The organism is Kribbella orskensis, assembly GCF_004342085.1.
GTDB lineage: Bacteria > Actinomycetota > Actinomycetes > Propionibacteriales > Kribbellaceae > Kribbella > Kribbella orskensis.
Genome location: NZ_SLWM01000037.1, coordinates 1 through 46,125, shown reverse-complemented (window position 1 = coordinate 46,125; position 46,125 = coordinate 1). Strand labels below are relative to the sequence as shown.

The 46,125-nt window shown below is 67.6% G+C and carries 43 protein-coding genes and 1 pseudogene; 29 read left to right on the top strand and 15 right to left on the bottom strand.

Annotated features, from left to right (window positions below; translation table 11 throughout):
* Positions 1-365: 365 nt before the first annotated feature.
* A complete protein-coding gene (locus EV644_RS44970) occupies positions 366-524 on the bottom strand; it encodes a hypothetical protein (protein WP_158293089.1) in 159 nt (52 codons plus the stop codon).
* A gap of 1,126 nt (positions 525-1,650) precedes the next feature.
* Here EV644_RS44970 and EV644_RS41800 point away from each other — a divergent pair.
* The 4 genes from EV644_RS41800 (at position 1,651) to EV644_RS41785 (ending at position 4,643) form a co-directional block, all read left to right on the top strand.
* Positions 1,651-1,911 (top strand): hypothetical protein, encoded by a 261-nt coding sequence (locus tag EV644_RS41800; RefSeq protein WP_132196824.1) that lies wholly within the window; start codon positions 1,651-1,653, stop codon positions 1,909-1,911.
* A 241-nt stretch (positions 1,912-2,152) separates the two neighbouring features.
* A complete protein-coding gene (locus EV644_RS41795; protein WP_305000099.1) occupies positions 2,153-2,971 on the top strand; it encodes an ABC transporter ATP-binding protein in 819 nt (272 codons plus the stop codon).
* A complete protein-coding gene (locus tag EV644_RS41790) occupies positions 2,968-3,729 on the top strand; it encodes an ABC transporter permease (protein WP_132196826.1) in 762 nt (253 codons plus the stop codon). The genes EV644_RS41795 and EV644_RS41790 overlap by 4 nt, the downstream gene beginning before the upstream one ends.
* Positions 3,730-3,806: 77 nt before the next feature.
* On the top strand, positions 3,807-4,643 hold the full coding sequence (locus EV644_RS41785) for a DUF4097 family beta strand repeat-containing protein (RefSeq protein ID WP_132196828.1): 837 nt from the start codon (positions 3,807-3,809) through the stop codon (positions 4,641-4,643).
* A 3-nt stretch (positions 4,644-4,646) separates the two neighbouring features.
* Here the strand turns inward: EV644_RS41785 and EV644_RS41780 are convergent, their stop codons facing one another.
* On the bottom strand, positions 4,647-7,781 hold the full coding sequence (locus EV644_RS41780; RefSeq protein ID WP_132196830.1) for an ATP-binding protein: 3,135 nt from the start codon (positions 7,779-7,781) through the stop codon (positions 4,647-4,649).
* Between the two features lie 94 nt (positions 7,782-7,875).
* On the opposite strand from EV644_RS41780, the gene EV644_RS41775 reads away from it, so the two are divergent.
* The gene (locus EV644_RS41775) at positions 7,876-8,343 is read left to right on the top strand and encodes an NUDIX hydrolase (RefSeq protein WP_132196832.1); all 468 of its coding nucleotides are present in this window, start codon (positions 7,876-7,878) and stop codon (positions 8,341-8,343) included.
* 56 nt (positions 8,344-8,399) lie between these two features.
* On the opposite strand, the gene EV644_RS41770 is transcribed toward EV644_RS41775, so the two are convergent.
* From EV644_RS41770 to EV644_RS41745, 5 genes are all read right to left on the bottom strand, one after another.
* Entirely contained in the window at positions 8,400-9,308 is a 909-nt protein-coding gene (locus EV644_RS41770; RefSeq protein ID WP_132196834.1) for an NAD-dependent epimerase/dehydratase family protein, read from the bottom strand.
* Positions 9,305-9,910, bottom strand: coding sequence for a dihydrofolate reductase family protein (locus EV644_RS41765; protein WP_132196836.1), 606 nt, complete (start codon positions 9,908-9,910; stop codon positions 9,305-9,307). Before EV644_RS41765 ends, EV644_RS41770 begins: the two co-directional genes overlap by 4 nt.
* Positions 9,911-9,929: 19 nt before the next feature.
* Positions 9,930-10,250 carry a BBE domain-containing protein gene (locus tag EV644_RS41760; RefSeq protein WP_132196838.1) on the bottom strand — a complete coding sequence of 107 codons (321 nt, stop codon included), beginning with the start codon at positions 10,248-10,250 and terminating at the stop codon, positions 9,930-9,932.
* 218 nt (positions 10,251-10,468) lie between these two features.
* Positions 10,469-10,939 carry an iron chaperone gene (locus EV644_RS41750; RefSeq protein WP_132196840.1) on the bottom strand — a complete coding sequence of 157 codons (471 nt, stop codon included), beginning with the start codon at positions 10,937-10,939 and terminating at the stop codon, positions 10,469-10,471.
* A 100-nt stretch (positions 10,940-11,039) separates the two neighbouring features.
* Entirely contained in the window at positions 11,040-11,921 is an 882-nt protein-coding gene (locus EV644_RS41745) for a sigma-70 family RNA polymerase sigma factor (protein WP_132196842.1), read from the bottom strand.
* An 81-nt stretch (positions 11,922-12,002) separates the two neighbouring features.
* On the opposite strand from EV644_RS41745, the gene EV644_RS41740 reads away from it, so the two are divergent.
* From EV644_RS41740 to EV644_RS41705, 6 genes are all read left to right on the top strand, one after another.
* Entirely contained in the window at positions 12,003-12,383 is a 381-nt protein-coding gene (locus tag EV644_RS41740) for a DoxX family protein (protein WP_132196844.1), read from the top strand.
* A gap of 289 nt (positions 12,384-12,672) precedes the next feature.
* Complete coding sequence (locus EV644_RS41735; protein WP_132196846.1) at positions 12,673-13,161, top strand: DUF1269 domain-containing protein; 489 nt, start codon at positions 12,673-12,675, stop codon at positions 13,159-13,161.
* 1,792 nt (positions 13,162-14,953) lie between these two features.
* Positions 14,954-15,574, top strand: a complete 621-nt coding sequence (locus EV644_RS41720) for a dihydrofolate reductase family protein (RefSeq protein WP_132196850.1) — start codon at positions 14,954-14,956, stop codon at positions 15,572-15,574.
* Positions 15,575-15,936: 362 nt separating this feature from the next.
* On the top strand, positions 15,937-18,408 hold the full coding sequence (locus EV644_RS41715; RefSeq protein WP_241999404.1) for a winged helix-turn-helix domain-containing protein: 2,472 nt from the start codon (positions 15,937-15,939) through the stop codon (positions 18,406-18,408).
* 160 nt (positions 18,409-18,568) lie between these two features.
* The gene (locus tag EV644_RS41710; RefSeq protein ID WP_132196854.1) at positions 18,569-18,838 is read left to right on the top strand and encodes a DUF8691 family protein; all 270 of its coding nucleotides are present in this window, start codon (positions 18,569-18,571) and stop codon (positions 18,836-18,838) included.
* Between the two features lie 23 nt (positions 18,839-18,861).
* Positions 18,862-19,590, top strand: a complete 729-nt coding sequence (locus tag EV644_RS41705; RefSeq protein WP_241999405.1) for a DUF4386 domain-containing protein — start codon at positions 18,862-18,864, stop codon at positions 19,588-19,590.
* Here EV644_RS41705 and EV644_RS41700 read toward each other — a convergent pair.
* Together EV644_RS41700 and EV644_RS41695 are read right to left on the bottom strand one after the other, a co-directional pair.
* Positions 19,574-20,746: an MFS transporter gene (locus EV644_RS41700; protein WP_199240334.1), complete on the bottom strand. Its 1,173-nt coding sequence runs from the start codon at positions 20,744-20,746 to the stop codon at positions 19,574-19,576. The two genes, EV644_RS41705 and EV644_RS41700, sit on opposite strands and share 17 nt — an antisense overlap.
* A 175-nt stretch (positions 20,747-20,921) precedes the next feature.
* On the bottom strand, positions 20,922-22,325 hold the full coding sequence (locus EV644_RS41695) for an FAD-dependent oxidoreductase (protein ID WP_132196860.1): 1,404 nt from the start codon (positions 22,323-22,325) through the stop codon (positions 20,922-20,924).
* Between the two features lie 73 nt (positions 22,326-22,398).
* Between EV644_RS41695 and EV644_RS41690 the strand changes: the two genes are divergently transcribed.
* The 3 genes from EV644_RS41690 (at position 22,399) to EV644_RS41680 (ending at position 25,604) form a co-directional block, all read left to right on the top strand.
* Positions 22,399-23,298 carry an AraC family transcriptional regulator gene (locus EV644_RS41690; protein ID WP_132196862.1) on the top strand — a complete coding sequence of 300 codons (900 nt, stop codon included), beginning with the start codon at positions 22,399-22,401 and terminating at the stop codon, positions 23,296-23,298.
* Between the two features lie 124 nt (positions 23,299-23,422).
* Positions 23,423-24,859, top strand: coding sequence for a GuaB1 family IMP dehydrogenase-related protein (locus EV644_RS41685; protein WP_132196864.1), 1,437 nt, complete (start codon positions 23,423-23,425; stop codon positions 24,857-24,859).
* A 22-nt stretch (positions 24,860-24,881) separates the two neighbouring features.
* Positions 24,882-25,604 carry a transporter substrate-binding domain-containing protein gene (locus EV644_RS41680; RefSeq protein WP_132196866.1) on the top strand — a complete coding sequence of 241 codons (723 nt, stop codon included), beginning with the start codon at positions 24,882-24,884 and terminating at the stop codon, positions 25,602-25,604.
* Positions 25,605-25,938: 334 nt separating this feature from the next.
* Here the strand turns inward: EV644_RS41680 and EV644_RS41675 are convergent, their stop codons facing one another.
* A complete protein-coding gene (locus EV644_RS41675; RefSeq protein WP_132196868.1) occupies positions 25,939-26,958 on the bottom strand; it encodes an NADPH:quinone reductase in 1,020 nt (339 codons plus the stop codon).
* 74 nt (positions 26,959-27,032) lie between these two features.
* Entirely contained in the window at positions 27,033-27,266 is a 234-nt protein-coding gene (locus EV644_RS41670) for a DUF6458 family protein (protein ID WP_132196870.1), read from the bottom strand.
* A 366-nt stretch (positions 27,267-27,632) separates the two neighbouring features.
* Here EV644_RS41670 and EV644_RS41665 point away from each other — a divergent pair, with 366 nt between their 5' ends.
* Entirely contained in the window at positions 27,633-28,616 is a 984-nt protein-coding gene (locus tag EV644_RS41665; protein ID WP_132196872.1) for a TerC/Alx family metal homeostasis membrane protein, read from the top strand.
* Here the strand turns inward: EV644_RS41665 and EV644_RS41660 are convergent.
* Positions 28,603-29,892 (bottom strand): MFS transporter, encoded by a 1,290-nt coding sequence (locus EV644_RS41660; RefSeq protein WP_132196874.1) that lies wholly within the window; start codon positions 29,890-29,892, stop codon positions 28,603-28,605. The two genes, EV644_RS41665 and EV644_RS41660, sit on opposite strands and share 14 nt — an antisense overlap.
* A gap of 389 nt (positions 29,893-30,281) precedes the next feature.
* On the opposite strand from EV644_RS41660, the gene EV644_RS47400 reads away from it, so the two are divergent.
* From EV644_RS47400 to EV644_RS41645, 4 genes are all read left to right on the top strand, one after another.
* Complete coding sequence (locus EV644_RS47400) at positions 30,282-30,671, top strand: SDR family NAD(P)-dependent oxidoreductase (RefSeq protein ID WP_199240333.1); 390 nt, start codon at positions 30,282-30,284, stop codon at positions 30,669-30,671.
* A 5-nt stretch (positions 30,672-30,676) separates the two neighbouring features.
* A complete protein-coding gene (locus EV644_RS47395) occupies positions 30,677-31,015 on the top strand; it encodes an SDR family oxidoreductase (protein WP_255511471.1) in 339 nt (112 codons plus the stop codon).
* Between the two features lie 106 nt (positions 31,016-31,121).
* Positions 31,122-31,304, top strand: coding sequence for a hypothetical protein (locus EV644_RS41650; RefSeq protein ID WP_132196876.1), 183 nt, complete (start codon positions 31,122-31,124; stop codon positions 31,302-31,304).
* A gap of 9 nt (positions 31,305-31,313) precedes the next feature.
* Positions 31,314-31,892, top strand: a complete 579-nt coding sequence (locus EV644_RS41645; RefSeq protein ID WP_132196878.1) for a GNAT family N-acetyltransferase — start codon at positions 31,314-31,316, stop codon at positions 31,890-31,892.
* On the opposite strand, the gene EV644_RS41640 is transcribed toward EV644_RS41645, so the two are convergent.
* A complete protein-coding gene (locus EV644_RS41640; protein ID WP_132196880.1) occupies positions 31,889-32,893 on the bottom strand; it encodes a LacI family DNA-binding transcriptional regulator in 1,005 nt (334 codons plus the stop codon). The genes EV644_RS41645 and EV644_RS41640 overlap by 4 nt on opposite strands.
* 98 nt (positions 32,894-32,991) lie before the next feature.
* Here EV644_RS41640 and EV644_RS41635 point away from each other — a divergent pair, with 98 nt between their 5' ends.
* The 7 genes and pseudogenes from EV644_RS41635 to EV644_RS41605 all read left to right on the top strand — a co-directional run bounded on the left by EV644_RS41635 (position 32,992) and on the right by EV644_RS41605 (position 41,228).
* Positions 32,992-33,732: a ThuA domain-containing protein gene (locus tag EV644_RS41635; RefSeq protein WP_132196882.1), complete on the top strand. Its 741-nt coding sequence runs from the start codon at positions 32,992-32,994 to the stop codon at positions 33,730-33,732.
* Positions 33,725-34,768: a Gfo/Idh/MocA family protein gene (locus tag EV644_RS41630; RefSeq protein WP_241999406.1), complete on the top strand. Its 1,044-nt coding sequence runs from the start codon at positions 33,725-33,727 to the stop codon at positions 34,766-34,768. Before EV644_RS41635 ends, EV644_RS41630 begins: the two co-directional genes overlap by 8 nt.
* 390 nt (positions 34,769-35,158) lie before the next feature.
* On the top strand, positions 35,159-36,157 hold the full coding sequence (locus EV644_RS41625) for an ABC transporter permease (protein ID WP_199240331.1): 999 nt from the start codon (positions 35,159-35,161) through the stop codon (positions 36,155-36,157).
* 34 nt (positions 36,158-36,191) lie between these two features.
* Complete coding sequence (locus EV644_RS41620) at positions 36,192-37,139, top strand: carbohydrate ABC transporter permease (RefSeq protein ID WP_132196884.1); 948 nt, start codon at positions 36,192-36,194, stop codon at positions 37,137-37,139.
* A gap of 31 nt (positions 37,140-37,170) precedes the next feature.
* A complete protein-coding gene (locus tag EV644_RS41615; RefSeq protein WP_132196886.1) occupies positions 37,171-38,835 on the top strand; it encodes a type 2 periplasmic-binding domain-containing protein in 1,665 nt (554 codons plus the stop codon).
* A gap of 99 nt (positions 38,836-38,934) precedes the next feature.
* Positions 38,935-40,913: pseudogene (locus EV644_RS41610) on the top strand (glycoside hydrolase family 95 protein); the annotation flags it as partial.
* 33 nt (positions 40,914-40,946) lie between these two features.
* Positions 40,947-41,228: a glycoside hydrolase family 95-like protein gene (locus EV644_RS41605; protein WP_439649195.1), complete on the top strand. Its 282-nt coding sequence runs from the start codon at positions 40,947-40,949 to the stop codon at positions 41,226-41,228.
* Here EV644_RS41605 and EV644_RS41600 read toward each other — a convergent pair.
* A complete protein-coding gene (locus EV644_RS41600) occupies positions 41,225-41,650 on the bottom strand; it encodes a MerR family transcriptional regulator (protein ID WP_132196892.1) in 426 nt (141 codons plus the stop codon). The genes EV644_RS41605 and EV644_RS41600 overlap by 4 nt on opposite strands.
* A 109-nt stretch (positions 41,651-41,759) precedes the next feature.
* On the opposite strand from EV644_RS41600, the gene EV644_RS41595 reads away from it, so the two are divergent.
* A complete protein-coding gene (locus tag EV644_RS41595; RefSeq protein WP_132196894.1) occupies positions 41,760-42,779 on the top strand; it encodes an ABC transporter substrate-binding protein in 1,020 nt (339 codons plus the stop codon).
* Positions 42,780-43,068: 289 nt separating this feature from the next.
* Positions 43,069-43,248, top strand: a complete 180-nt coding sequence (locus EV644_RS41590) for a YegP family protein (protein WP_132196896.1) — start codon at positions 43,069-43,071, stop codon at positions 43,246-43,248.
* Positions 43,249-43,367: 119 nt separating this feature from the next.
* Here EV644_RS41590 and EV644_RS41585 read toward each other — a convergent pair whose 3' ends face one another.
* A complete protein-coding gene (locus tag EV644_RS41585; protein ID WP_132196898.1) occupies positions 43,368-43,871 on the bottom strand; it encodes a PaaI family thioesterase in 504 nt (167 codons plus the stop codon).
* A 183-nt stretch (positions 43,872-44,054) separates the two neighbouring features.
* Here EV644_RS41585 and EV644_RS41580 point away from each other — a divergent pair, with 183 nt between their 5' ends.
* Complete coding sequence (locus EV644_RS41580) at positions 44,055-45,053, top strand: endonuclease/exonuclease/phosphatase family protein (protein ID WP_132196900.1); 999 nt, start codon at positions 44,055-44,057, stop codon at positions 45,051-45,053.
* Positions 45,054-46,125 lie beyond the last annotated feature (1,072 nt).

Below are 46,125 nucleotides of genomic sequence, written 5' to 3'. Positions count from 1 at the left end.
GATCAACCCACCCATCCACGAAACCCAACAAAACAAGACAGTTCAACGGACCGCCGCGTAACTCCCGCTGGCCTCAACCACCTTGACAAATTCCGCGGGGCTAACCGGCGATCAGACGCCACGACGGCGGCTCGTTCCTTCGACGCGCGCAGTTCCGGGAGTACGCGCTGGTGCGCGAACAGACGGTGGCCGACCTCAGCAACGAAGACCGAGCCGACGTACTTCCTCGCCATCGGGCGTGCATGCGGAGGGGTTCGAACCCTGCGCCTACGTACGGTTGGAGTCTTAGGCTGGGAGGGTGAGGGGGACGCTGCGCGGGTTGAGCCTGCTGGCGGGTGGTCTGGTGCTGCTGGCAGTTGGGATTGTCACGCTCTGGCCCGTCTTTCTGAGCACTGACCGGTCGCCTCTACCGTCACCTTCACCGGCACCATCATCAACGCACTCAGGATCACCGGCGCCATCATCAACGCACTCAGGATCACCGGCGCCATCATCAACCCACTCAGGATCACCAGTACCACCAACAGTGTCAGCACAGGCCCCGCCCGCACCCTCCGCTAGCTCTGGTGTCTCCGATGTCATCTCGGCGGTGGCCGGCCTGGTGTCGTCGCTGGCGGGATTGATCGCGGCTATCGCTGGACTGACCGTTGCCAGACGATCGATGGCTCAGACCTCGAAAGAAAAGTCGGGCACGACGACTGAGCCCTGACCGAAATCGGCGCTCCTGAGCTCCGTCGAAGCCCAGAGTCGGTGACCAAATCGGTGACGACGACGGACCGGGACGGGGCCGACAGTACGGTACGCATGAAACAGCTCAAGGCTGTTCCCTGGGTACGGATGGAGCTCGACGGGATACTCGAGACAGCGTCAGGCCTACTCATAACCCGGAGGTCGCAGCTCGGCCGGCCAGGCCCGTTCGCACTAGCGCTGCTCGCGAACGTTGCTGCGCCGCTCAGTCGTGAGGAACCGCAAGGGTGCCCGGCGGCTAGCCAGTTGGAAGATCCTTCGACGCACGCTCACCGCCTCGCCCTGAGGGTGAACCGGTGCCCACCGACTGACCCCAACTTGACGTCGGCTGACCCCTCGTAATCGCAAGCTAATCGCACGCGGAGCGAGCGTTGACCGTCTCATTACGAGTGCCGTGACGACTGTCCACAGCGTCGAACGTGGTGCGGCCAGGAGCGCAAGCCCATCACCCATCGCCCATCGGTGTCCACGCTCGTCCAGCGGCTTGTTAGCAACCCTGTTAGCAAGAGTCGGGGGTATCAGGTGAACCCCGACGGCTCGGTGCATCGTCGGTGGTTGAGACCTAACCTCGAAGTAGTTCAACGAGGAGGTGGTCTCCGTGTTTGCACGAGCTCCCCATCTGCGCCTATCGGGACACGGTGAGCGGCTTCGGCTCCGACAACGTGGTCACTGGAGGCAAGATCCGCTGGAGTCGGTGCGCGAATGCTGTCGGGCATCGATCGCTATCGACAAGGCACTTGGTGAGGCGGTGCGTGGGGCTCTCGCGTCGGGTGCCTCCTGGCGAGATGTTGGCCAGGCAGTCGGGGCTGTCGAAGATGCCGAGACCGCGCAGGACGTTGTGGATGCCTTCGCGGAGATGAAGCGCGAGGTGTGGCGCCGCTTCATGGGTAGCACGCCCTGAGCATGGTCGACCTGTTCCTCGACGGCGAACCGGTCGGTGAGGGCAAGGTCGACGCGACAGAGCCGATGGCGTTCTCCGCCGACGAGACCACCGACATCGGGGTCGACGGCGCCATACCGGTCAGCGACGACTACAACACCACGAACAGTGCCTTCACCGGCAAAGTGCTCTGGGTCCAGATCGACCTCGGCGACGCCGCCGACGACAACGACCACCTCATCACCGCCGAGCAGCGGTACCGCGTGGCAATGACGCGGCAGTGACCGGCCAAGGTCACCGTCGATCTGGCCGGCACCTCGGTCTCGCTGCCGCTGGTGGCCGGGGCGTCCAGCGGGAAATAACTCGATAGCTCCTTTCGCGTACGGTCGCGGCCAGCCTGATCGCGACCGTACGCATGTCGTCCCACGTGCGATATGGCCCAGCGCAACGAGGTGGAGGGCCGTGTCAGTGGGCGTGTCAGGGGCGTGGCTGGGGTGTGTCAGGCCGGGCGCCGATGGTTGTCACATGACAAGTTCAGCGAACACACAATCAGGAATGCGGGACCGCGAACCTGCGATCCGGGTGCAGGGCATAGAGAAGTCCTACAAGGAGTTGCACGTCCTGCGCGGCGTGGACTTCGAGGTGGCGCCAGGCAGCATCTTCGCCCTTCTCGGTTCGAACGGCGCGGGAAAGACCACCATGGTGAGAATCCTGTCCACGCTGCTGAGATCAGACGCCGGCACAGCAACCGTCAATGGATTCGACGTCACGACGGACGCGCTCCGAGTTCGGGAGTCCATCAGTCTGACCGGACAGTTCGCCGCGGTCGACGAGATCCTCTCCGGCCGGGAGAACCTGGTGCTGGTTGCCAAGCTGCGGCACCTCAAGGACCCGGGCAAGATCGCGGATGGCCTGCTCGCACGCTTCAACCTCACCGAGGCAGGTTCGCGAAAGGTGTCGACGTATTCAGGAGGCATGCGCCGTCGCCTGGACATCTCGATGAGCCTGATCGGGGAGCCGAAGGTGATCTTCCTCGACGAGCCGACCACGGGGCTCGACCCCGAAGCACGCATCGAGGTGTGGCAGGTCATCCAGGAGCTCGCCAACCAGGGGACCACCGTTCTGCTCACCACGCAGTACCTCGACGAGGCTGAGCAACTCGCAGAGCGGATCGCCATCCTCCACGAGGGCCGGATCATCGCGAACGGCACCCTCGCCGAGCTGAAGCAACTCCTCCCCCCAGCGAAGGTCGAGTACGTCGAGAAGCAGCCGACCCTGGAGGAAATCTTTCTCGCACTGGTGGGCAACGACAACAAGGCCGAGTCAAGTAAGGACCAGTCATGAGCACATACTTCTTCGGAGACACGGCCGTCCTGACCGGCCGCTCCATGCGTCACATCTTCCGCAGCGTCGACACGATCATCACGACCGCGATCACGCCGATCGCCATGATGCTGCTGTTCGTCTACGTCCTCGGCGGGGCAATCGAGACAGGTACCGACAACTACGTCAACTACCTGCTGCCTGGAATCATGCTGATCGCGATCGCGTCGGGCATCGCGTACACCGCCGTTCGGTTGTTCACCGATATGAAGAGCGGCATCTTCGAGCGATTCCACTCCATGCCGATCGCACGATCGTCCGTGCTGTGGGCACATGTGCTGACCTCGCTGGTTGCCAACGGGCTCTCGGTCGTGATCATTGTGCTGGTAGGCCTCGTGATGGGATTCCGCACCTCGGCAGGTCTCCTGGCATGGCTGGCTGTTGCCGGAATCCTGGCACTGTTCACCCTGGCACTCACCTGGATCGCAGTCCTCGCCGGCCTGTCAGCGAAGTCTGTGGACGGTGCCGCCGGCTTCTCCTACCCGCTGATCTTCCTGCCGTTCATCAGTTCGGCCTTCGTCCCCACGGACACCATGCCGGGTCCCGTGCGCGCCTTCGCCGAGAACCAGCCGGTCACGTCGATCGTCAACACCATCCAGAATCTGTTCGCACAGCAGCCGGTCGGCAACGACATCTGGGCCGCGCTTGCCTGGTGCCTCGGCATCCTCGTTCTCGGCTACGTCCTCGCCATCCGGGTCTACCGGCGCCAGATCAGCTGATAAGCACGCTTGACCGACTGGGCCGAGGTCGACCCGCCCACCAACACATCACGTACGAGACACAAGGAGAGTTCGTCATGCCTACATTCGCTACGCAAGGGCCCATCGTCGCGGCCGTCGAGGTCGGCGGAGCCCGGGTGCGGGTCACCGCGAGCGACCGGACCGACACCGTCGTCCTGGTCGAACCCATCGACGAGGCGAATCGATCGGATGTCAAGGTGGCCGACAAGACCAAGGTCGAATTCGCCGACGGCCAACTGTCGGTCAAAACGACCGTCTCCGGGAACAAGAACGGGTCGGTCGCCATCACGATCGACCTGCCCACCGGCTCAAGCCTGGCCGCTTACCTGGCGCACTCGGCCGTGCACGCCGACGGCTCATTCGGCGAGTGCGAGCTGCACCTGGCCTCGGGTCAGGTCCAGCTGGACCGCATCGAAGCGCTGCGGGCGAACATCGCGTCCGGTGAGGTCGCGATCGGTCACATCGCCGGCCCCGCCACGATCGACGGTGGCGCGTTCGCGCTGCGGATCGGCGAGGTCGAGGGCACGGCCAAGCTCTCGAACTCTGGCGGGCAGGCCTGGATCGGCCATGCCTGGGAAGACGTTGATCTCGGGAGCGCCAGCTGTGACTTCGACATCGACCGCGCCGACGGCAACGTCACCGCCGCGACCTCCAGCGGTGCCGTTCGGATCGGCCGGATGACCAACGGTCAGGCGAAGCTGAGGAACGGCTCGGGGAACATCGAGGTCGGCATCAGCGAGGGCGTCGCCGCCTCCATCGATGTCAACAGCGAGCGCGGGGCGGTGCACAACTTCGTTTCCTCGCAGGGCGAGCCGGGCCCGTCCGAGGCCAAGGTCTCGGTCCACGCCCGCACCCGGCACGGCGACATCACCCTTCAACGCGCGGCAAGCTGACCCTCACGACGCGAGCGTGACCTCGATCAGTTCGGACAAGTTCGTCTGCGTACCCTCCCGCGTCACCTCGGCGAACCGTGCTTCGCCGAGGTGACGTCGTGCGTCCTGCTCGATCCTGGCCGCATCCGATTGCGAGAGATCCGCCAGTCCGCGGACGCCGACGCTGGCCGCGAGCAACCGCGCCGCCTGTTCGTACTGGCCGAGGCGAACCGCCAGGTCCGCGAAACCGACGAGGATCGGGCCGAGCAGGAAGGCGTGCCCCAGCTCGGACGCCGCCTGCCAGGCAGCCACGCGGTGGGTACGGGCCTCCCGGAGGTCGTCGGTGAGGTAGCCGTGCAGGTTGTGGATCTGTGCGCGAATGTTCGCCTGCTCCGCGGCATCGCCCAAGAGGGCGGTCGCGAGGCCGAGCTGACGGCGGGCCTCCTCGGCGTCGCCGCCCAGGCGGGCAAGCCCCGCCTTGGCGAGTGCCAGGGCGACCAGAGCGTACGGCCAGGTGACACCTTCGGCGCTCCGCTCGGCCTCGGCGATGGCAGCAGCGCTGGCATCGCGATCGCCGTCGAGCCAGTACAGCATGGCCTGCTGGGTCCGGGACTCGATGACATCCTCGACGGCGCCGAGCTCGGTGAGGACCGCGATCGCCTCCTCGTAGTACTCGCAGGCACCGGCGAATTCACCCCGGATGGCAAGTTGGCCCGCCAGCTCGGACAGGGCCAGCGACATCCCGAACCGTTCGCCGAGTGTCCGGAACTCGGCGAGCGCCTGCTCCAACTGGGGCTCCACCTCCCGGCCGCCCTGGCCGAGCATGGTGCGCATCTTGGCGACCTGCCACCGAGCCATGGCGCGCACCCAGGGATCGACGCTGTCCAGCAACGACTCGAACGCGGTCACTGCTTCCTCCGGTGCCTGTACCAGGCGTTCCAGCGGGATCACGAAGGCCAGCAGCGGGTTGTCGCTCCGGCTGAGCTGGCTGAAGCGGTACGCCTTGTGGATCCATTCCGCGCCCAGGTGTTCGTCGCCCTGCCCGGAGGTCACGTAGAGCACCACCAGCCCGTACGTCATGGCGCGGAGGTCATCGGTCACCTCGCCCGGGAGGTTGGCGGCCGCGATCAGCAGCTCGAGGCCTTCGGTCCGGCGTCCGCCCAGCCACCAGTACCAACCGGCGCCGGCCGCGAGCCGCATCGCCGCTGGTGCGTCTCCGGCCGCGATCGCCTCCCGCAACGCGGCGCTGATGTTGTCGTGCTCGGCCTCGAGCTTGGCGAGCCATTCCACTTGATCGGCCCGGCGCAGATGTGGCTCCGCGGTCTCGGCGAGCTCGGTGAAGTAGGCGAGATGTGCCTGCCGGGTCTGGTCGGATTCGCCTGCTTCGGCGAGCCGATCCGCGGCGTACTCCTTGATCGTGGTGAGCATCCGGTACCGCGGCGCGCCGTCCCCCTCGGTGACCAGCAGCGACTTCTCGGCCAGCGAGGTGAGCAACTCCAGTACCTGATCCTGCTCGACCAGATCGCCGACGCAGACCTGCTCGGCCGCCTCCAAGCTCGCCCCGCCCGAGAACACCGACAGCCGGCGCAGCACCGCTCGCTCGGGGTCGGTGAGCAACTCCCAGCTCCAGTCGACCACCGCGCGCAGCGTCTTGTGTCGCGGCAGGGCGGTACGGCTCCCGCTGGTCAGCAGGCGGAATCGGTGGTCGAGCCGGTTGGCGAGCTGCTCGATGGTCATGGTGCGCAACCGGGCGGCAGCGAGTTCGATCGCCAGCGGCATCCCGTCCAGCGCCCGGCAGATCCGCACCATCGTCGACAAGGTGTCTTCGTCGGTCCCGAGATCCTTGCGTACCGCGCCGGCCCGGTCCCGCAGCAGCCGGACGGCCGGTGAGGCGGCGATCTCGGCAAGCCCGGCGCCGGTCGGCACGGCCAGCGGCTCGACCTGCCACAGCGCCTCCCCGGTGATGCCGAGCGGTTCCCTGCTGGTCGCCAGGATCCGCAGCCGTCGGCATTCCCCGAGGACCCGATCGGCGAACCTCGCGGCCGCCTCGATCACGTGCTCACAGTTGTCCAGGATCAGCAGCGCCTCCCGGTCGCGGATCGCGGCGATGAGCCCCTCCGTCGGGTCTGTGCTGGGTGCCGCGCCGAGCAGGGTCTCCCGGAGCCCGAGTCCGGTGAGCGCAGCCTGGGCCACATCACTGTCGACGCCGCTGGCGGCGAGCTCCACCAACCAGACGCCGTCCGGCAGGTCGCCCACCAGCGTGCGTGCGGTTTCCGTGGCCAGCCGGGTCTTCCCCGAGCCGCCCGGTCCGATCAGGGTGGTCAGCCGATGCTTCGCGACGAGCTCGCGGACTACGGCCAGATCAGCGTCCCTCCCGACGAAGCTCGAGAGCTCGGCACGTACGTTGGTCTTCCGGTTCTCCTCTCGCGGTCCCAACTCACCCCGCAGCAGTGCGACGTGCAGGGCCGACAACTCCGGCGAGGGATCGACGCCCAGCGCGTCGGCCAGGGCTTCCCTCGTACGCTCGAACACGAGCAGTGCCTCGGTCTTCTGACCGGCCGCGGCGAGGGCACGCATCAGCGCGGCAGCAAGCCGTTCCCGCACCGGATGCGCGGCCACCAGGTCGGTCAGTTCCGGGACCAGCTCCGCGCCGCCGTTGAGGCCGACCTCTGCATCGAACCGATCCTCCATCGCTGTCAGACGGAGCCGCTCGAGCCGAGTCACCACAGCGTCGAACGCCGCGCTGTCCTCCAGACCGACATCCTGCAGGGCCGCACCACGCCACAACGCGAGGGCGTCGCGCAGCAGCTCCACCCGCTGTGAATCCCTCTCGTTGCGGGCCTGATCGACGAGGCGCTCGAACCGGAGGGCATCGACAGCGTCAGGTTCCACAGTCAATCGGTAGCCGCCGGTCAGTCCCTCGATCACACCGCCCGGCAGTGCCTTCCGCAGTCGCGAGGCCAAGCGCTGCAGGGCATTCGCCGCGTCGGCGGGCGGCTGCTCGCCCCAGATCCAGTCGACGAGCGTCGCCTTCGAGACGACGCGGCCTGGTTCGAGGGCGAGGGCGATCAACAGCCCACGTAACCGAGCGCCCGGCACGTCGGCGAAGACGCCGTCGTCCGTACGAACCTCGAACGATCCAAGCATCCCGATCTGCACGCGGCTGATTCTGCCATCAGGGTTGCCGAGCTTCGCCGCCGGAGCGCTTCAGCGGGGATGCGTGGATCCTGGACGGTGGAATTAGGGTGCGGGGATGAGTTTCCGGCTGGCGGCGTACGCCGTGTGCATCGTGGACGGGCGGGTGCTGCTCGCCCGTTACGTATCACCGAAGAGCGAGACTAACTGGACTCTTCCGGGCGGCAAGGTCGAGCAGTCGGAGGATCCGTTCGATGCGGTGATCCGGGAGGTCGCCGAGGAGACCGGCTGCGACGGGGTGGTCGAACGCCTGCTGGGCGTGGACTCGAGGGTGATCCCCGCGGCCGAGGCGCGTGGGCGGATCGAGCACCAGAATGTCGGCATCTTCTACCAGGTCCGCATTACCGGCGGCCAGCTCCGGCCTGAGCCGAACGGCGAAACCGCCGAGTCGGTCTGGACTCCGATCCCCGACGTCGCCGGCCTGCGCCGCTCGTCGCTGGTCGACGTCGGCCTCGCCCTGGCGCAGACCGCTCCGGCAACCGGCCACGTCGCTCCCGTCCCGATCGGCGGCCTGATCCAGCACTGAGGCAGGGTCAGCCGATACGGATCGTCTGTACGTTGGGGTCGAGCAGGGGTGCTCCTTCAGCGGGGGTTGTCGGCGCGCCAGGCGACGTAGTCGGCGACGTCGAAGTCCGGCGTGAAGCCGGTGTCGTGGGTGAGCCGCGTGATGTCGAGGTACGGGTTGTCGCCGGGGCCGTCCTGCCGTCCGGGCAGGAGGTCGAGCTGCAGGCCGGGCGTGATCTTCTGCAGGGCTTCCGCGAATTCGCGGTTGGTGAACGGCCGGCCGCTGGAGAGGTTGTAGGTGTCCTGCCGCAGAGTCCGCGTGGTCATCAGGAGGGCGATCGCGCGCCCGGCATCAGGTGCGTAGCAGCAGTCACCGCCGTCGTCGGCGTACAGCGGCTGCGGCTTCTCACCGCGGAGCACGGCGCTGATGTACGGCGGAATGTAGAAGAACGGTGATTCCGGGTCGACGAGCGGGCCCCAGATGGTCCCGATCCGAAGGACGACCGGCTGGACACCGCTGCCCTGGAGGCTGTGCGTCGTGAGTGGCTCGACCGCCTTCTTGAAGGCGATGATCAGGTGCGGCAGCTCCGCAGTAGGCAGCGCGAGCTCCTCGTGCCAGGGGATCTCGGTTCGGCCGATGTACGCGCCGAGGCTGCTCGCCACGGCGAACCTGCGGACGCCCCAAGTGCGGGCGGCGTCCAGCGCGTTGAACAGGCCGGCCGTGTCCGTGCGGAAGAAGCGGACTGGATCCTCGTCGGGGATGGAGCCGGCGAGGTGGACGATGTCCCTGATGTCGTGGCGATCCCCGAGGGCGAGAAAGGCATCCCGGTCGGTCACGTCGAGGGATTCCACTGCGACCTTGCCGGCTAGGAACGACGGGACCTCGGCCCGGCGATGAGAGGTGACGACGACCCCGCGTCCGAGGTCGACGAGCGCGCGGGCGGTGTGGGCGCCGATCATGCCCAGCCCTCCGGTGATGAGGATCATCGGACCACCTCATAGTGGAGATGGGTCACGCCGGGTGCCGGGATGGCCTCCAGCAGACGGAGGTTCACGTGCTTCGGGAGCTCCTGGAAGAAGCCGTGACCGCCGCCCAGCAGGACGGGCACCTGGTGGAGGATCACCTCGTCGACTAGGTCCGCCGCCAGCGCGGAGGTCAGCGCCCCGCCACCCATGAGGGCGACGTCTTTGTCCCCGGCGGCCTCCCGTGCCGCCGCGATCGCGTCCTCGATGCCGGTGGTGACAAGCGTCTGCGTCTCGCTGATCTCAGGCGCGGGCCGGTGGCTGAGGACGAAGAGTCGCGCCGTCGGGTGCGGGGCACCACCTCCCCAATGGCCGGAATGCTCGTACGTGGTGCGTCCCGCGACGGTCGCCCCCACCCGTGCCGCGATGGTGTCGAAGAACCGGGCGCTCGGCTCGCTCAGCTTGAATCCGTCGAACGCCTTGCTCTGCGTGTCCCCGTCCATGTACCAGTCGAAGAGCATGCCCGCGTCACCGAGACCGCGTCCGAACTCCTCGCCGCCGTCGGGAGTGCGACCACTGATATAACCGTCGACCGAGACGGCGTGGGCCGTGAAGACCTTGCTCATAGCTCTCCTCCGGTGTTGATCAGATGGCTTGTGGGAAGTCGAAGAATCGGTGCGGGTCGTAGGCGTTCTTGACCGCTGCCAGCCGGGAGTAGTTGCCCACGTGATAGATCGCGGCCCAGTCGTCGAGCGCGGGGTCGGGGAAGTTGGGGTAGCCACGTCCTGACCCTTCGACGGGGGCGGTCGCCCAGGAATCGTCGACCCAGGAATCGTCGACCCAGGGATCGCTCGCCTGGCTGATGTGCTCGAGCAGGAAGCGTTCGCTGCGATGGGCGAACGCGGTGGCGTCCTCGGCGACCTTCGCCCACCAGCGGATCCACGCGGACCGTACTTCGAAACACACCCACGATGGTGGTGTGCGCCGGAATAACCTCGATCTCCGGACCGGTCAGTTGGGGATGGCCACCGATCGGGAAATGGATCTCGACCCCGCCCGTGGGCAGGTGCCGTTGCACGTACGCCGCCGCGCCGGTGCGCTGGATCCAGACCGTCCGCACCACCCCCGCCAAACCCCGGCAACGGTGGACGCTCAACGTACGACTCCGTCACGGCCCAGAGGGCTCAGCTCACGGCTTTCCGTACGAGGGCGATGATCTGCTTCTCCACGGCGGGGGTCAGCTTCGTCAGGGCAAAGGCGGTCGGCCAGAGGTCGCCGTCGTCGAGGTTCGCCGAGTCGTTGAAGCCGAACGTGTTGTACCGCGCCTTGAACTTCCCCGCGTTCTGGAAGAAGCAGACGACCTTGCCATCCTTGGCGTACGCAGGCATCCCGTACCAGAGCTTCGGCGAGAGCTCGGGCGCACTGGCCGTGATGATGGCATGGAGTCGCTCGGCGATCGCACGGTCCGATTCCGGCAGCTCGGCGATCTTCTCCAGTAGAGCGGTCTCGTTGTCGGGCTTGGCTCCGCGTGAGGCCGCCTTGAGCTCTTTCGCGCGCTCCTTCATCGCGCCCCGCTCCTCTTCGGTGAATCCGTCGTACGACTTGTCCTGCGTGGCCGAGGTCTTCTTCGCGGTGCGCTTCTGCGGGGGGTTCATGGGAAGTCCTGTCTGCGTGATCCGATGTGAACGATCCTCAGGCTATGCAGCCGCGCGCAGTACCGGCTTCTTCAAAACTGACCGATTTCCCCGCCGGACGCTAGACCGGACGTTCAGGGAGGTCCACGGAAGCGAGGCGTTCCGGGTCGGTCACTGACAGGATCTCGACGATCCGGCCGTCGACCACGGTGCACGCCATCACGATCCGCGGCTTGCCGTTCGCGTCCGACACCAGGATTCCCGGCTCACCGTTGACGAGGACGTTGCGCCCCGTGAGCTTCGTGTGGACCCCGCGCCGGGCCTTGGCGGCCACCTCGGTGGCCCCCAGCCTGACGACCACACCCCGCGCGGTGTGGGTACGCCACGTCACGTCCGGATCGAGCACCCGCAGCAGCCCTTCGAAGTCTCCACTCCGCGCTGCCGCGAGAAACGCATCGACCACCGCACGCTGCTGCTGCGGTTCATCGGTTGAACGATGTGTGCCCTGTACCTTCCGGCGGGCTCGGCTGGCCAGCATCTTGCTAGCGTCGGGGGACCTGCCGATGATCTGACCGATCTCCTCGAACGGCACCGCGAACATGTCGTGCAGCACGAACGCCAGCCGCTCGGAGGGGCCGAGGGTATCGAGCACGACCAGCAGCGCCAGCCCGACCGATTCGGCGAGCAGCGCGTCGTCCTCGGGCGCTCCGTCGGCCTCCTCGGTCACCACCAACTCGGGCAGCCGATCGTCGTACGACGCCTCGGGCTTGGCCTTGCGCGAGCGCAGTACGTCGATGCAGACCCGGCCCACCACGGTGGTCAGCCAGCCGGCGAGGTTGTCGATGGCAGCCGGGTCCTGGCGCGCAAGCCGCAGCCACGCCTCTTGTACTGCGTCCTCGGCGTCCGCGCGCGATCCGAGCATCCGGTAGGCCACCGCCACCAGGCGTCCGCGCTGCTCCTCGAAGGCTTCCGCTACGGCTTCCTCCGGACCAGTGCCGGTCATGTCGTTACCTCCCACAAGCGAGTTCCGTCATGGGGGATGACGGGCCCGGAAGGGCCGAAGTAACCGATCAGGAGGAAATTCATGAACCTCGCCCTGTGGATCATCGCCGGCTTGCTGGCAGCAGTCTTCCTCGTCGCGGGTGCCAACAAGCTGTTCATCCCTCGGGAGAAACTGGCCAAGGCGCCTGGCGGGGGATGGGTCAACGATTTCAGCGCCCGCTTCATCAAGGCCCTCGGAGCAGTCGAGATCCTCGGCGCCGTCGGCCTGATCCTACCGGCCGCACTCGACGTCGCGCCGATCCTGGTACCGCTCGCGGCCGTCGGCCTGGCAACGATCATGACCGGCGCGGCAATCGTGACCACCCGCCGCCAAGAACCCAAGCACGCCCTACTGAACCTGACCTACCTAGCCCTGATCGCCCTCGTAGCCATCGCCCGGTTCGGCCCCCAGTCGTTCAGCTGATCTCAGCTCGTTGACGGCCCGCTCGTGTTGGTCCGCCGGTGGATGACGGTCAGCCGTGCTGCGTATGCCAGGCACGCGATGGTCCGTCGTATCGCGCCACCGGCAGTGGCTCATCCTGTGCGGGTGATGTGTCCCCTTTACCCCGTCGCTTAGCGTCGCGGTGTTCGGGTCGGCCGGGGCGGTACGCCACTCAAGCGCGGGCTCGTCGGCGGTTGGCGGTGTGGACGATGGCAATCCGCAGTGCTCGCCATGGCCTGAAGGCCGGCGGGTCGAGGCAAAGGAGTGCGAGATGACTGCCTTTACGGTGTGGAAGTTCGACGGTCCGGATGGAGCCGACAAGGCCGCTTCGGTCCTCAAGGGCTGCGAGCGGGACGGGTTGGTGAAGATCCTCGACCACGCGGTCGTTTCCTGGCCGGAGGGCGATTCCCACCCGACTACCAAGCAGGGACACGAAGAGAGTTGGCGCGGGACCGGCTGGGGTGCTCTCTGGGGCGTGCTCCTCGGGGCCCTCTTCTTCGTGCCCGTGATCGGCGGTGTGGCCGGCGCTGCGATCGGGGCGATCAGCAAGGTGACCCAGGACTCTGGCATCACGAAGGATCAACTGCAGAAGATCCGCACCGAGGTGACACCAGGAACCTCGGCTCTCTTCGCGGTCACCGAGCAGGGCGATCTCGACCGGGTCGGCGAACGCTTCCACGGCATGCACAGCAAGCTCATAGACACAAACCTCACCGACGCCGAGCGCCAGGTCCTACTGGAAACCTTCGGCGGCCGCTGACATCACCCACGCAGCTCCTCCGTAGCTGCTCCCACTAACCCTCGTTGCGCCCTCCTGCGTCGCGGCTCGTCGATGGTTGGCGTCGTCAGTTGTGCTGAGGCAGCAAGCTGCAAGGAATGACGTCATGCGCACGAATGGCCCGGCCGAACGGTCGGGCCACTCGATTGCTTGCTGGAGGCTCAGACCGCGTGTCAGACCCGTACGGTCGTTGCCGTGGTCAGAATCGACCCGCCGCTTCTTCATGCTGAGCACGAAGCTGAGCGGAGCTCCGATGGCTACGCCGTGGGACACGGCGGACTGGGACGGCGATCCCGACTGGGACTTCAACCCAGCCGCCGATGACACCCCCGATCAGCTCTACGCGATCTGGGACAGCACCATCGAACGCTCCCGCGAGAAGCTCGACGCGACCCTTGCCGACGGCGGGCTCGACCAGCTCGTGTACCTCGCCTGGAGCGACGGGAGCCACCTCAGCTTGCGCCGGCTGGTGTGTGACCTGATCGAGGAGTACGGCCGGGCTTACACGGCAGACTATGCCCAACCGCCCGCTACTCCCGCCCGACGCCTGCCGCCCCCCGGGCGTGTCCAAACCAGCGATCACCTGGTACGCCGCTGCGCCGAGCGGGTCGTTCCCCCACATGAGTGCGGGTGGTTCGTCGGGCGTGGGTGCGGGCGGCTCCCCGGCGTGGGCGGGTGGTTCCCCGGGGTATGGGTGGGGGGTGGTTCGCGGTCTCCGCTGCGTGATGGTGCTAGTCGTGCTGGGGTGCGTCAAGAGCGCTTCGCGTCCCTTCGGGATCGAAACAAGTTTCGACTCTTGACCCACCCCATCCCGACCAGGGAAGGACGCAGCTACGCGGATCCCGCGGAGGGGTGTGAGCCGGGTCGGGGTGGTGTTTTCGGGGTGGGGTGTACCGGGCGACGGAGGTGTGAGCCGGTCCGGGGTGGTGTTTCGGGGTGGGGTGTACCGACCGACAGGTAGTGCTGGGGTGGTCGCGGAGGTTCCAGGCGTGGGCGGCCCGTCGGGGTGGCGTGTGCGGCGACTACTTCCTGTCCTTCGGTACACAAGGGGCTTCCGGGGCTGGGTTTCGCCATGGTGGGTGGTGGCCGTGCCGATTCGGGGGGTGGCGCCGACGGGTTGTTCGACCACTGGCAGGTTGTCAGCCGGCTGGCCGGTTGTTCGGCCGCTTGTGGCTCGTTTCGGGGTCCACTGGCGGGATGTTCGCCGGCTGGCGGCCAGTAGGGCGCCAGTGGCCGAACAACCCGCCAGCGACAGCCTGCCGGCGCCCCAGGACCCGCACTTTGGGCACCAGACGTGCTCCCCCGGGCCTTGTCGCCACACCCCCCAGCGGCTCCGGGATAGCTGCGTTCCTTCCCTGGTCGGGGTGGGGTGGGTCAAGAGTCGGAACTTGTTCCGATCCCGAAGGGACGCGAAGCGCTCTTGACGCACACCGGCCCGCTAGCACAATCACGCAGCCCGGGGACGCAACCACCCGCGCTGATGCCGGTGGCAACCACTTCCGCCCGTGCCCGGCACACGGGACACGCCGACCTGCTCCGCGAGGCCGTCGACGGTCGGGTCGGCGAGGATCCCCCGGCCGGCCGGCGCCCGGAATCAGCCGGCTGGCGCCCGGAATCAGCCGGCCGGCGCTCAGAATCCGAATAAGCGGCAAGGTCCGAATAAGCGGCAAGGTCCAGCTGACCAGCAAGATCCAGCTGACCGGCAAGGGATGTCAAGGTCGGACAGAGTGCTTCGACCGGAGGGTGAGGACAACCTAGATCAGGAGGAAGTGTCATGGCCAAGGTTCGGGTTCACAACCTCACGGTCACGCTCGACGGCTTCGCGGCGGGGGTCGATCAGCGGTTGGAGGCGCCGTTCGGGGACGGGGTCGAGGGGTTGCATGACTGGATGTTCGCGGCGATGGAGGACGGGGCTACCGGGGTCGACGCCGAGCGCGTTCGCCTGTGGGACGTGAACACCGGCGCGACGATCATGGGGCGGAACATGTTCGGGCCGGTCCGGGGCGACTGGCCGGACGAGTCGTGGAAGGGCTGGTGGGGCGACAACCCGCCGTACCATCACGACGTTTTCGTGCGCACCCATCACCTGCGCCCATCGTTCGCGATGGAGGGAGGCACGACCTTCCACTTCAGCGCCGAACCTGCCGACGTGGTCCTGGAGCGGGCACTGACGGCCGCTGGTGGTCAGGACGTGATCATCGCCGGTGGGGCGGCCACCATCCAGCAGTACCTGCAGGCCGATCTGATCGACGAACTGTCCCTGGTGATCGTCCCCCTTCTGGCAGGCCGCGGCGAGCGTCTCTTCGACAACCTGGGCGACATCTCCGAGAACTACCGAGTGGACGAGCTGGTCAGTTCGGAGAAAGCCACCCACGCCCGGCTGGTCCGCCGCTGAGGCGGCCCCACAGGTCGCTGACCCCAGCCGTACTGCGCCCGCGGCGGCCGAGCCGGTCACTCCAAGCGCCAGCCTGATCACCGAGGCAAACCAGCAGAGGCCAGCAGAGGCCAGCAGGGGCACCAGCAAAGGCAGCGGCAGCCGCACCGGTCGACGCGTACGGTGGAACCGCGCGCAGGGGCGGGGGTGATGATGTGCTGGTCGAGACCAAGTTGCGTATCCCGCGGCGACGGGGAGTCGTGGGCCGGGAGCGACTGGGGGAGCGGCTTCGGCGTGGAGACAAACTTACAGTTGTCTCGGGCCCGGCCGGGTTCGGGAAGACCACCTTGGTGGCCGAGTGGGCCGCTGAGAGCGGATGCTCGGTGGCCTGGGTCTCGCTGGATCGGCGGGACAACGATCCCGCGCTGTTCTGGGCGTATCTCCTTGCTGCGTTGAGGATTGCGGAGCCCGGAGTCGGCGACGGGGCACTCTCGCTGCTGGAGTCGGGCAAGCCGCCGATCGAGGCGGTCCTGGCCACCCTGATCAACGACCTCGATGCCCTACCGAACGAGATCGTGGTGGTGCTCGACGACTATCACGTGATCGAGGCGCGCGACGTGCAGGAGGGGATGGCCTTCCTGGTCGACAACCTGCCGCCTCAGGTGCGTCTGGTGATCGCTGCGAGGGCTGACCCGGGCTTGCCGTTGGCACGGTTGCGGGCGCGCGGCGAGCTGGTCGAGATCCGCGCTGCCGATCTTCGGTTCAGGCCGGACGAGGCGGCGGCGTACCTCAACGGCGTGATGGGACTGGGCCTGACAGCCAGGGATGTCGAGGCGTTGGAGGGACGCACCGAAGGGTGGATCGCGGCGTTGCAACTGGCGGCGCTTTCGATGCAAGGGCGCGATGACGCCGGGGCCTTCATCGCGGGCTTCGCGGGGGACGACCGGTACGTCGTCGACTACCTGGTGGAGGAGGTCCTCCAACGACAGCCTGAGGACGTACGGCGCTTCCTGCTCCAGACCTCCATCCTCGAGAGGCTCACGGGGCCGCTGTGTGATGCCGTCACCGGCGAACCCGGCGGCAAGGTCATGCTGGTGGCGCTGGAGCGGGGCAACCTGTTCCTCGTACCGCTTGACGATCGACGCCAGTGGTACCGGTATCACCAGCTTTTCGCGGACGTACTGCGCGCGCACCTGCTCGACGAGCAGCCCGACGAGGTTCCAGAGCTCCACCGACGCGCGAGCACGTGGTACGAGGGAAACGGCGAACACGCCGTCGCCATCGACCACGCGCTGGCAGCCAAGGACTTCGAGCATGCGGCGGAACTGGTGGAGCGGGCGACCCCGGCGATGCTCAAGGATCGACGCGAGGGGGCGTTGCTCAGCTGGCTCGAGGCGCTACCCGACGAGGTGATCAAGGTTCGGCCTGTGCTCACCGTCAGGTATGCCGGGACGTTGCTGTCCACCAACAAGACCGAGGGAGTCGAGTCACTCCTGCGGGCCGCCGAGCGATGGCTGGAGTCTGCGAACAAGACGACGGAAGCCACCTCGGCAGAGGAGGTACGGCGTCTGCCCGGGTGGATCGCCGTCTACCGTGCCGGTCTGGCTCTGATGTTGGGCAATCCAGCCGCGACGGTGACTCACGCACAGCGGGCGCTCGAGCTTCTCGACCCCGACGATCTTCTCGGGCAGGGAGCCGCCTCAGCGCTGATCGGGCTCGCGTCCTGGGGAAGCGGCGATCTCGAGACTGCTCACGAGGCCTACACCGCAACCACCGCCAGCCTGCACAAGGCGGGATACATCGCTGACGTCCTCGGTTGCTCGATCACCCTGGCGGACATCCGGATCGTGCAAGGACGACTCGGCGACGCCATGCGCACGTACGAGCGAGCCCTGCGGCTTGCGTCCGAGCAAGACGGGGCGCCGCCGCGGGGAACGCCAGACATGTACGTCGGAATCAGCGCGCTCCACCGGGAGCACGGCGACCTCGAGGCGGCCACGCAGTACCTGGTCAGGAGCCAGGAGCTCGGCGAGCACCTGGGCCTGCCGCAGAACCGGTACCGCTGGCGGGTCGCGATGGCTCGGATCCGTGAGGCCGAAGGCGATCTGGATGCAGCGGTCGACCTGTACGACGAGGCCGAGCGGCTCTACGTGGGCGACTTCTCGCCCGACGTGCGGCCGGTTCCGGCGATGAGAGCACGGGTGTGGATCGCCCAGGATCGACTGAGTGACGTCTCCAGTTGGGTGAGCGAGCGCGGCCTCTCGTCAGAGGATGAGCTCAGCTATCTGCAGGAGTTCGAGCACGTGACGCTGGCCAGGGCGCTCCTGGCGCAGGACGAGAGCGATGAGGCGAGAAGACTCCTGGAGCGACTCCTCCAGTCAGCCGACGAAGGCGGAAGGAGCACCATCGAGATCCTGGTGCTGCAGGCGCTCGCGCAGCAACTGCGAGGCGACGTTCCCGCCGCGCTGGTGACACTCGAGCGGGCCCTGGCATTGGCCGAGCCGGAGGGCTACTGCCGGATCTTCGTCGACGAGGGCGCACCCATGGCAACCCTGCTGAAAGCGGCCCACCAGACGGAGTACGTCGTCCGACTGCTCACCGCTTTCGACAAGACAGGGCGGCACAGAACCACCGCAAGGCAGGGATTGATCGAGCCACTGAGCGACCGCGAGCTGGATGTACTCCGACTGCTCGGCACCGACCTCGACGGTCCGGACATCGCCCGCGAGCTCATCGTCTCCCTGAACACCGTGCGGACCCACACCCAGCACATCTACGCCAAGCTCGGCGTGAACAACCGCCGCGCCGCGGTCCGCCGCGCCGAGGAGCTCGACCTCCTCACCCACCACCGCTGACGGGAACGCCGTCCCGCGGCGACCACCCGGTACGCCGTACCCGGGCGACCCGGTACGCCGTACCGGGGTGCCGGCTGGATCATCACCTCGTTCATCACAAGTGATGACGTCACCTCACCACATCTCCTTCTAGCTTTCGAGCAACGGCGGAAGGAGCACGATGAACGAGACGCAGGCGGCGACTGGCGAACCTCCCGAGACCGGTTGCTGCGAGATCCGCCTCAAGGGGCACCTCGATGCCCGCTGGGCCGCGTGGTTCGACGGGCTGGCCCTCACCAACGAGAGCGACGGCACCACCCTCATCCGCGGCCGGGTGGTCGACCAGGCCGCGCTGCACGGCCTGCTCCAGAAGGTGCGCGACGTGGGGCTGCCCCTGCTGTCCTTCCGGCAGCTCGATCAGCCCGCCGCGCACCCCACCGAACGTCAATGACTCACAGCACCAAGGAGACCGACATGACCAGCACGCTCCCACCCACGACAGCTCCATCGACCAAGAAGCAGGGCCTCTACCGGAAGACGGCACTCGTCGCAGGCGGCCTCTACCTGCTGACCTTCGCAAGCTCGATCCCGGCGGTTCCGCTGCTCGAACCCGTGCTCAACAACGCGAACTACATCATCAGCTCCGGCGCTGACAACCGCGTGCTGTTCGCCTGCCTCCTCGACTTCATCAACGCCCTCGCCGCCATCGGTACTGCGGTCGCGCTGTTCCCGGTGGTCAAGCGACAGAACGAGTCACTGGCTCTCGGGTTCGTCACCACTCGACTCTTCGAGGCCGCCGTGATCGTCATCGGCATCGTGAGCCTGCTGTCCATCGTGACCCTGCGACAGCCCGGAGCCTCCGGAGCGGAGGCTGATTCGCTGGTGGTCGCCGGCCAGTCGCTCGTTGCCGTCCGTGACTGGACGATGCTGCTCGGCCCCGGCTTCATGGCTGCCGTGAACGCTCTGTTGATCGGCACCTTGATGTACAAGTCCGGCCTCGTCCCGCGGATCATCCCGACGGTGGGACTCATCGGAGCCCCGCTGCTGCTGGCCTCCTCGATCGCGACGCTGTTCGGCGTCTTCGGTCAGTTCTCGCCGGTCGCCATGATCCTGGTCGCCCCGATCTTCTTCTGGGAGCTGTCCCTCGGCACCTGGCTGGTGGTGAAGGGGTTCAAGCCCGCGCCGATCATCGAACACGCCTGACAGGCAGGATGGCGAAGGCCCCCACGATCGCGCAGATCCCGGCTACGGCGTACAGGATGCCGTAGCCGGCGCCGTTGATCGCCAGGATGAGCGGCGCGATCGCCGGTCCGACGGAGAAGGGCAGCGCCCCGGCGATGTTGAAGACGCCGAGATCCTTGGCCGTGTTGTCCTGATCCGGCAGTACGTCGGCCACGAGCGCGAGGTCGACCGCCATATACAGGCCGAAGCCGAGACCGCTGATCGCCATGCCGACGAGGAATCCGTTGAAGTCGCCGGCCACGGCCACCGCGAACAGCCCCAGACCGAACACAATCGACGCGACCATGACGAAGATCTTCCGTCGGCCCGATCGGTCGGAGAGCCTGCCGCCGATCAGGGAGGCCGCGACGATGAAGGTGGACTGGGTGAGCGTGCCGAGGAAGATCTGCCCGGGGACGTCCTCCTCGGCGCTGCCGAGCTTCTCCAGCAGGTAGTACGCCTGATAGGTGACCAGGAAGGCGTAGGCCAGCACGAAGAGGAAGCGTCCGGCGAAGGCCCACGCGAAGTCCGGGCTGGTCCGCGGGTTGACGTAGAAGGTGCCGACGAACTCGCGCAGGGACCAGGCCGGCCTGTCCGCCCTGGACAGCAGGCGATCCTTCAGCACGATCGCGAAGAGCAGGATGAAGAACCCGCCGATCGCGCACGGGACCAGGAACATGGCCACCTGGTTGCCGGTGAACAGCCTGACCAGGAAGGTCCCGCTCACCGACGCGATCGGTACGCAGATGCCCAGAACCCCGGACACCATGCCGCGTTGGATCGTCGGCACCTGGTCCGGTAACACCGCCACCTGGGCGGCGAGGAGAGCATTGAAGAAGAGCTGGGCGATGCACCACCCGATCAGGACGACCGCGATGGTGGGCGCGAGAGCGACGACAAGTACCCCGAGTGAACCGCCGATCAGGCCGATGACCATCCATGGCCGCCGCATCCCAAGGGACGACGAGGTGCGGTCGCTCACCTTGCCGAAGAACGGGTTTCCGACCATCGCCACCAGGGAGCCGACCCCGGCCACGAGCGCCAGACTGTTGGGCGCGCGCTCGATCCCAACGAGCGAGTTGACCTTCAGGGCCAAGGTGACCAGCAGCGGCGCGATCAACACGAGACAGGTACTCATGTACGCCAAGGCGTACAAAGAAATGAACCCCCACCCCACCCGCCGAACCACGGGCCTCAGCATAGGGCGATGGAAGCTGTCAGGTGCTGGGTAAGGCGATCAGCCCTGTTCAACTCTCGTCGTCGGGACTGACGAGAGCCTGTACGAAGTGCGAGCCGCCGCCGGATCGCCGTGGTCAGACGTCCAGCGGGTCGTCCGTGTGGATAACGGCACCGATGACGTCGTTGAAGGCCTCGGTCGAGCTCGGGTGCGTGTAGATGGAGTCGCGCAGCTCGGAGGCGGTGATGCCGTGACGCATCGCGAGGGCGACGGTGTTGATCAGTTCCTGGGCATCGACGCTGAGCAGGGCCGCGCCGAGGATCTGGTCGGTGTCCGCGTCGATGACGAACTTCATCAGGCCGCGGGTCTCCTCGACGATGTACGCGCGCGGCATCGCCACGATGTCGGCGACGTTCTGCCGCGCGAGCGTGATCCGGTGCCCGGCCGCGCGGGCCTGCTTCTCGGTCAGGCCGATCGTGGCCAGTGGAGGAGTCATGAAGAGCGTGGCCGGTACTGCGACCCGGTCCGTGGTGGTGCGCTTGCCTTCGCCGGTCAGCTGGTCGAGCACGATCCGGCTGTCATCGAGGGAGATGTAGGTGAACTGTGGGCCGCCGTTGACGTCGCCGAGCGCGAACACGTGCGGCTGGCTGGTCCGGAGGTACTCGTCGACCTCGATCGCGCCGCGGGGCGTAGTACGGATGCCCGCCTTCTCCAGGTCGAGGCCGTCCGTCACCGGCGCGCGGCCGGTGGCGGCGAGCACGGCGTCGACCACGAGGGTGTGCTGCCGGCCGTTCTTCTCGTAGACGACGGTTGTCTCGTTCGCGCCATCGCGAACCTCCAGCACGGTGGAGCCCGGCACGATGTCGACTCCTTCGTCGGTGAGGATCTGCTCGGCGGCGGCCGCGACGTCGTCGTCCTCCCGGCCGAGGATCCGTGCCGAGGTCTCGAACACGGTGACCCGGGAGCCGAACCGGTGGTAGATCGAGGCGAACTCGATGCCCAGGTAGCCACCGCCGATCACCGCGAGCCGCCCGGGCAGCGTGGTGTTCTTGATCAGGTCGACGTTCGTGACGAGCCGGCTGCTGTCCGCCAGCCCTGGGATGCCGGCGATCACCGGCGCCGACCCGGTGTTGATCAGGATCGTCTCGGCGGTCACCGTGATCCGGTCCGCACCCTTGCCGACGGCCACCGTGTGCGAGTCGACGAACGCGGCGGCGCCGGTGATCACGGTGATCGTGTCGGCTCCGTTGAGTGCGTCGTAGTTGCCGGCCCGGAAGAGGGAGGTGAGCGCTTGGACCTGGCCGACAGCGTGCTCGAACCACTCCTGCGGCGAGTCGTCCGGCCGCCGGTTGCCCGAGTGGTGCACGAGCGCCTTGGTCGGCACACACCCGACGTTGGGGCAGGTCCCGCCGTACATCTGGTCCGACCTCTCGATCAGCACGACCCGCCGGCCGAGCCGTCCGAGCGTCGCGGCGGCGATCTTGCCGCCCTTGCCGAATCCGATCACCACGACGTCGGCATGCAGGGTGTTGTTGTCCATGGGGAGTAGCCTCCACCGTGGGGATGATCCTCACTAGGTGTTTTCGTGCCAATTTTCTTCGCGAGAGTCTCACATGGATACGATCAGCCAGCTGATGGACCTGGCCCGGGTGCAGGCCCGGCTGGACAAGCGCTGCCTGCTCGCGGGCGCGACAGTGATGGACGTGCCGGCGTACGGCGACGCCGAGGCCGCCTTCCACTTTCTGCTCGATGGCGAGTGCACGCTGGAGGCGGGCGGCAAGAACTACGCCCTGAAGCCAGGCGACGCTGTCCTGTTGCCGAGCAGCCCGCCGCACCGCATCCGTACTGCGGGCGCCGGTCGGGCGCAGGGAGTCGTCGAGACCCACGGCGACTTCTTCGACACCATTCGTAGCGATTCCGCCGGTGACGGGGTGATCGACCTCTTCTGCGGGCACTACACGTTCGGTTCGCGCGCGGGGGTACTGCTCGTCCGCAGCCTTCCCGATCCGCTCGTAGTGTCCTTCGGCGAGGGTGGCGACATGGTCCGGACGATGAGCGGGCTGATGCGGCAGGAGGCCCTCGCCGGAGGTCCAGGTACCAGCGCGATCCTCTCGTCGATCTGTACCGCGCTGCTGGCGATGGTGCTCCGGCAGTCCACCGGCCGGCTGGCCGAGACCCCGCTGTGGACCGCCGTCGACGACAAGCGGATCGCCCTCGTGATCGACACCGTACTGCGGGATCCCGGCGCCGACTGGTCGATCGAGAGGCTGGCCGGGATCGCGGCGCTCGCGCGGGCCACCTTCCTGCGGCGCTTCGTGAAGAACACCGGGACCACCGTCGGCGCCTTCCTCACAAACGTCCGGATGATGGCCGCGGCAGACCTGCTCGCGGATCGCGAACTCACCGTCGCCGCGGTCGCGTCGAAGGTCGGCTACCACTCGGAGTCCGCCTTCGCCCGGGCCTTCCAGGAAGCGGTCGGAACCACCCCGGGCCGCTTCCGCCGTACTCCCTGAACCCTTGTGCCGGTCGTGCTTGTTGGGTGAATGCATGGGAACCGGTAGGGGCGATGACGTACGCTCCGAAGGGTTCGTTGTGATTGCCAGGTGCAACTGACGACTGGTCGGTGAGGTGGTTGACGTGCGGTTCCTTCATGATCGAGTGTCCGAGCAGGACCTGACGTTCAGTGACGTGTTCCTGGTGCCGAACCGGTCGGTGGTGGCGTCTCGGCTGGATGTGGATCTGTCCACCGGGGACGGGACCGGGGCCTCGATCCCGATCGTCGCGGCGAACATGACCGCGGTGTCCGGGCGGCGGATGGCCGAGACGATCGCTCGCTGTGGCGGGCTGGCGGTGATCCCGCAGGACATCCCGGTCGAGGTGGTCGCCGAGGTGGTCTCGTGGATCAAGCAACGGCACACGATCTACGACACCCCGCTCACGATGGCGCCCAACGGCACTGTCGGTGAGGCCCTGAACCTGCTGCCGAAGCGCGGTCACGGCGCTGTGATCGTGGTCGACGAAGGCCGGGCTGTCGGTGTGGTGACGGACGCGGACTGTGAGGGCGTCGACCGGTACACGCAACTGGACGGGATCATGTCCCGCGAGTTGCTCACGCTGCCGGCCGGGATCGCCGCCGAGGAGGCGTTCGACCAGTTGCACGACGGTCGCCACCGGTTGGCGCCGGTCGTCGACGCGGACGGTCACATCGTCGGCATCCTCACCCGTCAACGCGCTCTGCGCGCCACCCTGTACGAGCCGGCCGTCGACGCGGCCGGGAAGCTGCGGGTCGCCGCGGCCATCGGGATCAACGGCGACGCGGAACAGAAGGCGAAGGCCCTGCTCGACGCCGGCATCGACGTACTGGTGATCGACACCGCTCACGGTCACCAGGAGCGCATGCTCGAAGTACTGCGTCTCGTCCGAGCGCTGCAGCCGCAGGTCCCGATCGTGGCGGGCAACGTGGTGACGGCCCAGGGAGTCACCGATCTGGTGGAGGCCGGCGCCGACATCGTGAAGGTCGGCGTCGGTCCGGGTGCGATGTGCACGACCCGGATGCAGACCGCGGTCGGCCGGCCGCAGTTCTCCGCAGTACTGGAGTGCGCGACCCGGGCGCGGGAGCTCGGCAAGCACGTCTGGGCCGACGGGGGAGTACGGCATCCGCGGGACGTCGCGCTCGCCCTCGCCGCAGGAGCGTCCAGTGTGATGATCGGCTCGTGGTTCGCCGGCACCTACGAGTCGCCCGGGGACCCGCACCGCGACAGCAACGGCCGGATCTACAAGGAGAGCTTCGGTATGGCGTCCGCCCGCGCGGTCCGCCTCCGTACTGCGGACGACACCCCCTTCCAACGCGCCCGCAAGAGCTTCTTCGGCGAGGGAATCTCGACAGCCCGCATGTACCTCGACCCGGAGCGCCCCAGCGTCGAGGACGTGCTCGACTCGATCGTCTCCGGCATCCGCAGCTCCTGCACGTACGTCGGCGCCGCCAACCTGGAGGAGTTCCACGAACGCGCCGTCGTCGGCATCCAGAGCGCAGCCGGCTACACCGAAGGCAAACCCGTCGAGACCAGCTGGTGACCGCCCTCGTAGGTTGGGCGGTATGAGCAACGTTTCTTCAGCCGTCATCGAGGATCTCGCGCCCACGGGGACCCTGCGGGCGTCCATCAACCTGGGCAATCCGGTGCTCGCGCAGGGCACGCCAGACGCGCCGGCGGGCGTGACCGTCGACCTGGCTCGCGAGCTCGCGGCGCGGCTGGGCGTCCCGGTCGAGTTCGCCTGCTTCGACGCGGCGCGGAAGTCGTTCGAGGCGATGGTGGACGGACAGGCCGACATCTGCTTCCTCGCGATCGACCCGGCCCGGGAGGCCGAGGTGGCCTTCACCGCGCCGTACGTCGTGATCGAGGGTGTCTTCGCCGTGCCGGAAGACTCGGCGATCACCAAGTCGGCCGATGTGGATCGCGAGGGGGTCCGGGTCGGCGTGAAGAACGGCTCCGCCTACGACCTGTTCCTCACTCGCACGCTCGAGCACGCGACCCTGGTCCGCGGGGACGAAGGCGTCGACGTGTTCCTTGCCGACGGCCTCGAGGCCGGCGCCGGGATCAGACAACCAGTCACCGACTTCGTCGCCGCGAACGACGGCCTGCGGGTGATCGAAGACGCCTTCATGCAAATCCAGCAAGCTCTCGGTACGACGAAGTCGCGCCGCCCCGAGACCGTCGAGTTCCTCCGGCTGTTCATCGAGGACCAGAAGGCCAACGGCTTCGTCGCCGACTCCCTCCACCGCTCCAACCGCCCCGACGCCACCGTCGCCCCACCCGCCTGACCCAACCGGCGGACCACCCGTCCGCCGTACAGCGTGCCGGCCTCGACGAATGAGTCGGAGGTGGCCAGCCGATCGCGTTCCGGACCAGCGAGGTGTAGTCGCCGTTGCCCCGCCAATCGGAGGGCGGCGAAGAACTGCTGACGTGCGTTCTCAACCGCGCGCCATCGGCTCCAGGCCCGCGATCGGCCTCCCGATGACGGGTTGTTCGCCCGCTGACGCCTTACAAGCTGCCAGCCGCCGTGGACCACGCCAGCCGCGCCCGGCGATCGGCCGCCACCCCGCCCAGCCGCCACCCCGGACGTTCGGCCGGGGGTGGCGACGCGACTGGGGACCGTCAGGAGACGTCGATCAGGACCTTGCCGGTGGCGCCGGATTCGACGGCCTGGTGGGCCTCGGCGGTCCGGTCGAGGGTGAAGTGGTGCAGCGGCAGGCCGGCGTCCTCGCCGACCGGCAGGGCGCCCGCCTCGATCGCCGCGTTGATGTCCTCAGCCGCCGCGGTCAGCTTGTCCCACCCGACCGTGTAGAGCAGCACGTACTGGTACCGCGCGTTCAGGCCCATGTTCTGACGGATGTCGACAGCGAACGGCTTGTCGCCGTTGTTCGCGTAGATCGCGATGGTGCCGAGCGGCCGCAGTACCTCGAGGTCGAGCTCGGCATTGGCGCCGATGGCAACCTCCACCACGAGATCGACGCCGTCGGGCGCGAATCCGCGGATCTGCGCACCCGCGTCGGCGTCGTTGTAGTTCACGACGTACTGCGCGCCGGCCGCCTCCGGATAGCCGGCCTTGGCGGCTGAGCCGACGGTCGCGATGACCGTCGCTCCAGCCCACCGAGCCAACTGGATCGCCGCATGCCCGACTGCGCCGGCCCCGCCGGCCACCAGGATCACCTTGCCGTCGAGGGCTCCGGGCGCAAGACGCGTCGGCCCGTCCTCGGCGACGGTGAGAGCTCGGTGCGCGGTGATCGCCGGGACTCCGATGCTCGCGCCGAGCTCGAAGGAAGCGTCACCCGGCAGCGGGAAGACCCGCTCGGCGGGAACGACCGTGTACTCCTGCGCCGTTCCGCTCCCGGGCCGTAGGTAGGCCGCCAGCGTGAGCCAGACCCGATCTCCGACAGCGAGGCCGTCCACGTCCGGCCCGACCGCGTCGACAACACCCGCGCCGTCCTGGTTCGGGACCGACTCGACCACCTCACCGCCGTACAGGCCGGTGCGGGCCTTCCAGTCCGTCGGGTTGACGCCCGACACGGTCACCCGGATCCGTACTTCGCCGGCGCCGGGCTCGGGAACCTCCCTGTCCACCAGGCGGAGTACGGACTCGGCGGGGCCGAGCTGGTCGTGCACGATTGCCTTCATCGGGAGCTCCTCGGAGATGCTGTCGCTGATGCCGGCTACAGCCGACGGCGCTCCCTCCATATTCCGCGCGTCGCTCAGATCCGCGGGTCGCGGGGGGTGTGGCGTTCTTCTTCGATGACTGTGGTGTGGGTGCCGACGCTGCGGGAGCGCTGGCTGTTGAGCAGGATCACCAGGATCAGGCCCAGGGCGCCCGCTCCCATCAGGATGTAGCCGATCATCGTCAGGTCGACGCCGCTGATCCGGTCCGAGACCCCGAACGCGAGCACACCGCCGACTGCGAGCAGGAAGATTCCCGCACCGATTCCCATCGTGCCTCCTCAGGTTGTGGAGCACGCCGTACCGGCGGACCGGCAGGGCGTCATCGGCACTCCGGGTGCCCGGCCGGCCGGGGCGGCAAACGGTGGGACGGCAACCTTGGGGCTGGTGGTGGCGGCAGTATCCGGTATACCATTCTCGACGAATGCAACGTGCTGTGACCCCGGGCACGGTCCTGACGGACTCGCGCGGGTAGGATCGGCCCGTTTTGTGGAGGGGAGTATTCCTTCGCGGCAGCGTCGTCATCACGGAAGACCCCCGGCCCCGCCGGGACGGCGGTCGACCCGGTGCTGTCGGTCCGAGTCACTCGGGCGGAAGAGACCTCCGGACCCGCCCCTGTCGTCGTCCGGAGGATCGTCATGGTCTCTGCTGTGCCCACCCACGTGTGGATCATCACCGTCATCGGTCTGCTCGCGATCGTCGCCTTCGACCTGATCGTGATCGCCCGCCGCAAACACACCGTGACGATCAAGGACGCCACCCGCTGGGTGCTCTTCTACGTCGGCCTGGCCGGCCTGTTCGCGGTCGCGCTGTTCCTGTTCACGCCGGGAGCCTCCGGGTCTGAGTTCGTGGCCGGCTACATCACGGAGTACAGCCTCAGCGTCGACAACCTGTTCGTGTTCGTCATCATCATGGCGAGGTTCGCCGTCCCGTCGCTGGCCCAGGACAAGGTGCTCTACATCGGCATCGTCGTCTCGATGCTGCTGCGGGCGGTCTTCATCCTGGCCGGTGCCGCCGCGATCGCCGCCGCGAGCTGGGTGTTCTACGTCTTCGGCGCGTTCCTGGTCTACACCGCGGTCCGGCTGGCGCTCGAGGGTGAGAACGACGAGACCGACTTCCAGGAGAACGCCGTCCTGCGCGGGATGCGCCGGATCCTGCCGCTGCAGCACGACTACGACGGCGCCAAGCTGGTCAGCAAGGTCGGCGGCAAGCGGATGCTCACCCCGCTGGTGATCGTGATCGCGGCGATCGGGATGGCGAACGTGATCTTCGCGCTCGACTCGATCCCGGCGATCTTCGGCCTCACCCAGGACGCGTACGTCGTGCTGACCGCCAACGCCTTCGCCCTGATGGGGCTGCGCCAGCTGTACTTCCTGATCGGCGGTCTGCTGGAGCGGGTCATCTACCTGAACGTCGGCCTGTCGGTGATCCTGGCCTTCATCGGCGTCAAGCTGATCATCGAGGCGCTGCACGGCTCGCACATCGACGACATCGGCGCGATCCACCTGCCGCACATCGGCATCGTCACCTCACTCGGGTTCATCGCCGGCACGCTGCTGGTGACGACGGTCGCAAGCCTGATCAAGTCCGGCTACGACCGCCGCCGCGTCAGCGTGGACTAGGCGCCTGAGCCGCCGTCGCCTCCGGTTCGGCCGGTACTTCGGTACGCCGGTCCGGCCGCAACCGCAGGTAGAGCAGCGGGATCGGCGTGAGGATCAACCCCGACACCACCAGCGCAGTACGCAGGGAGGTCCGGCCCGCCAGCGCACCGAGGGGCGGTCCGCCGACCACCTGGCCGATGGCGTTCGACTGGGACACCATCGAGATCACCGTCGCGCGCGAGCGGGAATCGAGGTTGCGGTTCAGCCAGGCGGACTCGACCGGGTAGGCGATGGTGCCGGCCACGGTGCCGATCCACATCGCCGCCAGCGCGAGCCAGAGGTGACCCGCCAGCGCGAACCCGATCACGCCGGCCAGTTGGATGCCGGCCAGCAGGGCCAGCAGTCCGTTCGGGTGCAACGAGTTGACCCGCTCGGCCGACACCTTGTTGACCACCAGCGAGGCGGCCAGCGCGAGGAACGTGCCGATCAGCGAGAGCACCGCGAACCAGACCGCCGGGTCCGAAGTACCGAACAGGCTGGGGAAGCTGAAGTCGTTGAGGATCTTGACCGACCACAGCCGGTCGAACGCCTCGCTGGACAGTCCGGAGATCAGGCTGATCAGCACCAGCGTGCGGACCACCGGACGCCGGCGCGCGACCGCCAGCCCGTGCTTGAAGGTGTCGCCCATCTGCCGGAAGGTCTCACGCTCGGCCTTCGGGGTCGGGTGGAAGTTCTCCTCCCGCATGAAGACCGCCAGGCCGACGGCCAGCAGCACCATGCCCGCTCCCGACAGGATCATCGGCAGCGGCAGGCTGAGCAGACCGAGCCCGCCGGCCGAGATCGTACCGGCGATCTTCGCGGTCAGGTTGACCTGCTGCTCGCGGACGAACACCCGGCCGACCCGGTCCTCGCCGACCTCGTCGGTGATCCAGGCCTGGTCGGCGCCGGAGGTGAAGGTGTAGCCGATACCCCAGAGCACCTGGGCGGCCAGGATCGCGATGAAGGCCGGAGCCAGCCCCTGCAGCAGGAAGCCGGCGCCGATCAGCATGAAGCCGATGATGATCGACAACCGGCGGCTGTACAGGTCGGCCACGATCCCGGTCGGAACCTCGAAGAGGAAGCAGGCCACCTCCAGGGTGGTCCCGACCAGGACCATCTGGAGCGGGCTGAGGCCCACGTCCTTGACGTAGTAGACCATGCTGAGCGTGAAGGTCAGCGCGGACAGGAAGGACCAGACGCCGTTGAAGGCGTAGTAGGTGCGGACCGGATCAGCGGCCCGATAGGCAGGAAGAGACATCGTCGGGAGCTCCTGAAAGCATCACGTGTGCGGGCATGACGAGGCGCGACCGTTCGACTGGCGACGGTCAGGCGCCGGACGTGACGCACGACGGCACAGCTCAGGATGGCGCCGCTCCACGAGGTGGAGACGGGCGCCGGCCGGTGAGGGCGGTGGTGCGCTTTCAGGAGCGACGTTGCATGTGCGCGATGATAGGGCAGACCCGCCGTTCTCCGCCTCCGAATTACCGGGTTGAGCAGCCCTCGCGGGGGTACCATCGGAACTAGCCCGGCCCGGCCGTTCCCCCGTGATGGTCGGGTCGGGTCATTTCTGTCAGCGGGTGTGTAGAGATTCGCCCGCGAGCTTCGTCGTCTCAGTGCGGAATCCCCCTGAGCACGAAGGAGAACACCATGCTGCTCGACGGCAAAGTCGCGATCGTTCACGGAGGCGGTGGCGCCATGGGCGGCGCGGTAGCCCGGGCCTTCGCTCGCGAGGGCGCGACCGTGCACCTGGCCGGGCGGACGCTCGCCAAACTCGAGAAGGTCGCTGCCGACATCGCCGAGGCCGGCGGTCGTGCCACCATGGCAGTCGTCGACGCGTACGACGCTGAGGCGGTCGAGGCGTACACGACCTCTATCAAGGGGCCGATCGACGTCTGCTTCAACGGGGTGAGCGTCCGGGAGAAGCAGAACGTGCCGCTCGTCGACCTGTCGGTGGAGGACTTCGTCCGGCCGGTCGAGGACGCGGCCCGGACCAACTTCGTCACTTCCACCTCGGCCGCGCGCAGGGCCGGGGCGTGATCCTGATGCTGTCGGCGTCCTCGGCGCGGGAGTCCGGCTTCGAGATGGGCGGCTTCAGCCTCGCCTGCGCGTCGATCGAGTGCCTGACCCGCACGCTGGCCGGCGAGGTCGGCCGGTACGGCGTCCGAGTCGTCGCCCTCCGCCCGAACTTCACGCCGGAAACCCATCCGGAGTGGGTGAATCTCGACGACGACAGCCTGAAGCCGCTGATCGACGGTACTGCGCTGGGCCGCTTGCCCCGGCTCGCCGAAGTCGCCGGCACCGCCGCCTTCGTCGCCTCCGACCACGCGGGCGCGATGACTGGCGCAGTCGTCAACCTCAGCTGTGGCGCGATCGTCGACTAGATGGGTTTGCGATACCTGGGCTGCAGGACCGTGATCCGGTAGCCCAGGCTTTCGTGGAGCGCAACGCTGCCGGTCGGGTTCTCCGCGATCGTCCCCAGCGTTCGCGATGGCCGAGGCGAAGAAGTCCGTTGCTGCGAACAACCTTCTCGAGCTGCCGCAGACCATCGTGCACGGCGACTTCGGGGTCAACATGGTGATGGCCGACCTCTGGACCGGCCGCCGTACCGGCTCCTTCGACCTGCCGACGATCGAACGCCGGCTCGGCCCGACTGGAACCCCGAAACCCTAGGATCAGGGCATGCCTCTGCTCGTGGATCCGGCGCTGTCCAAGGGAACTCTGCACACACTCGGCCAGCCTCGGCTGGCGGCCGACGGGCTCGTACTGCGCCCGTGGCGGGTGAGCGACGCCGTCGCAGTACGGACCGCGTTCGAGGATCCGGACATCCAGCGCTGGCACGTTCGCCGGCTGGACAGCCTCGACGAAGCGCAGGAGTGGACCGGGCAGTGGAAGCAGCGGTGGGATGACGAGAGCGCGGCCAGTTGGGCAGTCGTCGACGAAGGGGACGAACCGCTTGGCCAGGTCGGCTTGCGCAATATCTCCCTGGCCGAGGGATCGGCCAGCCTGTCCTACTGGGTGACGCCGAGCGCCCGCGGCAGAGCCACCGCTGCGAGGGCTGTGGATACCTTGACCGCCTGGGCTTTCGGCGTGATCGGATTCAACCGCCTGGACATCCACCACTCGACCGCCAACACCGCGTCCTGCCGCGTCGCCGAGCGCACCGGATACAGGTACGAGGGCACTCTGCGGCAGGCGATCAAGCACGCCGACGGCTGGCACGACTGGCACCTCCACGGCCGCCTCCGCTCCGACACCTAAGCCGGAGTAGACGACTCAGCCCGAGCAGTCGAGCCGCCCAGCTCCAAGGTGCAGGGGAGGAGCTGGGGCGGCGGCATCAGCTCGGGGTCCTCCAGCCGATCGATCAAGGCGTCGACCCCGAGCGCGCCGAGCGTGGCGCCAGGCGACCGCATGATCGTCAACGGCGGATCGGCGATCCCCGCCATGTCAGGCGAAGTGAACGACACGATCGACACGTCACCCGGTACCGCAACGCCGCGGCTCGCCAGTTCGGACAGCAACCCGAAGCAGGCGAACTCGTTCATCACCACCACCGCAGTGCGCCCCTCCAACCGCGGCACGAGCGAACGCCCACCCACCACACTCGCCTCGCACTCCAGCAGCAGCGGCCGCAGCCCTCGCTCACCACACAGCCGCCGGTACGCCGCCGCCGACCGCACCTTCGGCCCGTACTCCGGGAGCGCGTGGCCGGCGCTGACCAGCGCGATCTCCCGGTGGCCGAGTTCCTGCAGATGGTCCAGCGCGATCGCCATGCTCTGCTCGAAGTCGATGTCCACATGGATCAGCCCGGCCGGATCCGCAGTACGCCCGATCAGTGCGAACGGGGTGCCGGAGCCGGTCAGCGCTTCCACCCGCGCGTCCTCGAGCAGCACCTCCATCAGCACCACCCCGTCGACGAGACCCTGGCTGAGGAGCTCGCGGATCTCGTCGCCGTCGGTGTCCACCGGCCAGAGCACCAGGTGGTATCCCCGTGCCCGGGCGGCCCGCGCCGCGCTGGTGACGAAGTCCGTCGTCGTGCTCCCGAACCGCTGTTCCAGGGTCGGGTGGGCGAGAGCGAGGATCCGGGTCCGGCGCGACGCCAGGGCCCGGGCGAGCACGTTGCGGTGGTAGCCGAGCTCGGCCATCGCCGCTTCGACGCGATCCCGGGTCGCCGGGGTGACCGGCTTGGTCCCGTTCAGCACGAAGGAGACCGTCGCGATCGACACCCCCGCGCGCTCGGCGACATCCCGGACCGTGGCCACCCGCAGTACTCCCTAAGTCTTGACATGGGCGCCGCTCACGCGGCTAGGCTCAGGTTAACCGCTTTACCGCCCATCTCGACGCGATCGAACGGACATTCATGGCAGACACCCCGCGCGTTCTCGTCTGGGGCGAGAACCGGCACGAGCACCGCGACCAGCGGGTCGCCGAGCTGTACCCGGACGGCATGCACACCACGATCAAGGAAGGTATCGAGGAGAACCTCGGCGACCGGTTCACGGTCGGGACGACCACCCTGGAGGAGCCCGAGCACGGGCTGACCGAGGAGGTGCTCGCGAGCACCGACGTCCTGGTCTGGTGGGGTCACATGGCGCACGAGGAGGTGTCCGACGAGGTGGTCGAGCGGGTCCAGCGGCACGTGCTGGCCGGTCTCGGGCTGGTCGTGCTGCACTCCGGTCACTGGTCGAAGATCTTCCGCACGCTGATGGGCACCAGTTGCACGCTGCGCTGGCGCAACGAGCGCGACCGCGAGCTGGTCTGGACCGTCGACCCGACCCACCCGATCGCGCAGGGCGTCCCGCAGCCGATCGAGATCGAGGCCCAGGAGATGTACGGCGAGTTCTTCGACATCCCGGTCCCCGACGAACTCGTGTTCGTGAGCAACTTCAGCGGCGGCGAGGTGTTCCGCAGCGGCTGCACCTTCCGCCGCGGCCACGGCCGGATCTTCTACTTCTCGCCGGGTGACCAGGACTACCCGGTCTACCACCACAAGGACGTCCGCAAGGTGATCGCGAACGGGGTCGCCTGGGCGGTCACCGATCGGCCGGAGCGGAAGGCGCCGACGCTCGAGCGTCACGCGGTGGGGGACTTCAGTGTCTGAGCCACGGGGGAGCAAGCGGAAGAAGACGGCCGCGCCGCTGCGGATCATCCAGGTCGGCGCCGGCGCGATGGGTCACACCTGGCTGCACACGCTCGGCCGGTCCCCCGACACCGAGCTCGTCGGCCTGGTCGACCTGGACCTGGAGCTCGCCCAGCGCGTCAGCGAGGAGGAGCTCGCCGCGGTCGTCCCGGTCGCGAGGTCGCTGACCGAGCTGGTGGATCTCGTCGGCGCGGACGCGGTCGTCAACGTGACCGTGCCGGGCGCGCACAACCCGGTGAACGAGCAAGCGCTGCGCGCCGGACTGCCGGTGCTCTGCGAGAAGCCGATCTCGCCGACGGTCGCGGAGGCCCAGCGGATCGCGGAGGTCGCGAAGGAGACCGGCGAGCTGCTGATGATCAGCCAGTCCCGACGCTACCTCAACCAGTTCAACGCCCTGCGCGAAGCGGTCGCCGAGCTCGGCACGGTCGCATCCGTCTCCTGCGAGTTCGCCCGTGCCCCGCACTTCGGCGGCTTCCGCGAGCAGATGCCGTACCCGCTGCTCGTCGACATGGCGATCCACCAGTTCGACTCGGCTCGCGCCCTGCTCGGCGAGGACCCGGTCTCCGTGTACTGCGAGTCGTACAACCCGGGCTGGAGCTGGTTCGCCGGCGATGCGGTGGCGACGGCGATCTTCGAGTTCCCGGGTGGCGCCCGGTTCGTGTTCAACGGGAGCTGGTGCAACCCGGGCCAGGAGACCTCGTGGAACAGCCGCTGGCGGGTGGCCGGTGAGCTCGGCACGGCGACCTGGGACGGCGACAACGCTCCGCTCGCGGGGGAGCCACCGCGGGAGGTTCCGGTCGACGACGATCTCGAGCAGACGGATGGCTCGCTCGCCGAATTCGTCCGTTGCGTGCGAACTGGTGAGCCGTCCACGACCGCGGCGGACAGTAACGTGCAGAGCCTGGCGATGGTCGAGGCCGCGGTCCGATCCGCCACCGAGAAACGGCGCGTCACGATTGCCGAGGTGGTCGGCGACATCTCATCATCCACGTCTTGACATGATGAGCGCCGAGCAGTTGACTGCCATATAGTTCACAAAGGAAATAAACTCGGACACCGGTCCGGGGTCGCGGCTCAGAGTGACTCCGCCCGGCGCTGACGACCGCCCAGATCCCGTGGTGTGCCACGGGATCTTTCGGCGTTGGTTGCCCTGGGCAAATGCGCGGATCCCTTTGTGGTGCAGGCCGGAAGTCCACTCGGTCAAGGTCCGATATCGACCGGGACGGTGCCTCTTCCGCCCGGCCCGGTTCTGTGTCATCCTCCCGGTGGAGCCGAGATCCTATCGGATATCGGTTTGGTTCCAAGATGTGACAGTTCGTCACAGCATGTGCACGACACCTGACCAGGCGGTCGGGTGGGTGCGGATTTGTACCGAAGGGATGCAGGTGTGAGCGGAACGATCGAGGTGAAACCGGCGCCACCCGCGCCGGTGGTGAAGCAGGTGGTGGCGACCACCCGGATCCGGCGGCCGAGCCGCTGGACCGAGGCCCGGCGCAGCTTCCGCCGGCACTGGCAGCTCTACCTGCTGATCATCATCCCGCTCGCGTACTTCGTCATCTTCAAGTACATCCCGATCTCCAACGCGGTGATCGCGTTCAAGAACTACAGCCCGATCAAGGGCCCGTGGGGCAGCGACTGGGTCGGCTTCAAGAACTTCGAGCTCTTCTTCCAGAACCCGGTGTTCTGGACGCTGGTGAAGAACACCTTCCTGCTCGCCGCCTACACGGTGCTGGCCAGCTTCCCGATCCCGATCATCCTGGCGGTCGCGCTGAACGAGATCCGGCAGGGCTTCTTCAAGAAGACCGTCCAGCTGGTCACCTACGCGCCGTACTTCATCTCCACCGTGGTGGTCGTCTCGATGACGATCCTGGTGCTGTCGCCGCGGATCGGCTTCATGGACGACGCGATCGGGTTGTTCGGCATCCCGTCGATCGACTTCCTGGGCGATCCGAACTACTTCCGCCATATCTATGTCTGGTCCGACGTCTGGCAGACCACCGGGTACTCCGCGGTCATCTACCTGGCCGCGCTGGCCGGCATCGACCCGGCGCTGCACGAGTCGGCCAAGATCGACGGCGCCAGCCGGATCCGCCGGATCATGCACGTGGACCTGCCCGGCATCATGCCGACCGCGGTGATCATCCTGGTGCTCGGCGTCGGCAACATCATGTCGATCGGGTTCGAGAAGGCCTTCCTGCTGCAGAACCCGCTGAACCTGGCGCAGTCCGAGATCATCGCCACCTACGTCTACAAGACCGGCCTGCTCAACGCGGACTTCAGCATGGCCACCGCGGTCGGCCTGTTCAACTCGGTGATCAACCTCTTCCTGCTGCTCGGCGTGAACTTCGCCGCCAAGCGGATCACCGGGAACGGACTGTGGTCATGACCGCGAGCTCGAGCTACCTGTCGGAGGAGAACCGATGAGCGTCACCCTGCAGCCGTTCAAGGCGCGGCTGAACAAGCCCGGGGCGCAGGTGGAGAAGACCACCATCGCCGAGACCCGGACCGACCGGATCTTCCTGATCGGCATCAAGATCATGCTGACCGTCGCGCTGGTCGCGGTACTGATCCCGCTGATCTACGTGGTCGCCAACTCCTTCAGCAGCGCGAGCGCGGTCAGCGGCGGCCGGGTGTTCCTCTGGCCGGTCGAGCCCAGCCTGCGCGCGTACCGCGAGGCGCTCAGCGACCCGCAGATCCTGAAGGGCTACTACAACTCGCTGATCTACGCCGTCGGCGGGACGTTCATCAGTGTCACCCTGACGATCGCGATCGCCTACCCGCTCTCGCGCAAGACGTTCTTCGGCCGCAACGTGATCATGAGCGTGCTGCTGTTCACCATGCTGTTCTCCGGCGGCCTGATCCCGACGTACCTGGTGGTCCAGGACCTCGGCCTGCTGAACACCCGCTGGGCGATGGTGATCCCGAGCGCGATCGGCGTCTGGCAGGTGATCATCGCGCGCACCTTCTTCCGCAGCACGATCCCCGACGACCTCTACGAGGCCGCGGTACTGGACGGGGCGAGCGATCTGCGCTTCCTCTGGTCGGTCGTGCTGCCGCTGTCCAAGCCGGTGATCGCCGTCATCGCGCTGATGTACGCGATCTTCCAGTGGAACACCTACTTCGACGCCCTGGTCTACCTGAAGGACCCGGGCCTGTATCCGCTCCAGATCGTGCTGCGGAACATCCTCATCCTGAACTCCACCACAGGATCCGCCTCCGACGTCGCCCAGCAGCTCGAACGGCAGCAGCTGGCGAACGTGCTCAAGTACGCGCTGATCGTCATCTCGAGTCTGCCCGTACTGCTCATCTACCCGTTCATCGCCCGTCACTTCACCAAGGGCGTCATGGTCGGCGCTGTCAAGGGTTAGTCAGTAAGTTCCAGAAGGGAAACAGGGAAAAATGCGCTCAACCAAGAGCAGGGTGGTGGCCGCCCTGGTGGCAGCCACCGCGCTGGCTGTCGCGGGCTGTAGCTCCGACAAGTCCGACGACGGTGCGACGAACGAGGTGAGTGCTGACGGCAAGGTGGTCATCGACACCTTCTCGCCACAGGGCCCGGACGACAAGCTGGACTCCAACGCAGTCACCAAGATCATGAGCGACAAGTTCAAGATCCAGTTCCGCTGGCAGACCACGACGTACGACGGCGGGCCGGCCAAGGAGAAGCGGCAGATCGCGCTGGCCAGCGGCGACTACCCGGACCTGTTCATGCTGATCCCGTGGGTCGACGGGTTCACCCAGGCCGAGGTGCTCAAGCTGGGGACCCAGGGCGTCGCGCTGCCGCTGGAGGACCTGATCAAGGACAACGCGCCGAACATCCAGAAGGCGCTGGACTCCAACAAGACCTTCAAGGAGATGTCGACCGCTCCGGACGGTCACATCTACGCCCTGCCGCAGTGGTCGGACTGCTTCCACTGCACCTACCCGGACAAGCTGTGGATCAACAGCACCTGGCTGAAGAAGCTCGGTCTGCAGATGCCGAAGACGACCGAGGAACTGCGCACCGTGCTGCAGGCCTTCAAGACGAAGGACCCGAACGGCAACGGCAAGGCCGACGAGATCCCGATGACCACCGACCCGCAGGACAGCAGCCTGATCGCGTACCTGATGAACGCGTTCACCTACGACCCGGTCGGCGCCAACAACGGGGTCCGCTCGCTGATCTCGCTGGACGGCGACAAGGTCGTCACCCCGGTGAGCAAGCCGGAGTTCAAGGAGGGCCTGAAGTACATCAACTCGCTCTTCAAGGAAGGCCTGATCGATCAGGCCGCGTTCACCCAGAACGCGCAGGCGCTGCAGGCCCAGGGCAACAACCCGAAGGCCGTCACGCTCGGCTCGGTGCCGGTGCTGTGGCCGGGTATCTTCGTCCAGCTCGGCTCCAAGGACGGCCGCGACAAGCAGTACGACGCGGTGCCGCCGCTGACCGGTCCCGAGGGCAAGAACTACACCGGCTACAACTACCCGAGCTCGACCGGCTACACCTTCATGCTGACCAACAAGGCCAGCAAGGAGGCGCAGGTCGCCGCGGTCAAGATGCTCGACTACATCTACAGCGACGAGGGCCGCGAGGTCAGCCTGATGGGCCCGGAGGGCGAGGGCTGGCGCAAGCCGCAGGCCGGCGACATCGCGCTGGAGGGTGAGCCGGGCTGGTACCGGTTCTCCGGTGACAAGGCGAAGAAGAACATCGCCTGGGACGCGATGGCGCAGTACAACATCACCCTGGCGTTCCGGAACGCGCAGGTCGTGCCGAAGGACATCTACAGCTCCGACGGTCTCGAGCGGCGGCTGTTCCAGGCGACCAAGCAGTACGAGGGTCACGAGGACAAGGCGCAGTGGTTCCCGGGGACGTCGGTCTGGCCGGACCCGAGCCTCGGCTCCGAGCTGGCCACGCTGCAGACGAACCTGAACAGCTACGTCTCGCAGAACCAGCTCGCCTTCATCACCGGCACGAAGGACATCGACGCCGGGTGGGACGCCTTCGTCAAGGGTCTCGACTCGACCGGGATGAAGCGGTACCTGGAGATCCAGCAGCAGGCGTACGACAAGTACAAGTCCGGCAACAAGTAACCCGTCGGCCGTCCCCTCCGGCCGCACCCCCACCGGCCGCGCCGGGAGCCACCGTCCTGGCTCTTGGCGCGGCCGCCACTTCGTGAAGGAAGCTCCCGCATGTCGCACGAACTGTGGTTCCGTACGCCTGCCGCCGACTGGTTCGAGGCGCTTCCGGTGGGCAACGGCCACCTCGGCGGGAAGGTCTTCGGAAGGGTCGCCGACGAGCGGGTCGCGCTCAACCTCGACGACGTCTGGTCCGGCGACGGTCCCCGCACCCTGGAGGTGACGGACGGCCCGCAGGTACTGGCCGACGTCCGCCGTCTCTTGCTGGAGGAAGGCGACCAGTTGGCCGCCACCGAGCGCACCCGCGCTCTGCAAGGACCTCTGGTCGAGTCCTACCAGCCGCTCGGCGACCTGCTGATCACCTCAACCGACACTGCGGAGAACTACCGTCGCAGCCTCGACCTGCGGACGGGCATCGTCTCGGTCGACTACACCAGCGCCGGCGTGCGCTACCACCGCGAGACCTACGTCTCGACGCCTGACCAGGTGATGGTGTGGACGCTGACCGCCGACGCCCCAGGAGCCGTCGGCGTACGGGTCGCGCTCTCCAGTGAGCATCCCGTCGAGGCATCGGTCGTCGACGGTACGACGGTGGCTGTGGCGGGCCACGCGCCTTCGGACCTGACCATCGAGTACCGGACCAGCCCGGACCCGATCCGGTACCGCAAGGGTCACGGCATCGGCTTCGGCGTCGTACTGCGGGCCTTCGCCACCGGGGGCATCGTCCAGACCTCAGGCGCCGGGATCACCATCGAGGGGGCGGACGCGCTCACCCTGGTGTTGTCGGCGGCAAGCACCTTCGCAGGCTGGTCGGCGAGGCCTGGCGGGGATCCGGCGACTGCCGTGGCCGACGCTGTCCGGCTGGTGGATGCCGTTGCCCTGGACAAGGTTCGGCAGCGTCATCTGGACGACCATACGACTCTCTACGACCGCGCCGAGCTGACTCTCGGGGCGCCGGTCGACCTGCCGACCGACGAGCGGATCCGGGCAGTCGGTGCCGGAGGCAACGATCCGGATCTGGCCGCGCTGGTGTTCGGCTTCGGGCGGTATCTGCTGATGGCGTCCTCCCGGCCGGGCACCCAGGCGGCCAACCTGCAAGGGATCTGGAACCAGGACCGCCGCCCGGCGTGGGCGAGCGACTGGACCAACAACATCAACACCCAGATGAACTACTGGCTCGCCGACGTCACCGGACTGCGCGAGTGCTTCGAACCGCTCGCCGGCCTGCTCGAAGGCCTGGCCGAGTCCGGCGCGGAGACGGCTCGCGTCCTGTACGACGCGCCGGGCTGGGTGTCGCACCACAACTCGGACATCTGGCGCGCCAGCTGGCCCGTGGGTGAAGGTGACGACGACCCGGTCTGGGCAATGGCGGCGACGTGTGGGATCTGGCTCTCGGCGCACCTGATGGAGCACTACCGGTTCCACCCGGACCCGGAGTACCTGCGGGACAGGGCTTATCCGGTGCTCGCCGGTGCTGCGGAGTTCGCGCTGGCGATGCTGGTGGAGGACCGGGACGGGCGGCTGCAGTTCATCCCGTCCACTGCTCCCGAGCACCACTTCATCCTGCCGTCCGGTGCGAAGGCGTCGGTCGACCTGACCACGACGTACGACCTCTGGGTGCTGCGTGAGCTGTTCGGGAACGTCCTGGAGGCCGAGGAGGCGCTCGGGTTGTCGACCGACCTGGCGTCTCGGATCCGCGGTGCTGTCGGGAGGTTGCCGGAGATCCCGATCGCGACGGACGGGCGGCTGATGGAGTGGCCGACCGACTGGCAGCCCTCCGAGCCGGACCACCGCCACCAGTCCACCTCTACGGCCTCTACCCGGGCGCGGAGATCGACCCGGCCCGTACTGCGGACTGGGCGGCCGCCGCGCGCGCGTCACTCGCAGTACGGACGTCGACGGGTGATCCGGGTGGGTGGACCAGCGCGTGGTGGATCGCGTTGTGGGCGCGGCTTGGGGAGTCGGGGAAGGCCGCGTGGGTGGTCCGCAACTACCTGAGCAACCTGGTGTCGGACAACTTGCTGTACCGCACCGGCGACATCTTCCAGATCGACGCCAACCTCGGCATGACCGGCGGCATGGCCGAACTCCTGATCCAGAGCCACACCGACGTCATCCGACTCCTCCCCGCGCTTCCCGCTGAGTGGCCGGACGGTTCGTACCACGGCCTTCGGGCCCGGGGTGGGCTCTCCTTCGACGTCGCCTGGTCGGCCGGTGCGCTCACTGCCGCCACAGTCACGGCAGACCACGCGGGCGCCTTCACCATCAGTGGACCCACCAGTCGGGCGATCTCGGTCCGCCTGGAGGCGGGGGAGACGCGGGATCTGACGAGCGAACTCGGCGGCTAGTGCGCTAGCTCGGCGAAGGGTAGAGGGCACTCCGGGGCCGTGGCGCAGTCGGCGAGGTCGTCGCAGCCGACTGCGAGCGCTGAGCGCAGCGTCTCGGCGATCACGGTCAGGTCCGCGATCCTCGCCTCCACGTCGGCGAGCTTGCTCGCGGCCTGCGCCTGCAGGCCGGGCTTGATGGACGTTCCGGCCGGGCGCCTGCCGCCGTGATGGTGGCCGGCGGCGAGGAGGTCGGTGATCTCGGTGAGGGTGAAGCCGAGGCGCTGGGCGACCTTGATCACGCGGAGCCGGGTGACGGCCTCAGGCGGATACACCCGGTGTCCGCCGAGGGTGCGGTCGGGAGCCGGCAGCAAGCCGCGGCGCTCGTAGTACCGGAGGGTCTGGAGGTTGACGCCGGCCGCGGCGGCCACCTGTCCGCTTCTCATGGCTCCCACGGTAAACCTGTACCGGAGTACGGAATGCGAGACCGGTTAGGTATGCCTACCCAAAGTTGTTGTAATCTCAATCATCGGTCTACGAGAGGGAATGATTGTGATGCGATCGGCTCGCCGGCTGCTCGCGGGCACGGTGATGATGACCCTCCTGCTCGCCGGCTGCGGCAGCAACGACGACAAGTCCGCCGACACGGGAGTGGGTGACACCGAGGTGGCCACCGGCGGCCGGTTGTTCGCGACCGCGGACGAGGCGACCGCGAAGCTCGGGTCGGACGCGAGCCCGGGCGCGTTCCCGCGCACGGTGAAGCACGCACTCGGCGAGACCAAGCTCGAGAAGAAGCCCGAGCGGATCGTGGTGCTCGACAGCGGCGAGCTCGACGGCGTGCTGGCGCTCGGCATCACCCCGGTCGGGATGGCCACCACCGCCGGGCAGAACGGCGTACCTAGCTACCTGGCCGGCAAGGCCAAGGACATCAAGACGGTCGGCGGGATCAGCGAGCTGAATCTCGAGGCGATCGCGGCGCTGAAGCCGGACCTGATCCTCGGCAGCAAGCTGCGCGCCAACGACCTGTACGACAAGCTGAGCGCGATCGCGCCGACAGTGATGAGCATCCGGCCCGGGTTCCCGTGGAAGGAGGATTTCCTGCTGCTGGCGGACTCCCTCGGCGAGGAGAACAAGGCGACCCAGCTGCTGAACGACTACCAGAAGCGCGCCGACGAGGTGAAGAGCAAGGTCACCGGGTCGCCGACGATCTCGCTGGTCCGGTTCCGCCCGGGCGAGATCCGGCTGTACGGCAACCTGTCCTTCGTCGGCGTCATCCTCAAGGACGTCGGGCTGCCGCGGCCGAAGATCCAGGACGTGCAGGACCTGGCCGTCGAGGTCTCGCAGGAGAACATCGGCAAGGCGGACGGTGACTGGGTCTTCTACTCCAGCTACGGCAAGCCGGACACGACCGCCGAGAACACCGTGGTCAACGGCAACCTGTGGAAGGCGCTGCCCGCGGTCAAGGCCGGCAAGGTCGCCCGGGTGAACGACGAGGTCTGGTTCCTCGGCCTCGGCCCGATCGGCGCGATGGCCACACTGGACGACCTGGAGAAGCTCCTCGGCGCCAAGGGCTGATTCGGGCTCTGGGCTGATCGGCTTTGGGCTGGTCGGTCCCTGCTGACGCGAAGACCAGCCCACCGAGGTACAGGATCGACGTGGTGGTCTCAACCGCCGCTTCCGGACGACGAACGGCTCCGCGGTTGTTGTGTCCGGCATGTCCTTGTCGGCCTGGACGGGGTCCGGCACCAGCTTTCACGAGTACGCCGGGCCGGTTGCCGGAAGTTCTCCGGCCCGGACGGTAACGCCGACGCTCCGCGGAGGGATAGTCAGGCGTAGGGCGATGTGAAACCAGGGAGGGTGCATCGTGGGGGCCAAGTTCGAGGTGTTCAAGGATGGGCGGGGCGAGTACCGGTTTCGGCTGAAGGCGCCGAACGGTCAGATCATCGCCAGCTCCGAGGGGTACAAGAGCAAGGACTCGGCGCTGAACGGCGTCGCCTCGGTGAAGAAGAACGCCGCCGACGCGATCGTCGACGACCAGAGCTGAGCGACGATCGGAGCTGAGGGGGATGAAACGCAGGCGGTGTCACGGGGGCGCCGGCGGCGGGGTGGTGCTCGGGGGAGTGCGGGGGACCTGCCGGAGCGAGCGGCTCGGAATCGGGCTCGTCAGGCGGGGCGCGGCCGGACCAGCAAGGTACTGCTGGCTGTCGCGACGAGATCTCCCGCACTGGTGGTGACGTTGCCTTCGGCAAATATCACCCGGTTGCCGCCCTTGATCACCTGACCGGTCGCGGTCAGCGGGCCGGTGTCGGCGAGCACCGGACGCAGGTAGTTCACCTTGATCTCGACCGACGTGTAGCCGACGCCGGCGGGCAGGGTGCTGTGCGCGGCGCAGCCGGTCGCGGTGTCGAGCACGGTGCAGACGAGTCCGCCGTGCACCATGCCGATCGGGTTGTAGTGCGCGTGTGACGGGCGGCACTCGAAGACGACCTTGCCCGGCTCGACGTGCACCGGCTGGAACTGCATCAGCACGGCGATCGGTGGCGGCGGGATGGTCCCGTCCCGCATACCTTCCAGGTATTCCAGCCCGGTCAACGTGGCCACCTTCGCCAGCAACTGCTCCGGATCCACCCAGCTGAACACCTGCGACGTCTCGCTGAACTCCGACATGCCCGGACCCTATCCGACCTGCCCAACGCCGTACCGGCCGTCGGAGAGGTTGTGGACGGCGATCCTCACTTCGGACGGAGCGGTCGTTCCAACGGATGAAATCGAACAGCCGGCACGCTTGGGGCAGCGCACGGATGTCGGGCCAGACTTTGGTCCGGGGCCGCTGTCCGCAACAATCACTTCATGTCCGACCGCCAGACAGCCGTACGTAGCCGGAAGCCGAAGCGCGCGCGCACCACCGCGCGGCGTCAACGCCGCTCCGGCAAGTGGCGTCGCGGCTGGGTGATCGCCGTGCTGGCGATCCTGTCGGCACTGCCGCTGCTGTTCCACCGCTGGGTGCCGAACTCGGTGGGCAACCTCGGCAGCCTGCTGGACACCTTCCTGCCCTGGGTCGGCGTCGCGATCCCAGTCCTCGCCGTCGCCGCCCTGGTACGCCGATCCGCCACGGCCGGGGTGGCTCTGCTAGTGCCGCTGGCCGTGTGGGGGCTGATGTTCGGGCACCTGCTGATCCCGGGCAAGGGTGGTGGAGCGTATGACCTCCGCGTGCTGTCGCACAACGTGGACGCGGCGAACCCGGACCCGGAGAGGACCGCGCAGGACCTGATCGATGCCGACGCGGACGTGGTCGCGCTGGAGGAGATCACCCCGGCCGACCTGAAGATCTACAAGACCCGGTTCGCCGCGACGTACCCGCATGTGGTTGCCCGCGGCACGGTGGCGTTGTGGTCGAAGTTCCCCGTGGAGGAGAGCGAGTCCGTCGACGTCGGGTTCGGCTGGACCAGGGCGTTGCGGGCCGAGGTGACCACGCCGGAGGGCAAGGTCGCCTTCTACGTGGCGCATCTCGCCTCCGTCCGGGTCGGCGCCAGCGGCTTCACCTCGAACCAGCGCAACGCCACGATCAAGCAGCTGGGTCAGCAGATCGCCGCCGAGAAACGGGCCGGAGTCGTGGTGATGGGCGACTTCAACGGCACCGCGAACGACCGCAGCCTCGCCCCGCTCACCGCCGGCCTCCGCTCCGCCCAGGGCGCTGCCGGCCACGGCTTCGGCTTCACCTGGCCCGCCAAGTTCCCGATGGCCCGCATCGACCACATCATGGTCCGAGGCGTCACCCCCACCAAAGCCTGGGTCCTCCCCTCCACCGGCAGCGACCACCGCCCCGTAGTAGCCGAAATCCGCATCTGACCCGCGCCGCACTCCGTCGCTTGAGTTGACGGAGCCGCTGGTCTCACCAACGTTGCCGTCAGCAACCAGCCGGCCATCGTCTGGTATCGGGTACAACCGGCGGACGTCATAACGCGGCAGTGAAGACACGGCGGCCGGGCTCGGAGTGGACAGGAAACGCGGCGCGGTTCAACGCGATCGTGTCGGCCCGCAGTAGTAGTCGGCCCGCAGTAGTAACTGCGGCCTCGGACACCAAGCCGGGACCTCGGACACGAAACAGTCTGTCCCCCAGGTCCCCACAAGGTGTCCCAGGTCCCCACAATCACGCCATCCACCGTCTCCCCGGCGGCCAATGGCATGTCCGATGGCAGGTTATCCGGCCACTGTTGCCCTGCAGTCCGCCAGCGACCAGATAGCCCGCCATCCACGCCCGCCACACCACGCCGCCACCCGCCCAGCCGCGCCCGCGAATAGGCGGCGGTTGCCTGCCGCTGTTGTGCCTTACCTACTGACCCGTCAAGGGGGCAACCCACAACACCAGCAGGTAACCCCGCGATGAACCCCACCCGCATCCCGCCGGCCAGAAGCTCACCCGCCTCTGAGGGGTCAACCCCTCAACCGCAGGGATGCCCGCCCAGAATCCGACAGGGCAACCCACACCCTCCGGGGTCAACCCCTCAAAGGAGACGCCGGTACGCCGGGTCGCCGCCGGCAACGAGAGGGCAATCGGCACCCTGCGGGGTGGACCCGCTCGTAGGGCACGCCGGTACGCCGGGTTGCCGCCGCGAAGCCCGAGGAGGCAACCCGCACCTTCCGGGGGTACCCCCACGGGAACCGCCGCCTGCGGGCGGGCGCACGGGGCGTGGGCGGTCAGCCCGGGCGTGGACGATCGGCGCGGAGGCGGGCGAAGTACCGAGCGACAGGTAGAACTTGCTGCCGTGCCGGCTCGCGCAGCGCACGGCGCGCACCGGGCGTGGCGATCTGCCTGGTACTGCCTAATGGGTGTTATCGGGTCTTTGGCAGACTCGGTGCCTGTAGCTGCTGGCAGGTGAGCACTGGTACTTCCTGGGCCGTTTGAGCCCTGGCGACAGAG

Coding starts and splice junctions, on each gene's coding strand:
- EV644_RS41800 (WP_132196824.1), top strand. CDS start 1,651: ATGGTCGACCTGTTCCTCGACGGCGAACCGGTCGGTGAGGGCAAGGTC.
- EV644_RS41795 (WP_305000099.1), top strand. CDS start 2,153: ATGACAAGTTCAGCGAACACACAATCAGGAATGCGGGACCGCGAACCT.
- EV644_RS41790 (WP_132196826.1), top strand. CDS start 2,968: ATGAGCACATACTTCTTCGGAGACACGGCCGTCCTGACCGGCCGCTCC.
- EV644_RS41785 (WP_132196828.1), top strand. CDS start 3,807: ATGCCTACATTCGCTACGCAAGGGCCCATCGTCGCGGCCGTCGAGGTC.
- EV644_RS41775 (WP_132196832.1), top strand. CDS start 7,876: ATGAGTTTCCGGCTGGCGGCGTACGCCGTGTGCATCGTGGACGGGCGG.
- EV644_RS41770 (WP_132196834.1), bottom strand. CDS start 9,308: ATGATCCTCATCACCGGAGGGCTGGGCATGATCGGCGCCCACACCGCC.
- EV644_RS41765 (WP_132196836.1), bottom strand. CDS start 9,910: ATGAGCAAGGTCTTCACGGCCCACGCCGTCTCGGTCGACGGTTATATC.
- EV644_RS41750 (WP_132196840.1), bottom strand. CDS start 10,939: ATGAACCCCCCGCAGAAGCGCACCGCGAAGAAGACCTCGGCCACGCAG.
- EV644_RS41745 (WP_132196842.1), bottom strand. CDS start 11,921: ATGACCGGCACTGGTCCGGAGGAAGCCGTAGCGGAAGCCTTCGAGGAG.
- EV644_RS41740 (WP_132196844.1), top strand. CDS start 12,003: ATGAACCTCGCCCTGTGGATCATCGCCGGCTTGCTGGCAGCAGTCTTC.
- EV644_RS41735 (WP_132196846.1), top strand. CDS start 12,673: ATGACTGCCTTTACGGTGTGGAAGTTCGACGGTCCGGATGGAGCCGAC.
- EV644_RS41720 (WP_132196850.1), top strand. CDS start 14,954: ATGGCCAAGGTTCGGGTTCACAACCTCACGGTCACGCTCGACGGCTTC.
- EV644_RS41710 (WP_132196854.1), top strand. CDS start 18,569: ATGAACGAGACGCAGGCGGCGACTGGCGAACCTCCCGAGACCGGTTGC.
- EV644_RS41705 (WP_241999405.1), top strand. CDS start 18,862: ATGACCAGCACGCTCCCACCCACGACAGCTCCATCGACCAAGAAGCAG.
- EV644_RS41700 (WP_199240334.1), bottom strand. CDS start 20,746: ATGAGTACCTGTCTCGTGTTGATCGCGCCGCTGCTGGTCACCTTGGCC.
- EV644_RS41695 (WP_132196860.1), bottom strand. CDS start 22,325: ATGGACAACAACACCCTGCATGCCGACGTCGTGGTGATCGGATTCGGC.
- EV644_RS41690 (WP_132196862.1), top strand. CDS start 22,399: ATGGATACGATCAGCCAGCTGATGGACCTGGCCCGGGTGCAGGCCCGG.
- EV644_RS41680 (WP_132196866.1), top strand. CDS start 24,882: ATGAGCAACGTTTCTTCAGCCGTCATCGAGGATCTCGCGCCCACGGGG.
- EV644_RS41675 (WP_132196868.1), bottom strand. CDS start 26,958: ATGAAGGCAATCGTGCACGACCAGCTCGGCCCCGCCGAGTCCGTACTC.
- EV644_RS41670 (WP_132196870.1), bottom strand. CDS start 27,266: ATGGGAATCGGTGCGGGAATCTTCCTGCTCGCAGTCGGCGGTGTGCTC.
- EV644_RS41665 (WP_132196872.1), top strand. CDS start 27,633: ATGGTCTCTGCTGTGCCCACCCACGTGTGGATCATCACCGTCATCGGT.
- EV644_RS41660 (WP_132196874.1), bottom strand. CDS start 29,892: ATGTCTCTTCCTGCCTATCGGGCCGCTGATCCGGTCCGCACCTACTAC.
- EV644_RS47400 (WP_199240333.1), top strand. CDS start 30,282: ATGCTGCTCGACGGCAAAGTCGCGATCGTTCACGGAGGCGGTGGCGCC.
- EV644_RS47395 (WP_255511471.1), top strand. CDS start 30,677: ATGCTGTCGGCGTCCTCGGCGCGGGAGTCCGGCTTCGAGATGGGCGGC.
- EV644_RS41650 (WP_132196876.1), top strand. CDS start 31,122: ATGGCCGAGGCGAAGAAGTCCGTTGCTGCGAACAACCTTCTCGAGCTG.
- EV644_RS41645 (WP_132196878.1), top strand. CDS start 31,314: ATGCCTCTGCTCGTGGATCCGGCGCTGTCCAAGGGAACTCTGCACACA.
- EV644_RS41635 (WP_132196882.1), top strand. CDS start 32,992: ATGGCAGACACCCCGCGCGTTCTCGTCTGGGGCGAGAACCGGCACGAG.
- EV644_RS41620 (WP_132196884.1), top strand. CDS start 36,192: ATGAGCGTCACCCTGCAGCCGTTCAAGGCGCGGCTGAACAAGCCCGGG.
- EV644_RS41615 (WP_132196886.1), top strand. CDS start 37,171: ATGCGCTCAACCAAGAGCAGGGTGGTGGCCGCCCTGGTGGCAGCCACC.
- EV644_RS41605 (WP_439649195.1), top strand. CDS start 40,947: ATGACCGGCGGCATGGCCGAACTCCTGATCCAGAGCCACACCGACGTC.
- EV644_RS41600 (WP_132196892.1), bottom strand. CDS start 41,650: ATGAGAAGCGGACAGGTGGCCGCCGCGGCCGGCGTCAACCTCCAGACC.
- EV644_RS41595 (WP_132196894.1), top strand. CDS start 41,760: ATGCGATCGGCTCGCCGGCTGCTCGCGGGCACGGTGATGATGACCCTC.
- EV644_RS41585 (WP_132196898.1), bottom strand. CDS start 43,871: ATGTCGGAGTTCAGCGAGACGTCGCAGGTGTTCAGCTGGGTGGATCCG.
- EV644_RS41580 (WP_132196900.1), top strand. CDS start 44,055: ATGTCCGACCGCCAGACAGCCGTACGTAGCCGGAAGCCGAAGCGCGCG.